Here is a 57,671-nt window from a genome sequence, read left to right on the forward strand (position 1 = left end):
TCCCCGCGCTCGTCGCCGTGGCCGCAGGGGTGCTGCTCGGATTCGGCGTCTACCTCAGCTACGGGCTCACCCTGATGGCGATTCCCGCGGTCGCCGTCCTGGTGATCGCGCGCACGGCCCGGCCGCTGGCCGGCGCACTGGTCGGCGCGCTCGCGGTGGCCGCCGTGTTCACGCTGTGCGGATTCTGGTGGTTCGACGGCTACCAGTTGGTGCAGGAACGGTACTACCAGGGCATCGCGTCGGACCGCCCCTTCGCCTACTGGGGCTGGGCCAACTTCGCGTCGCTGATCTGCGCGGTCGGGTTGGCGGTGCCCGCCGCACTGCCCCGGACGTTCGCCTGGTCGCGGGTGCGGGCGCTGTCGCCGGTTCCCGTTCTGGCGGCCGCCGCGCTCCTCGCGGTGGTGATCGCCGACCTGAGCGCGCTGAGCAAGGCGGAGACCGAGCGGATCTGGTTGCCGTTCGAATGGTGGCTCCTCTCCGCCCCCGCACTCCTGCCGCGCGGAAGCCATCGGTTCTGGCTCGCGGTGCAGGCCGCCGGTGCGCTGGCCGTCAACCATCTGCTGTTCACGAACTGGTGACGGCCGGCGCATCCGGGTAGCCGTTCGACGGCCTACAGTCACTTGGTCGCGATCGTGATGGTGGCGATCCCGACCAGCAGCCCCGGCGTGACGGTGTCGGTCTTGAACGTCTGGTTCAGCAGACCGGCGGCGTCCGCCGAGATCTTGACCTCGGTGCCCTGCAGGATCGCCGTGTCGTTCGGTCCGGTCTGCAGAGGCTTCAGCGTGCGGCCGTTGAGATCGAACAGCACCGCGTCGGTTGCCGCGGGTGAACCGTTGACGCTCACGTCGCCGGTGAGGAGCGACGTGCCCGGATCGATCGCGAAATCGGTGAGTTCGACCACGGTTCCGGGCGCCGCCAGCGACAATCCGCTGCCGTCGTGCATGATCTCGCCCTGCACGTAGGGGTCGACCGTGCCCGGCTCCCAGTACTTCACGTTGCCGCCGGTGATCGGGAAGCTGACCGATCCGTCGGCGAGGGTTGCCGTGCCCACCACTCCGGGTGTGAGGCCGAGCGTCGTCAGCGCCCCGGTGAAGCCGGGATCGAGAGCGACGGCGGTACTCACCCCGGTCAGGTTGTCGACCTGGGCGACGGGTGCGGGCTGGGAGGATGCTGCTGCGCTCATATTCGAGGATGCACTCGAATCATTGCTCGAGCACGCCGCGAGCGGGGTCAGTGCCAGGGCGCCGATGGCCGCTGCTGCGAGTGCTTTTCGATAGTTCGACATGATGATCAAACAACCTTTCCGGAGGAAGGGGTGGTGGGTGGATGTTCACTAGGTATTCGGCGCTACTTCCCCGGCGGATGGGAGCTCTTACGCCCATTCCATCCGCGCGAAGTGCCGATTCGCATGCTGCAGAACATCGATCACCCGCAGCCCGGCCACGCGCGCGACCTCGGACACGGCGGCCACGCCCACGCTCGCCCAGGCGAACCAGTCTCCGACGAGATGCTCCGTCTCCCAGCGCAGGAGTTCACGGCGCACCCCCGCCGTGGTCGGCGGATCCACCTCGGCGATCACAATTCCGTTCGGTTGCAACAGCTCTCGTGCGCGGCTGAGCACGCGAACGGGTTCGCCGCCGATGCCGATGTTGCCGTCGGCGAGCAGCACGCGGTCCCAGTTCCCCGACCGCGGCAGCGGCGCGAAGATGTCCCGATGCAACGCGACGCCGCCGCGGCGGATCGTGAGTTGCACTGCCGTGAAGGATGAATCGACGCCCAGCGCTGTGACACCGGCGGACACGAGCGCCGCGGTGAGCCGGCCCGGACCGCATCCGAGATCGACGGTGGCGCCGTGACACGCCGCCAGCATCACACGGTCGGCGATCCGATCGGCGAGCGAAGCCGAGTCGCCGCCCATCCACCGGTCGAGCGGCAGGGCGCGCCGCGTTCCCCGCGCATCACGCACCCAGCACGGGAGCCCCGCCGACGCCCGCCGCAGCAGGAGGTCCGTGGACATCCCGCTCTTCCTCATGGTCGGCTCACCGCGCCGTCGTCGTTGCGGGACAGCGCGAGTCGGGTGGCGTAGGTGAGAGCGGAGAGCGCGAAGAACGCGGCACTGAGCAGCAGCCAGCGGTCGAGATACGGTTCCTGCGTCAACCCCGTCGCCGCAAGATATGCGTCGGCGCCCTGCTCGATGATCCCCGGCAGGAACAGCAGCAGCGTCAGCCCGGACGCGAGCGCCGGCACGCGAATGTAGTTCAGCGCCGGAACCGTCCGGGACCGTGGGCGTCTCCGTCCCCGGACCGCGTCCAGCCCCGACGTCAAAGACCGGTCGGCGAGTGCGTACAGCGGGAACAGCACGAGGTCGTGGGCGATCACCGCACCGAGGAACCACACGGCGATCGACTTCCACCACACGTCCGGATTCCACAGATTCGGCAGACCCACCACCGAGACCGCGTACCCGGCGAGTGCGAACGTGAACAGCACGGCCAGCAGATGCAGCGGGTCGGCTCCGTAGACGCGGGCGAATCGGCGCATCTCACGCCTCCCGGAATTCGATGGACTGCACCCATTTGGTGTTGTGGACGCCGGGCAGGGCGGGAACAATGATCCGGGCGGGATAGCCGTGGTCGAGGGACAGTTCCGCGCCGTTCACCTCGAGGGCGAGCAGGGCGTCGGCGTTTCGCACCTGATCGGCCGTGAGCACAGCCTGATTGAACGCCCCCGACCGCTCCAGCGACGTCACCTTCGCCGAGCCGAACGCCGTCACCCCGGCGACGTCCGCGAGGTCACGCAGTCGCACGCCCGTCCACGTCTCGACGGTGGACCACCCCTCGACGCACGCGATCGGGAGGGACACGGTGTGCGACGGCATCGCGCGCAGCTGACTTCGGCTCAGCTGCACCGGTTCCGCGCCACCCGCCACCGCGAGTCGCCAGGTGTCGTCCGTCTGTTCCGGGGTGATCTGCGCGGCCGCGGCCGTCCGGTTGATCTGAAAGTCGTTGGGGCCGTCGCCGTACGAGCGACCGCGCGGCAGCAGCAGCGCGGCGCCCCGCAGGAACCCGCCGGTGGTCTGCCCGACCGACAGCACCGCGACGAGCGCGGCGCCGCCACCGACGAGGGCGAGGGCGCCGCGCCTGCTGATCGTGGCCGGGGTGGGGTCCTCGGCCACGAGGCCGTTCTCGTCCGCCAGTTCGGGTCGCGTGTCGGCGCGGGACGTACGCAGCACTTCCCGGAACGACCGGGACCGCAGCGACCGCACCATCAACGGCACCTTCAGGATCGTGTGTGTCACGAACCCGGCGATGAAGACCCACGCGCCCCAGTAGTGCGCCGTGTAGAAGTCGAAACCGAAGATGTAGTCGTACTGGATGTTCAGGACCCCGGTGATGATCTCGAACAGCGCACCGCCGACCAGGGCGATCAGCGACAGCCGTTCGAGGGCCTGCGCCGGCGACCGCACCGGTGGGAACACGAAGAGTTTCGGGATCACCGACCACAGTTTGGCGAGCACGATCGGCACCAGGATCAGTCCGAGCCCGACGTGCAGACCCTGCGTGAGCCGGTACAGCCACGACGGCCGGGTGGGCCACGCGAAGTACGGGAGGTGCAGCCAGCCGACGTCGCCGGGGCGGGCCTGCCCGAACTGGGGCCCGTACGCGATGTAGGAGAGCAGCCCCGTGACGATGACGACGGGCAGTCCGATCAGCAGTACGAGGCCGAATACCGAGGTCAACCATGGTCCGCGCAGTGGACTGCGGAGCCGTGGGCCGCGTGAATGGTCGGTCATCGTGATCAATCCCTCCGGCTCGATCGTCTCGAGCCTCAGAGGTGATTCGGTACCGCCGCCGTGCAGGACGGGTATGCCCTTCGGGCCCGTGAGTACTTGTTAACCGCCCGACGTTAACAAGTACTCACGGGTGGCCGTGCCTGATCTCGTCCCGGGGCTGGTCGTAGCGAACCATCTCGTATCCGATCATCGCGAGCAGGACTGCGGTCAGCACGCCGAGGGTGGCGAGGGCGGGGATATGCCAGACGACGGGGAGCAGCGCGATCAGCACGACCGCCGTCACGACGCGCGGCACGGTTACCGACCTCGTCGCGTACGCCTTGAAGGCGACCAGCGCGAGGAGGTACAGAGCCGCGCCACCGAACAGTGCCACCAGCGGCCAGCCGTACAGCGGATCCACCAGCCGGTGATGGTTGCCGTCGCCGACGTACGACAGGATCTTCTTCAGACCCAGCGACAGCATCACGATCCCGATCACCATCGGCAGGTGGATGAAGCTGTAGCAGTTGCGGGCGATCTTGATCTGACGCGCACCGGTCGCCTCCTCGAACGCGTGCTCCACCGCCAGGGACGTGACGTCGAAGTACGACCACCACAGCAGTCCCGACACCGCGAGCCCCAGCAGGGACGCGACGATGATCGCCCACGAGATCGGCAGGCTCGCGACGCCGATGCCGATCGACACGATCGACTCGCCCAGCGCGACGATGATGATGAGCCCGTGCCGCTCCGCGAAGTGGCTGACCGACCGCAACCGCCAGTCGGTCCCGCCGACCAGTGTCCCGAGGTAGTCGCCGGCGAGGGCCAGGATCCACATGACGGTCTGCGCGGTACCGGTGAGCTGCGACGCGACGAGCAGGAACACGGTGCCGGTCAGCATGCTGGGCGCGAAGCGGAGCACCTGGCCGCGCAGTTGCGGGTCCTCGCGGCTGACCACCCAGAACATCACCAGGTGCAGGAGCCGGACGACGAAGTAGCCGAGGGCGAAGATGACGGGTCCGTCGAGTCCGCCCGCGAGGTCGTCGAAGGCCTCGGGGATCGTCAACGCGGTGACGAACATGGCGCCCATCGCACCGAACATCACGACCCGGACGATGCCCTCGTCGGCGCGCACGAGGTTGCAGAGCCACGCGTACCCCACCCAGCTCCACCACAGCACGGCCATCACGAGGGCGCCGCGCAGCAGATTGACGCCGGTGGGGTCCTCGGCCATCAGGTCGGTGACACGGGTGAGCGCGAAGACGAAGACGAGGTCGAAGAACAGCTCGAGCGGCGACACCGACGCTCGCTCTTCGACGAGACGGGGACGCAGACGATGGGCAAAGGTCACGGGAAGAATGCTGCCACCGGAGGGCGGCCCGGCAAAACCCCCCGTGAGTACTTGTTAACGTCGGGCGGTTAACAAGTACTCACGGGTGCTCTACTTGACGCCGCCCGCGGTGAGGCCCGACACTATGCGGCGCTGCAGGAGCAGCACGATGATGACGAGCGGGATGGTCACGACCGTTCCCGCGGCCATCACAGACGTGAACGGCTCCTCGTGCGGTTTGCTTCCCGCGAATTGTGCGATGGCGACGGTGGCCGGCTGGGTGATGTCGTTGGACAGCTGGCTCGAGATCAGGTATTCGTTCCACGACGCGATGAAGGCGAGGATCGCGGTGGTGAACAGTCCCGGTGCGGCCAAGGGCAGCAGCACCATTCGGAACGCCTGCCGCCTGCTGGCCCCGTCGATCCGGGCCGCCTCCTCGAGTTCCCACGGCAGTTCCTTGAAGAATGCGGTGAGGGTGTAGATGGTGAGGGGCAGCACGAACGAGATGTTCGGGATGATCAGCGCCTGATACGTGCCGAACCAGCCCATCGACGTGAACAGCTGGAACAGCGGTGTCAGGACGGCGACACCCGGGAACATCGACGCGGCCAGGATGATCCCGAGGACCGCGTGTTTGCCCCGGAACTGCAACCGCGCCAGTGCGTACGCGGTGCCGACCCCCACGATCAGTCCGATCGCGGTGGTGACGGCGCCGATGATCGTGCTGTTGACGAGCGCCCGGGCGAAGTGGTTACCGGCGTCCGTGGAGAACACGTTCGCGAAGTTGTCCAACGTGACGTGGGTGGGCCACGGGGTGGTGTCGAACGTGTAGTCGGAGTCCCGGAAGGCGGTGACCACCATCCAGTAGACGGGGGCCAGACCCCAGACGACGATCACCGCGAGGCCCGCGTAAGTGCGGATCGACGCGAGCGACGGTCCCCGGCGCCTGCGCGCCACCGTGGGCCGGGGAATTCCCGGCGTGACGACTGCTGTGGACATGGGTCAGGCCTTTCGCTGCTGCTCTTGGGTGTCGATCACGTTGACGCCCATCACCTTCACGAGGACGTAGGCGACGGCGAAGATGAACAGGAACGTGATCGTGGAGAGGGCGGACGCGCTGTTGAATCCCTGGCGCATCTGGTCGATCACGAGGATCGACAGTGTGGTGGTGGCGGTGCCGTCGCCGCCGCCACCGCCGGTGAGGATCGCCGGGAGGTCGTAGATCCGCAGGACGTCGAGGACGCGGAAGAGGACCGCCACCAGAATGGCCGGCTTGATGAGGGGCAACGTGATCGAACGGAACCGCTGCCACGCGCCGGCGCCGTCCATCCGCGCCGCCTCGTACACCTCGGCGGGCACCATCTGCAGTCCGGCGAGGATCAGCAACGCCACGAACGGAGTGGTCTTCCAGGCGTCGGCGATCACGACGGCGAACCGGGCGGGCCACGTGTCACCCGTCCACAGAATGTCCGTGCCGAGCAGTTTGTTGGCGATGCCGTCGTAGGCGAAGACGAAGTACCACAGTTTCGCGGTGACGGCGGTCGGGATGGCCCACGCGACGAGGATGCTGGTCCGCAGCAGTGCCCGGCCGCGGAACGCCCGGTTCATGATGGTGGCGAACCAGAGTCCCAGCGCGACCTCGATGGTGACGGTGACCACGGTGAAGAACACGGTGACCCACATCGACTGCCAGAACAGTGATCCCAGTGTGCCGCCGGGGCAGGACACCGACGCTCCGGTCGTGTCGGTGCACCGCTGGAACAGCCAGTGCGTGTAGTTCGACAGTCCCGCGAAGCCCTGGTCGACGAATTTGCCGGTGGCGGGGTCGATGGTCGGGTCCTTGAACAGCGACATCACCATCGCACTGACCACCGGGTACAGGACGACGATGCCCAGCAGGATCATGGTCGGCAGAACCAGGAGCATCGCTGCCCTGCTGCGTCCCTTCCGGGGCCGCGGCGGCGTTTCGGACGAATCCGGTTGCGGGACGACCTCGGTCGTCGGTTCCGAGAGTTCGTGAACGGTCATCGGCTTGTCTCCTCTAGGACCCGGCCGCGGCGATCGCGGACTGGATGTCGGCGGCGGCCTGATCCACCGTCTTCTCGCCCTTGATCGCGGCGTACGCGTTGTTCTGCACGGCCCGGGTGACCGCGGGATAGAACGGGGTCACCGGCCGGGTCACGGCGTTCTCGATCGACGTCTTCAGCGTGGGGATGTACGGGTACTGCTCGATCAGTTCCGGGTCGTCGTAGACGTCGGCGCGGACGGGCGCGAGCGACCCCTGCGAGAGGAAGAACGCCTGCGACTTCTTCTCCAGGAAGAACTTCAGGAAGTCGGACGCGGTGGCCTTGTGCTCCGAGTACACGTTGATCGCGGCGCTGTGCCCGCCGAGTGTCGAGTGACCGGGCCCGTTCTTCCCCGGCAGCGGCGCCACCGCGAACTTGCCGGACACCGCGGAACTACCCTGACCGTTCATCAGGCTGTACGCGTACGGCCAGTTGCGCATGAACAGCAGGTCGCCGCTCTGGAACGCCTGCCGGGCCTGCTCTTCCTGGAACGTGACGGACTCGCGGGGAATCGCACCCGAACGGTACGCGTCGACCAGGGACTGCAGGCCCGCCTTGGCTTCCGGGGTGGTCATCGTCGGGGTCACGCCGTCCGGTCCGAGGATCGACCCGCCCGCCGTGTTGATGGCCTCGGACGCGTTGACGGTCAGGCCCTCGTACTTGGCGTACTGGCCTGCGTAGCAGCCGATTCCGGCCTGCCGCGCCGTCCCGCACGCGCCGATCAGCTCATCCCAGGTGGCGGGCGGGTGATCGAGCAGGTCGGTGCGGTAGTAGAGCAGGGCGCCGTCGCTGGTCTGCGGCGCCGCGTACAGGACGCCCCCGTATGTGGCCCCCGCGACGGTGGCGGGGAGCAGGCCGGACGTGTCGATCGCCATCGGGCCCTCGAGCGGTTGCAGCCATCCGCGGGCCGCGAATTCGGCGGTCCACACGACGTCGACGACGGCGACGTCGTAGCCGGGATCGCGGGACTGGAAATGCTGCACCAGGTCCTCGTGCTGCTGGTCGGCCTGGTCGGACTGCTCCTTGAACGTCACCTCCTCACCGGGATGGGTGGCGTTCCACTCGTCGATCAGCGGCCGGACGACGTTGGAGTTGTCCTTACCCTGCACGTAGGTGATGGGTCCGCGGCCGTCCAGGTTCTGCTTTTCCGCCTGCGCGGCGGCCTCGATGCCCTGATCGGCGCAGGACGTCGCCGCGAACAGGACCCCGACGGCCACCGCGGCGGCGGCGACGCGCTTCATCGTGATTCACCCGAGCCCGGTTCCGACAGCCACACCGCGGCGTCGGACGGGAGTCCGCCGGTGATGCCGGCGATCGAACCGAGCACCACGGTCGAGCCTTCGGGAAGTGCGGCCGGTTCGGTGCCGGTGTTCACCCAGCACTGCACTGCGCCGCGGGCGAACGCGAGAACGCCCGGGGGAGTGTCGAGCCACTCGACGGGATGCGGGGTGTCGAAGAACTCGGGCCGCAGTTCCAGCGCCCGGCGGTACAGCGTGAGGAACGACTCGGGGTGGCCCGCCTGCGCTTCCGCGGTGTGCGGGGCCCAGTGCCCGGGCTGCGGAAGCCAGGTGTCCTCTTCCGCGTCGAACGGGGAGAAGCCGTACGGCACTGCGTCGTTCGACCACGGGATCGGCACCCGGCAGCCGTCGCGGCCGCAGTCGGTGAAGCCGGTCTGGAACCACGTCGGATCCTGACGGACGTCGTCGGGAAGGTCCTCGACCTCTTCCAGTCCGAGTTCCTCGCCCTGGTAGATGTACGCGGTGCCGGGCAATGCCAGCTGCAGCAGCGCGGCGGCGCGGGCACGGCGCCTGCCCAGGTCGTGGTTCGGCTCCTCGAGCGCCCAGCGGGCGCGCTCCCAATCGGTTTCGACGAGGTGGTCGGGCTGCGAGCGGGAGTAGCGGGTGACGGTGCGGGGCACGTCGTGGTTGGAGAGCACCCAGGTGGCGGGTGCGCCGACGGTGGCAGCCTGCTCGAGCGCGTCGTCGATCACGGCGCGAATGCTGTCCGAGCGCCACGGGGCGCGCAGGAAGTCGAACTGGAACGCGGTGTGGAGTTCGTCGGGGCGCAGGTACCGGGCCAGCCGGTCGTTGCCGGGAACCCAGGCCTCGGCGACGAAGACGCGGTCGTTGTAGGCGTTGGCGACGGTCCGCCAGCCCCGGTACACCTCGTGGACGGCATCCTGGTCCCAGGCGGGGTGCGGATCGGTGTGCTGCGAACCGGGAAGGCGCTCACCGGCATCGGGCAGTGCGGGATCCTTGGCCAGGCCGTGGGCGACGTCGATCCGGAAGCCGTCGACGCCCTTGTCGAACCAGAACCGCAGGATGTCCTCGAACTCCGCACGGACCTCGGGGTGCTCCCAGTTGAGGTCGGGCTGTGCGGGAGCGAACAGGTGCAGGTACCACTCGCCGGTGTCGAGACGGCTCCACGCGGGACCGCCGAATGCGCTCTGCCAGTCGTTGGGCGGCTCGTCGCCCGCCGGGCCGCGGCCGGGCCGGAAGATGTAGCGCTCGCGTGCCCCGGGCTCGTCGCGGAGCGCGGCCCCGAACCAGCGGTGCTCGCTGGAGGTGTGGTTGGGCACGATGTCGAGGATCACGCGGATCCCCAGCTCGTGGGCCTCGGCGATGAACGCCTCACCCTCCGCGAGCGTGCCGTACGACGGCTCGATGTCGCGGAAGTCGGCGACGTCGTAGCCGGCATCCGCCATCGGCGACGGGTACCAGGGGTTGATCCACACGGCGTCGACGCCGAGGTCGGCGAGGTAGGGCAGCTTGGAACGCAACCCGGTGAGGTCGCCGATGCCGTCGCCGTTCCCGTCGGCGAAGCTGCGGATGTAGACCTGGTAGACGACGGCCGTCTTCCACCAGGCTTCGGGGTGCCGGCTCGCGACGGTGGTTGCGGTCGACTCCACGGACTGGGTCATCGAATCTCCTCGGTGCGGGGATGGGATGGGCGAATGTGATGCGTAAACGTTTGCGTAATGAGCGTGAGGCACATCACAGGTTGCTGTCAACTCGAACAGGGTGATTTCTTTTCCGCACTACAGCGGCTTGCGTTCCGTGAGGAATTTGCGCAAATATTTGCGTTGCTCGCTTACTGTGGGAACGTGATCCCCAAGCAGTCCGTGAACATGGCCGACGTCGCGCGCCGCACCGGCGTCTCGATCGCCACCGTCTCCCGTGCGCTGCGCGGCGAGAAGGGGGTGTCCGACGCGACGCGACTGCGGATTCAGCGGGTCGCCGACGAGTTGGCGTACGTCATCTCGCCCGAGGCGTCGAAGCTGTCGGGCGGCGCGACGGGCCGGGTGGCCGTCGTCGTGCCGTGGATCGACGCCTGGTTCTACTCACGGGTCCTCGCCGGCATCGAGCACGAACTCCGTGCCGCCGACCTGGACGTGATGCTGTACTGCCTCGAGGAGTCGTCCCAGCGTGAATCGTTCTTCGAACGACTTCCGTTGCGCCGCAAGGTCGATGCGGTCATCGCCGTGGCGTTTCCGCTGACCGGGCCGGAGCGGGCACGGCTCGAGGAGATGGACGTGACCGTGGTGGTCATCGGCGCGCACGCCGGCGACTTCCCGTCCGTCCGGATCGACGACGAACTGGCCGCGCGTCAGGCCGTCGGCCATCTGATCAGGATCGGGCACACGCGGATCGGCATGATCCGCACCGTCGACCCGGAAGGGCAGTCCTGGGCGGGCGACATCGCCCGGGTCGCGGGTTTCCACGGTGCACTCGCCGACGCCGGACTCGACGACGACTGCATCGCGACCGTGCCCTGGGGCGTCGAGGGCGGCGAGCGGGGCATGGAACTGCTGCTCAGCCGAGCCGACGTGCCCACCGCGGTGTTCTGTCATTCCGACGAGGTCGCCGTCGGAGCGCTACGCACGCTGCGGCGAGCGGGGGTACCCGTCCCGGCCGGGATGTCGGTGATCGGCATCGACGATCACCCGACGGCGGAGCTGGCCGACCTGACCACGGTCCGGCAACCGGTGGCAGAGCAGGGAGCGGCGGCGGGCCGGGTGGTCGTGGACCTGCTGAGCGGGCGGGAACCGGCGGAACGGACGGTCGTGCTCCCGACCCACCTGGTGGTCAGGGGCTCGACCGCCCGTCCCGCGGAACTCTGAGGTCAGCGCACCAGGCGCTCGCCCGCCGCGTCGGTGGCGAAGAGGTGCGCGTGTGCCTCGTCGACGCGGACGTGCACGACCTGGCCCTTCTCGGGTGGGTTGCGCCAGTCCACGCGCGCGACCAGGTTCTCGGTTCGTCCGTGGACGGTGGTGCGGCCGAACACGAATGCCTCGGAGCCGAGCTCCTCGACGACGTCGATCTCGAGTTTCAGTCCGCCGGAATCGGCGATCTCGACGTGCTCGGGCCGGATCCCGAAGATCACCTCACGCCCGCCCGCCGCGGTCAGGGCGTCGCGGGGGACGGGCACCAGCTGGTCGCCGATCAGCACGCCGCCGTCGGTGACGGGCACGGTGAACAGATTCATCGACGGTGAGCCCATGAACCCGGCGACGAACACGTTCGCGGGCCGGCGGTAGAGCTCGCGGGGGGAGGCGCACTGCTGCAGCACGCCGCCCTTGAGGACGGCGACACGGTCGCCCATCGTCATGGCCTCGACCTGGTCGTGGGTGACGTAAACGGTGGTGGTGCCGAGGCGGCGCTGGAGCTGGGCGATCTGGGTACGGGTCTGCACGCGCAGTTTCGCGTCGAGGTTCGACAGCGGCTCGTCCATCAGGAACACCTGCGGTTGCCGGACGATGGCGCGGCCCATGGCAACTCGCTGCCGCTGGCCGCCGGAGAGTGCCTTGGGTTTGCGGTCGAGGTAGGCGCCGAGGTCGAGCATGTCGGCGGCCTCCGCGACGCGGGTGCGGATCTCGGACTTGTCGGTGCCTGCGAGTTTGAGGGCGAAGCCCATGTTCTCGGCGACGGTCATGTGCGGGTAGAGCGCGTAGTTCTGGAAGACCATCGCGATGTCGCGATCCTTGGGTTCGGCGTGCGTGACGTCGCGGCCGCCGATCAGGATCTGGCCGCCGTCGACGTCCTCCAGTCCGGCGAGCATCCGCAGCGACGTGGATTTTCCGCAGCCGGACGGGCCGACGAGGACGAGGAACTCACCGTCCTCGATGTGCAGGTCGAGTTGATCGACGGCGGGGACGTCGGACCCGGGAAAGAGCCTGGTCGCGCGGTCGTACGTGATTGTTGCCATGAGAAATGAATCCCTCCACCGGCAGGAACGTGCCGGACGATCCGAGTGTCAGGGGCGTGCCGGCTTGTGCCGACGGGAGAGAACTATGGCGCAGATCACAGGGCTTGTCCACTCGGGCGTCCGGCGTCCACGCCCACTCCGGACCAACGGGACGCTCGTTGCGTCAGATCGAACGAGCGTCCCGTTCGTCCGTCGAACATTCCGCCCCCGTCAGCGGGACGACTGCGTCCGACGCCCCAGGGCGGGGACGGCGATGCCGAAGAGGAACGCGATGGCGACGCCGAGCACGGTTTCGGAAAGCCGTTCGGTGAAGCGGTATCCGGCCTGTTCGGGATCGGAATACAGCAGCAGGACGAACACGAGGAACGTGGTGAACGTGGAGGTCACGTACCAGCGACTGCGGTGGGTTGCCGCGGCGGTCGCGACGACCGCGACGACGGCGGCGCTGTAGACCCAGTCGGCGGGAGTCGCACCGACGACGAGCACGGCCGCCGTGCCCCCGATGAGCATCGACGCGATCCGTCCCGCCATGCGGGTCACCTGTTCGTCGGTGTCGGGACGCATCACGAGAAGTGCTGCTGCGCAGGCCCAGCCGACGTGGTCGAGGTCGAGGGTGAACCCGATCGCGGCGGCGGTCGCGCCTGCGGCGCCGAGTCGGACGCCGTACCCGAGGGTGATCGCGGTCCCGGGCCGAACGGGCGCGACGGCAGCATGTTCGGGGAGCAGCAGCGAAACGACATACGCGAACACCGAACCGCCGATCATGAGCACGGCGAGTCCGACTGCTGTGGCCGGGTCGTCGTAGCTGAGCCCGACTCCGACCAGCGGCACCGACAGCGTCGACAAGACCCTGCCGAGGTTTCGCCGCTTCGCGACGGTGGTCCGTGCGAGCGCCGCCGCACCGACTGCGAGGGTGAACACGACCACGATCGCCAGCAGGGGTGTGTGGGCGACGAGTGAGCCCAGCACCATCGGCAGCCCGGTCAGGATCCCGATGAGAATCAGTGCAGCCCGCGCCCGTCGGGTCGGCGGCAGTCCCATGATCGCCGCGGGCAGCACCCCCACCGCCAGCGCGACACCCGACGGGACGGCGACGGCGGCGGTGACCGCGGCGGCCGGCGCGGCGTCGACGGCGCCCAGCGCCGCGGCCCGCCATTGCCAGTCGATGCGCCGGGTGCCGGTCTCGCCCGGTTCCGGCTGCTGGTGGGCGCCGGGCACGAGCTACGGGCCTGCCGGCTCGATCGACCATGGGGAGCTCATCGAATCCTCCTTCGTGCGATTCGGCGATCGCGATCTCAGATTCCTCCTACCTGTGCGGATGCGGATCACTCCTCGGGGATGAGATCGGGAAGCGGCCGATCGGTGCTGACATACCCAGCACTTTGTTCTCAGAAAAACCAAAGTACGTATTGATAACGAGCCAAAGGTCCTCTAGTGTCAGCGTGACACCGCTCACTCGTAGATTTGAAGAGGACACGAGACATGGCTCTGACAATTGGCATCGACGTGGGTGGCACGAAGATCGCTGCCGGCGTGGTCGACACCGACGGAGTCATCCACCGGATGGTGCGTCGTGACACCCCGTCCCACGATGCGCGCGGTGTCGAGAACGTCATCGCCGAACTCGTCCGGGATCTGGCCGATACCCACCCGGTCCAGGCCGTCGGCATCGGCGCGGCAGGCTTCGTCGCCGCCGACCTCAGCACCGTGCTGTTCGCCCCGAACCTCGCCTGGCGCAACGAACCGCTCGGTGCGGTGGTCGAAGCGGCGTGCGGATTGCCGACGGTGGTGGAGAACGACGCCAACGCCGCCGCCTGGGGCGAAGCGCGCTTCGGGGCCGGGCGGACGGGACAGACCGTCGTCGTGCTCACCGTGGGAACCGGGATCGGCGGCGGTATCGTCGTCGACGGCGTCCTCCACCGCGGCAAGTTCGGGGTGGCCGCGGAGTTCGGGCACCTCAACGTCGAACCGCACGGCCGCCGGTGCGGCTGCGGCAACCACGGCTGCTGGGAGCGTTACGCCAGCGGGCGGGCACTCGTCCGGGAAGCGCAGGACCTCGCGAACGTGTCGCCCGGTTTCGCCGCCGACCTCCTCGCCCGCGCAGGCGGCAGGGCCGACGCCATCACCGGCCTGCACGTCACCGCCGCCGCACAGGACGGCGACCCCGCCGCGCTCGAATGTTTCCGGGTGATCGGTTCCTGGCTGGGACACGGCATGGCGGACATCGCCGCGTTCTTCGACCCCGACCTGTTCATCATCGGCGGGGGAGTCTGCGAGGCCGGTGAACTGCTGCGCGGTCCCGCCGCCGCCGCTTTCGAGAACCGTCTCACGGGACGCGCACATCGACCGGTCGCCGAGGTGCGACTAGCGGAACTCGGCGCGAACGTCGGCATCGTCGGCGCCGCCGATCTGGCCCGGGAACGAGTTCTCGGGCTCGCACACAACGGCTCACGAGTATCTGGAGGAGTGCAATGTCCAATCGGTTGAGTCTTCCCATTCCGGTCGCCGAGGTGTGGGACTGGCAGAGGGACGCCGCGTGCCGCGGCTACGAATCGTCCACCTTCTTCCACCCCGACCGCGAACGCGGCCGGGCACGCGAGATGCGGGACTTCCGCGCCAAGATGATCTGCCGCGGCTGCCCCGTGCTGGTGCAGTGCCGGGAGCACGCGCTCAGTGTCGGTGAACCGTACGGCATCTGGGGCGGTCTCTCCGCGAACGAACGCGAAGAACTGCTCGCCAATCACCACGGCCGGGTCGACGAGGCGGTCGCGGAATCGTTCGGGTTCGACCTGGCACGCCAGGCCTGAGCGGTCAGCTGCCCGCGGGCAGCATGACCACCCGGCTGTTGTCGGTGTCCGCGACGTACACATCGCCCCGGCTCGACACGGCGATCCCTTCCGGCTGGTCCAGGCCCGTGAACGGGAGGACCTCCTGCTCGTCCGAACCGGCGGGCAGCCGCAGAATCCGATTGTGGTTCTGGTCGATCGCGTACACGGTTCCTTCGTCGTCGACCGCGACACCACCGACGCTCTGGAGGTCGGTGAACGGCAGGAAGCTCTGGGCGCGGGTGGCAGCGTTCCACGCGAGCACCTTGTTGGGCGTGCCGACGTACAGATCGCCCTGCTCACCGACGGCGACGGCGAACGGCCCGATCACCGTCAGGGGTACCGCGACGGGGGCGGCGGTGACGTCGCGCAGGGCCATCACCCGGTTGTTCAGCGTGTCCGCGACGTACAGCGTTCCATCCGGTCCGAGCGCGATTCCGAACGGCTGGTTCAGCCCGCCGATCGGCATCGGTACCTGGGTGCTGCCGTGCAGCATCGTCACGGTGTTGGTCACGAGATCGGAGACGTACACGTCGCCGGACGTGCTGACCGCAACTCCCTGCGGAACGTCGAGTCCGGTGAAGGGAAGAACCGTCTGCTCGTAGGACCCGGCGCGCACCTCCAGAACCTGTTTGGCCGCGCTGTCCGCGATGTACAGGTTCCCGCTGCCCGAGACCGCGAGCCCGGCCGGGCCCTGCAAGCCGGTCAGCGGGAGCACCACCTGCCTGTCGGCCGACTCCTCGCCAGGCCAGACGACATAGGCGACAGCGGCGGCGACGAGGACAACCGCCAGAAGGGCGGCGAGCAGCCAGCGTGTGCGCCGCCACCGGCCCGCGACCGTTGTCGGTGTCGTCGGCTCCGCACCCGGCTCGGCGTCGGGCCGGGTCACGGCGGGACGGCTCGTCCGGGTGGTCGCCGCGGAGTCGGCGAGGCCGGCAGGGCGGGTGACACTGCCCGGCCCGTCCCACTCGATCGCGTGGACGGCGTCGCTGAACTCACGACACGTCGAGTAGCGCTCCTCGCGGTCCTTGGCCATGGCGCGCGCGACGACGGCGTCGACACCGGCGGGCAGCCCGGGTCGCACCACACTCGGCTTGGGAATCGGCCCGTTCAGATGACCGTGCATCACCGACGACGCGGTGGTCCCGGGAAACGGCGGTTCGTTGGTGAGCAGATGGAAGAACGTGCAGCCCAACGCGTAGATGTCGACACGGTGGTCGAGTTTCCGGCCCTCGATCTGCTCGGGCGCCGCGTAGTGCAGCGTCGCCACCAGCATCCCGGTGCGGGTCAGCTGATGCGTCTCGTCCAGGGCCTTGGCGGTGCCGAAATCGGTGAGCAGCACACGTTCGGGGTCGCCCGGCGCGAGCAGGATGTTCGCCGGCTTCACGTCGCGATGCAGGATCCCCGCCTCGTGCGCGTGATCGAGCGCCTTCCCGGTCTCGCTGACGATGTGCACGGCGCGCTCCACGTCCAGTGCCCCGGAATTGAGCGCTCTCCGGGCGTCGACGCCGGGAACGTACTGCATCGCGATCCACAACCGGCCGCCCTCGCGGCCGCGGTCGTGGACGGTGACGATGTTGGGATGGTCGAGATGGGCGGCGTGGTCCGCTTCCGACTCGAAACGCGACCGGACGTAGTCGTCGCTCGTCCACGACGTGTCGAGCAGTTTGAGAGCGACCTTGCGCGGCAGGTTGGGATGCTGGGCGAGGTAGACGGTGCCCATCCCGCCTCGTCCCAGAACCCGTTCGATCACGTAGCCGGCAAACACCGTGCCCGGTTCGAACTCGCCGCTCACTCGGCTTCACCGCCTCCCGGGACCCTTCCCCATTGAACCCCGACGCCCGGTCAGTCCGGTAGCCTGCGCATCTCGATGACGGTCAGTCCCAGCGCGTCGAAGCGGGCCAGCATGCCCCGGAGATCCGTCGGGCCGTCGACCGGACCGTAGAGCGTCGTGTCACCGGTCGTGACGTCCGAGACGTCCAACTCGGGGAAGGCCGCCAGCACCCGATCGGACAGGGCGCCGCTGATCAGGAAGGCGTACCTGACCTTGCCGGGCCAGTTCGATTCAGGACGCACCACGGCGGGCTCCTTCATTCGCATCGTCGTTCCAGAACTCGGTCAGCCGTAGATTTCAGGGTGACCGACGGAACGGCGACGCGCCTCACCCGCAAGTGGTGAACCGTCTCAGAGCAAACCGTTGTGTTGCGCGGCGGCGATCGCGTCGCGGCGGGACGTGACGCCGAGTTTGCGGTAGATCCCGCGCAGATGCGTCTTCACCGTGTTCACCGACACGCACAGGTCGGCCGCGATCTGCTCGGCGGTGCGCCACGACGGAAGCTCCACGAGGAGTTCCAGTTCACGGGGAGTGAGCATGTCGGATGCCGTGCTCTCCGACCGCGGAAACGACGCGCGGAGCCTCTCCGCGAACGGTTCGAGGACCCCGAACCGGCCGGTGCTCCGCACGAGGAGATCCCGGATCTGTGGTCCGCAGTCGTGGAACGGACGCAGCACCGACTGCGGCTCCGCGAGACGCAACGCCTCGGTGAGTGCGCTGTGGGCGCGCGAATCATGTTTGCGGGCAAGCGCGATCGACGCGTCCACGAGCCACGCCGCGATCAGGTTGGTGCCCGCGGCGCATTCCAGTTCACCGTCCAGGACCGGCTGGATCGTCCGGCGGGCCAGGTCGAGGCGGTGCAGGTGCAGGTGAATGATCGCCTCGACGAGGGGTGTGTCGCCGGTGGGCCCGAGGATGGCCTGCGCCTCGGTGGCCAACTCGTGCGCCCACCCGATCTCACCGGCGGACAGATACGCGTACTGGATGGCGGGCAGCAGCACCGCCCGGATTCCCGGCGGCATCGGCAGCGCGGACGACACGGGGCTGTCCGCATGCACCATCGTCACCGAACCGTGCCGGTGTTCGGACTCGTCGAGACCGAACAGGGCCGCGGCGCCGTCGGCGAGACCGGCGGTTCCGGTGCTCGCGCGACGCAACGCCTCGGCGGATTCGGCGGCGACGCGGGCGGCGTCGGGGTCCATCCGCATGTAGCGGCACCAGGAGTCGATGAGCTTCGTCAACTGGAACGTCGGATCGCTCGTCGCCGACTGCGTCCGGCCGATCGTCAGGGCCTCGTCCACCAGTTCGGACGCCACCGTGACGTCCCCCCGCGACATCGAGACGGCGGCGAGAGTCCCCAGGCAGTACATGACGCTCAACGGTGCGTCGCCGAGCCTCGCGTGCGCGAGCGACCTCCCGAGCACGGCCTCCGCCTCGTCGTCCCGTCCGAGGAAGAGCAGCGCACGCCCTTCCTGGAGCAGGACGAACGCGTCGAGATCGGGGTCGCCGCTCGATCCGCCGCCCACGCTCTGCAGCCGCTTCAGCGCGGTCTCGATGTCGCCGGTGCCGATCGCGGTCTGCACCCGCAGCGATTCGCGGAGCAGCAGGTGCACCCGGGATTCGGTGGCGCCGTCCACCAGTAGCCCCGACTTCCTGCGGTCGAGGAGTTCGAGGGTGGACGTGGCCACCGGGATGTTTCCCGAGGCGAGCGCGGCGGCGGCGCGGAGCAGCCGCGCCGACGGATGGTCCTGCGACGCACGGGGCGCCCTCGTGAGAATCCGGTCGACGGCCTCGCCGTGGCCGCCGATGATCAGGGGCAGCGACGTCCGGGCCAGCAGAGCCACGATCTCGTCGTGATCACCGGAGTTCACCGCGTGTTCGAGTGCGAGCAGTGCATCCCCGAATTCGTCGTGCCAGTGGGCCGCCGTCAATTCGAGATGCTCGACTTCGACGTGGCCGATCCGGCTGATCTCCGCGCGCAGATAGCTGCGCAGCAGCGGGTGGTAGCGGTAGTGCGTGGGGTTCTCGGTGATCCGGCTGATCAGGAAATTGTGGTGCTCGAGCCAATCGATGTTGCCGTGCGCGTCGGTGCAGCCCGTGAGTTTCTCGGCGAGTTCGACCGTGAACGAGACGGGGACGGACGTGCGCAGGAGGAACTCGCGCATCTCGTCGGTCTGGCCGGCGAGGACCTCCTCGATGAGATAGTCGGCGACGGCCCGGCGGTCGCCCGAGAACTCGGCGATCAATCGGCTCGGATCCGGATGTCCTTCCAAAGACATTCCCGCCAGCCGGATTCCGGCAGCCCAGCCCTCCGTGCGAACCATCAGGGCGTCGAGATCGTCCGGGGACAGCACCACGCCGTGCTCGTCGAGCATCTCGGCGGACTCGTCGGACGTGAAGGCGAGATCCGTTGCCGTGAGCGTGAACAGCCTGCCGTCCAGGCGAAGCCGCTGCAGCGCGAGCGGCGGCTCGAACCGTCCGACGATGACCGTCCGCAGCATCGGTGGTTGCCAGCGCATGAACGACTCGAGGTCGGTGAGCACGTCGGTGTCGCGCAGGAGATGGGCGTCGTCGATGATCATCCAGATGTTCTCGCCGAGTTCGTGCAACGCGGCCGACAATGTGGCGCCGAGGTCCGGTGACTCGGAAACGAGCCCGGCGCACGCCTTCTGCAGACGAGGATTTCCGGAGTCGGTGAGCGCGCGGAGGATCGCCCGGTGGACGACGTCGAGGTCGTTGTGCCGCTCCTCGATCGTGAGCCAGGCAATGGTCGGAGCGTCGTCGGCGGCCAGCAACTCCCGCGCCCAGTCGGCCACCGCCCGCGTCTTTCCCGACCCGGCAGGCGCGCAGACCAGCGCGACCGGATAGGGGTGGGTCTCGTCGGTGAGCGCGTCGGTGAGCATGGTGTGCAGGCGGGTCCGGGTGACCGTTCGACCCCCTGCACTCGAAGGTATTCGAGTACTCAGATGAAATTCCCCGAGCGGTGCTGCCGCCACGCCGACCCCCAATTCTCGCTGCACCGAGAAACGATCTTCGACAAACGTCAATCTCCGACGCAGTAAGCCGGTGCGATGATTTTAGCGAGAACCCGGTGTTCTGTGTGGATGAACGTGGTTTCCGCAAACCGGCAGCAATCCGAAGTTCACACGAGACGGGTGAATCCGTAGCCGGCGGATCGGCGGACCATGGCCACGTCGGAGAGCACACGGCAGCGGCGAAGTGCCTGAATGGAGTGACCATGAAGTTGGCAGTGGCCGGGCTGATGATGTCGATCGCACTCGTCGCTGCGGGGTGCTCGACCAGCGACGATGCGCTGGAGACGAGCGCGTCGCCGACGACGGCAGGCGGGACCGGCGCGGTCACCGTGCCCGACGCCTACACGGGACTGATCCTCACCCCGATCGGTGATCCGACCTTCCCGTTCCCGGGAACCGACGGGAAGTACCACGTCGCCTACGACCTCCAGTTGACGAACGCGACACCCGTCCCGGCGACCCTCGACAAACTGGACATCGTCGACGGGACCGACCCGTCGAAGGTGATCGCGTCGTTCTCCGGTGCGGCGCTCGTCGAGCCGAATTGTCCGTACGGCGACTGCAACCGGTTGCGGATGCTCACCGCGCCGGCCGCGACCTCCACGGCGATTCCGCCGCAGGAAAGTCGCATCGTGTTCGTCGACTACACGTTCGACTCGCTCGATCAGGCCCCGAAGGCGGTGCTCCACCACCTCTACGGCAGCGCCGCCGCGGCCCCGTCGTCGCGGGAACCGTCCGCCGTCGACTATCTGACCACCGCCCTCGACATCGATGCCGGGACCCCACGCGTCATCTCGCCACCGCTGAAGGGCGACAACTGGATTGCCCTCAACGGCTGCTGCCTGCCGGGCTTCCCGCACCGGACGTCGCCGCTCCCGGTCGACGGCAAGATCAACAACAGTCAGCGGTTCGCGATCGACTGGAAACGCACCAACGACCAGGGCGAGTTCTACACCGGCGACCGGACGAAGAACGAAAGCTACGTCGACTACGGGTCCGACGTGTACGCCGTCGCCGACGGAACGGTCGTGGCCACGCTCGACAACGTGCCCGCCAACGCCCCGGGCACACTGCCCGCCGAGGTGCCGGAACTCGCCGCGAAACTCACCGTCGAGAACGTCGACGGAAACCACGTCGTCCTCGACCTCGGGGGCGGCGTCTACGCGATGTACGCGCACTTCATCGAGGGTTCGCTGCTCGTCAAGCCCGGGGACAAGGTCTCGAAGGGCGACACCCTCGCGAAACTCGGGAACACCGGCAACGCCAACGCGTCGCACCTGCACTTCCAGCTTATGAACGGCCCGAGCCTGCTCTACGCCGACTCCCTGCCGTACGTCTTCGACAGCTTTGAATACGAGGGGCAGGTGGCGCCGAAGCAGATCCTCGACGCGGACGACTACCTGTCGGGGCAGTTCCTGCAGGGAAAACTGCCCAGCGGTGAGCCGCGGACGGATCAGCTTCCGAGCAACCTCGCGATCGTCGACTTCGGATAGGCGGCTCCGCCGCCCGTGCGCCTTTCTGGTAGCTGGAACAACCAGAAAGGCGCACGGGCGCGGAGCGCCTACGGCGTGACGATCGGGAACGCGTTGTCGGGCGGGTCGAGCAATTCGGTGAGGGCGAGGAGTTTCGACGGGTCACCCGTCACCTCGATGCCCTCCAGACCCCGGCCGGCGAACAGGGCGAGCAATTGCATCTTCGTCAGGGTCAGCGTGACGTCCGGTTGCGTCGGCGTCCTCGGCGCGACCGTCTGGATGAGCGCGCCGTTGGACAACGTCGTCCGGTAGTGCGCTTCGGGTTCGGTGAAGTGCCACTCCGCGACGAGGGTCGCGTCCCAGGCCCGCGGGCCGTTGATGCGGAGGGCGACGGAGTCGAAGATCTGGTCGATCGTCAGGGCGCTCAGCATGTCCGCGCCGAGGTCGCTGAGCGGCGGGGCGACGATGCCGCCGCGCAGTTCGAGTGCCCCGGTGAGGTAGAAGTTGCGCCACGTCGCGTTCTCTGCGCCGAACCCGAGTTGCTCGTACGTGCGGGCCAGCAGGTCCTTGGCCGCGTCGTCGGAGGGGTCGGCGAACACGGCGTGCTTGAGCAGTTCGGCCGCGAACCGCAGGTCTCCGCGCTCGAGGTACTGCGTCGCCTTCGACCGGACCTCGTCCTGGCCGCCCATGCACTCGACGTAGCGGGTGGCCACGCTTTCGGGTGGATGCTGCCACAGCGACGTCGGGTTGCCGTCGAACCAGCCCATGTACCGCTGGTAGATCGCCTTCACGTTGTGGCTGACCGAGCCGTAGTACCCGCGCGCATGCCAGGCGGATTCGAGGGCGGGCGGCAGCGGGAAGTTTTCGGCGATCTCGATCCCGGTCAGTCCCGCGTTGAGCATTCTCAGCGTCTGGTCGTGCAGGTACTGGTACAGGTCGCGCTGCTCCGACAGGAATTTCACCACCCGGTCGCGACCCCACGTCGGCCAGTGGTGGGACGCGAACGCGACGTCGTAGCCGCCGTCGAACATCTCGATCGCCTGGTCGAGATACCGCGACCAGGCGCGGGGATCGCGGACCAGTGCGCCGCGCAACGTGAGGAGATTGTGCAGGTTGTGGGTGGCGTTCTCCGCCATGCACAGTGCCCGGTGGTCCGGGAACAGGAAGTTCATCTCGGCGGGCGCCTCCGTTCCCGGTGTCACCTGGAAGAGGATCCGGATGCCGTCGACGGTCTCCTCCTGACCGGTGTGGGTGATGTCGACGGTCGGCGGGATCAGCCCCGGCCTGCCGGTCGACGTGTTTGTTCCGAGCCCCGCACCGAGGTGCCCGCGCGGACCCTTGGGCAGCAGCGGTCCGTACATGTAGGTGGCGCGCCTGCCCATTGCCGTTCCGGCGTAGATGTTCTCGGAGACCGCGTGTTCGAGGAACCCTTCGGGGGCGAGGATCGGGACGTCGCCGCGACCGTCCGGGAGGACGCCGAAGACGCCACCGAAGTGGTCGATGTGGGAGTGGGTGTAGATGACGCCGGTGACGGGCCGGTCGCCCCGGTTCTTCCGGTACAGCGCGAGCGCGGCGGCCGCGGTCTCCTGCGAGATGAGCGGGTCGATCACCAGGACACCTGTCTCGCCCTCGACGATCGTCATGTTGGACAGGTCGATTCCGCGTAGCTGGTAGATGCCCTCGGTGACCTCGTACAGACCGTCCTTCGCGCACAGTTGCGATTGCCGCCACAGACTCGGGTCGGCCGTGTCCGGGCAGTCGCCGGACAGGAACGCATACTCCTGCATGTCCCACACCGCGCGACCGTCCGCGTCCGTGACGGTGCAGGGGTCGAGACGGTCGACGAAACCGCGGTCGGCGTCCTCGAAATCGGTGGTGTCGGAGAAGTCGGGTGTCATGGTTCTTCCTTCTCGTGTCGTGGCGGGGTGGGGGTGGTGGCCGGTGCCGGGGGTGTGGGAGAGCTGCTGAGGATCGTGTTGACCCACCTCGTGGACGGGTCGATGTCGATCAGAAGTGCCTTCGCCATCAGCGTCAGCGGGATGGCGAGGATCGCGCCGAGCGGTCCGAGGATCCATGTCCAGAACACCAGCGACAGGAACGTGAAGGTCACGGACAGGCCGACGGCGTCCCCGACGAACTTGGGCTGGATCACGGACTGGATGATGACGTTGATGACGCTGTACAGGACGATGACCGTCAGCATCAGTCCCGGACCGCCCTGCAGCAGCGCGAGCAGGGCGGGTGGGACGAGTCCGAGAACGAAGCCGACGTTCGGGATGTAGTTGGTGATGAACGACAGCAGGCCCCACAGGATCGGCAGCGGAATCCCCAGTGCCCACAGTGCCCCGGTGTCGATGACGGCGACGATCAATCCGAAGACGGTGGTCACGACCAGGTACTTGCGGGTGCCGAGGGAGAAGGCGGACAGGGCGGTGGCGATGTCGGGGCGCATCCGCGTGACGATGCCCATCCGCGAACCGTAGGAGCTTCCGTCGACCGCCATGAACAGCAGGAGGGCGGCGAGGAACAGCAGGTTCGAGAAGATTCCCAGCATCGCCTGCAGGATGCCGTCCACGAAACCGAACACCGTGGCGTAATCCACTTGGGAGAGCATGGTCTGGGCGCTGGCGGAGTTCACGCCGTTGCTGTTCAGGAAGCTCTCGGCGTCGTCGATGAGGGACGTGAAGTCGTCCGCGTACTGCGGGAGCAGCGTGGCGAGCTGCGCGACCGACAGCGCCAGCGACAGCACGAGTACGACGAGGATGCCGTTGACGACCAGGATCGCGGCGATCGTCGCGAGCCACGCCGGCACGCCCTTCCTGTGCAGCCATACGGGCAGCGGATGGACCGCGACGGTGAGCATGAGGGCGAGGAAGATCGGGGCGAGGATCGGTGCCGCCACCTGGATCCCGGCCACGGTGACGACGAGCGCGGCCAGTCCGAGGATCACGATCAGGCCCCGCGGCATCGACCACCGAGAGTCCGGCTCCGCGCCGGATACGTCCTGCGGATCGATCATCGCGTGTCCCTTCGCAACGCCGGGGTTCCGGGATGCCCCGATTCGACTCTTGCACCGGCGCGTCGGCGTCACATCATCCGTTGCAGATGAGGATCACCCGGCGCGGATGATGCCTCCCACCGCTGGGGGCCGGACGATTCGACTGTTCGCAAACACACTTTCGAGAAGGGCATGGACATGACGACTACCCCGGAGTCCAGGACGGACAGCCCTGTGAAACAGGGTTTTGCAGCAGGAACTTCACTGGCAGCGGCGATATTACTGCTGACTGTCGGCGTGATCTCGTTCTTCCAGGGCATCGCCGCAGTCGCGTCCGACGACCTGCTGGTCATCGGCGTCCAGTACACCTACCAGTTCGACACCACCGCGTGGGGCTGGATCCACATCGTGCTGGGCGTCGTCCTGGCCATCAGCGCGATCGGACTGATGACGGGCGCCACGTGGGCTCGCGTCGTCGCGGTCTGCATCGCCGCGCTGTCGATCCTCGCCAACTTCCTGTGGCTGCCCTACTACCCGCTGTGGTCGATTCTGATCATCGCACTCGACGTCGTCGTGATCTGGGCGGTCACCACCTGGGACACCGCCAGGGACTAGGACGATGACGACGTGGTGAGTACCGTGACCGGCACCTGGCCGGTGTTCGGCTCGCTGCGGGACTACCAACGGGGGTGGGTCAGGCCCGATGTGATCGCGGGCCTGACTGTGTGGGCGGTGCTGGTCCCGGAGGCACTGGCCTACGCGACCATCGCGGGGGTGCCACCGGTCGTCGGCCTCTACGCGGCGGTCCCGGCACTGATCCTGTACGCGGCGGCGGGCAGTTCGCGTCACCTCGTGGTGGGTCCGATGTCGGCGACCGCAGCCCTGTCGGCGGCCATCGTCGCGCCGCTGGCCGGTGCGGACGGCGGAAAGTATGCAGCGCTGTCCGCCGTCCTCGCGATCGCCACCGGGATCGCGGGGCTGCTGGCCGGTCTGCTGCGCCTCGGATTCATCGCCTCGTTCATCTCCGAGCCGGTGCTGAAGGGCTTCATCGTCGGTCTCGCCCTCACCATCATCGTCGGACAGGTGCCCGCGCTGTTCGGAGTGGAGAAGGAGAAGGGCAACTTCTTCGAACAGGCCTGGGGGGTGCTCACCCATCTCGGGGACACGCACTGGGTGACGCTCGTCGTCGGCGGTCTCAGCCTGGTGGTGGTGCTCGGGTTCAAACGCTGGCTGCCGCTGGTCCCGGGATCCCTGCTCGCCGTGCTCCTCGGGATCGCGGCGGTGTCGCTGTTCGGGCTGGACGACCGGGGCGTCGACATCGTCGGTCACATCGATCCAGGTCTGCCCTCGCTCGGTCTGCCGGCCGGAGTCGGGTTCGACGACTACGTGGACCTGCTGGGTCCGGCGGTCGGGGTGCTGCTGATCGGCTTCGCCGAAGGTCTCGGCGCCGCGAAGACATACGCGGCGAAGGAAGGCTACGAGATCGACCCGAACCGGGAACTTCTCGGCCTCGGCACCGCAAACCTCGGTTCCGGGCTGTGCTCGGGAATGGTGGTCAACGGCAGCCTCTCCAAGACGGCGGTGAATGGAGGGGCGGGCGCCAAATCTCAGGTCAGCGGTCTCGTCGTCGCCGCGCTGACCGTGGTCACGCTGCTGTTCCTCACCGGCCTCTTCGAGAACCTGCCCGAAGCGACCCTGGCCGCGGTGGTGATCGCCGCCGTCGTCGAACTCGTCGACATCGCCGCGCTCCGCGGGCTGTACGGGGTGTGGACGAGGCGGCTGGGCAGCATCTACGGCCACGCCGCGCGCGCCGACTTCGCGGCGGCTCTCGCGGCGATGGTGGGCGTCCTGCTGTTCGACACCCTGCCCGGGCTGGTCATCGGCATCGGCGTCTCCATGCTCCTGCTGCTCTATCGGGCCTCCCGCCCGCACGTCGCGGCGCTCGTGAAGGACGGGTCGCTGTGGGTGGACGCCGAACGCCACCCCGAACTGCCCTCCACCCCGCACGTGGTGGTCGTGCGGGTGGAGTCCGGATTGTTCTTCGCCAACGCCGATCACGTGAAGGACCGCATCGGAGAACTGTGCACCGACGACACCAGGACGGTGGTGCTCGACGCGGAGACGTCCCCGTTCATCGACGTCAGTGCGGCGCAGATGCTCGGGCAACTGCGGGACGCCCTGAAACGCAAGGGCGTCGACCTCCGGGTGGCCCGCGACATCGGCCAGTTCCGCGACACGATGCGCCGGGCGGACTCCGGAACTTCACCCGTCGGCCTGTACCCGACCGTGCGGGAAGCGCTTGCCGATGTGAGCCGGAAACGGCCAGAGGAGGATTCGTGACCGTCAGCGCAGAATTGCAGGAACTCGCCGCGAAGGCGTGGGTGTACGGGTTTCCGCTGGTGTTCGATCTCGACCAGGTGAACCGCTTCGTGTCGGAGGGGATGGGGAGCCTCGACGAGGGACCCTTCAACACGTTCAGCCATGCCCGCACACTCGCCGGGCCGCGGGACACGTTCGTCTCGGTCAACAACGACACCGTCTACTCGATCGCCCAGATCGACCTCGGCCACGGACCGCAACTGCTCCGGGTGCCCGACAGCGGCGGCGCGTACTACGTGCTGCAGTTCGTCGACGCGTGGACCGACAATTTCGCGTACGTCGGCAAACGCGCGACGGGAACGGCGGCCGGCCGTTATCTGCTGACCGGCCCCGGGTGGTCCGGCGAGGTCCCCGCCGGCGCGACGCGGATCGCGTTCCCCACGTCGGTGGGCACCATCGTCGGCCGCTGGGCCTGCGACGGCGAGGCCGATCTGGAGCGGGTGAAGGCACTGCAGTCGGCCCTGACGTTGGAACCTGTCGGCGACCAGGCGCAGGTGGTCGGTCTGCCCGCACCCGACCCGAACGTCCCCGAGGACCTTCGGTTCTGGGAGAAGCTGCGGGTGTATTCGCAGGCGTACCCGCCCGCCGCGCAGGACCTGATCGCCGAGCAGATGTTCGCCCCACTCGGGTTGCTCGAGACCGGGGCGTCGCCGTACCTCGAGGCGCCGCCGGACCTCGCGTCCGTCCTCACGGCGGGCGCCGAGGCCGGGCACCAATCGTTGGTTGCCGCACTGAAATCGGGTGCCGGTGCGGCGGTCGTCAACGGCTGGCAGTTGATGTACCACGCCTTCGACTACAACGACGACTTCTTCGAGGTCGGCACCGTGAACTCACCCGAGTGGCGGATCGAGGACCGCTCGAAGGCACTGGGACTGCGGGCCGGCGCCGCGATGGCGGGACTGTGGGGCAACCACGGCTACGAGGCCGCATACGCGCCGATCTACCACGACAGCGAAGGCAACGAACTGTCCGGCGAACACACCTACATACTCACGTTCGCGCCGACCCCGCCCGTCGACGCGTTCTGGTCGATCACCATGTACGACCTCCCGGAGTTCTTTCTCGTCGACAATCCCCTCGACCGCTACTCGATCGGCGACCGCACCCCGGGACTGGTGTTCGCCGACGACGGTTCGCTGACCATCACGCTCGGCGCGACCGCCCCGGCCGACCCGGTCGCCCGCGCCAACTGGCTGCCCACACCGGACGCCGGATTCCGGCCGATGCTGCGGATGTACAGCCCCCGGGCCGAGGTGTTCGACGGAACGTTCGAGATCCCGCCGATCGTGAAGACCATGTGATCCGGGAGACAGTGAATCGGCGGTAGTGTTCGGGCCGATTCGAGGGGGGATCGAGTGAAGAAAGTCGCCGCGGCGCTCCTGTGCGCCGCGATCACGTCCGGGTGCGCGCACAGCGTGTCGGGGACCGCGGGAGCGTCCCCGCTGCAGGAACTGAGTCCGGACCAGCAGCGGCACGTCCACGTCGAGGATGAGCTCCGCGCCGCCGATCCGTGCGGACTGCTCGACGAGGCGGTGGTGCGGCACGCCGGGACGGTCCAGCAGTACGGGTCGGCCGTGCAACTGCCGGTGTGCTCGGCGCTGATGACGCGGCCCGACGGCGTCACCACCTATGTGGAGGTGTCCCTGCTGCCGTCGATGCTGTCCGACGCGTCGCTGACGCGGCCGGAGACGGTGGACGGGGTGACCGTCTACCGCGGTGCGGGCGCCGACCTGACCCGCGGGACGTGCGAGCGTGTCTTCCGGCTGCCCCTCGGAACCGACGACGAACAGGTGGGACGGCCGCCTGCGACCGTCCGCGCCGGAACCGTCGCGGGCCAGGACGCCTGCCCGCTGGCCGACGCGGTGCTGGACTCGGCGATCGACAGGATGCGGTCGGGGCTGCCCGCCCGCGACGCCGGCTCCCCGGATCAGGTGGTGCTCGCCGTCCACGACCCCTGCGAAGTCCTCGACGTGCTGGGGACCACGGCGGGCGGACGCGTCGTCGATCCGGAGTCGCCGCCTGCCCCGTTCGACTGCGTCCTGTTCCCGAATCCGAATCGGGTGCCCGGGAGCGAGGTGACCGTGTCGTTCACGATGTCGCCGGTGAAGGAAAACAGACCACTTGTTCCCGCCGAGCCGGAGACGGTCGGCGACCGGTGCCAGTGGACGAGCCCGATGGGTGAGCCGATCGACATCACACGGCCCGGGGCCGGTGTCGACGAGTTCACCCGCAGGCTCGGCCACGCGGGTGCAGTCGTCACTGTTCACGGCCCGAACTGCGCCGCCGTGGCAAGGGTCGTGGACGCCGCGAACACGGCGTTCGGATAGGCCGCCGAACGGACTCACCCGGGATCAGATTGGACTCCGCCGGTAAGCTCGACAGCTGGACCAGTACAGATTCATCGACCTGGAGGTAGAAACGCGTGGCTCTCGTCGTCCAGAAGTACGGCGGATCCTCGGTGGCAACCGCCGAGAGAATCCGACGAGTGGCTGAACGGATCGTCGAGACCAAGAAGGCCGGCAACGATGTCGTCGTCGTGGTTTCAGCGATGGGGGACACCACTGATGAGCTGCTCGATCTGGCTCAGCAGGTGTGCCCAGCCCCACCCGCCCGCGAAATGGACATGCTGCTGACCTCCGGTGAGCGCATCTCCAATTCTCTCGTCGCAATGGCAATTCATTCGCTCGGTGCGGAGGCCCGTTCGTTCACGGGCTCGCAGGCGGGCGTCATCACCACCGGTGCTCACGGCAACGCCAAGATCATCGACGTCACACCGGGCCGCGTCCGGGATGCGCTCGACGAGGGCTCGATCGTCCTCGTCGCCGGATTCCAGGGCGTCAGCCAGGACAGCAAGGACGTGACGACCCTCGGGCGCGGCGGTTCGGACACCACCGCGGTGGCCCTCGCAGCAGCCCTCGAGGCCGACGTCTGCGAGATCTACACCGACGTCGACGGAATTTTCACCGCCGACCCGCGCATCGTTCCCGACGCGCAGCGGCTCGAGACGGTGTCGTTCGAGGAGATGCTCGAACTCGCGGCGTGCGGCGCGAAGGTGCTCATGCTCCGCTGCGTCGAGTACGCCCGCCGATACAACGTGCCTGTGCACGTCCGTTCGTCATACACGACCAAGCCGGGCACCATCGTGTCCGGATCGATGGAGGACATCCCCGTGGAAGAGGCAATCATCACCGGAGTCGCGCACGATCGCGGCGAGTCCAAGATCACCGTCGTCGGCCTGCCCGACACCCCCGGTTACGCCGCGCAGGTCTTCCGCGCGGTCGCCGAGGCGGAGATCAACATCGACATGGTGCTGCAGAACATCTCGAAGGTCGAGACCGGCAAGACGGACATCACGTTCACCCTGCCGACGGCCGACGGCCCGCGGGCGGTCGAGAAGCTGACCAAGTTGCAGGGCGAGATCGGCTTCACGCAGGTGCTGTTCGACGACCACATCGGCAAGGTGTCGCTGGTCGGTGCGGGCATGAAGAGCCACCCGGGCGTCACCGCGACATTCTGTGAGGCGCTCGCGAAGGCCGGCGTCAACATCGACCTCATCTCCACGTCGGAGATCCGCATCTCGGTGCTCGTCAAGGACGTGGAGCTGGACAAGGCCGTGAAGGCGATCCACGATGCATTCGAGCTCGGCGGCGACGAAGAAGCCGTCGTGCACGCAGGAACGGGACGGTAATCATGACCACCATCGCTGTCGTCGGTGCCACCGGACAGGTCGGCATCGTCATGCGCACCCTCCTCGAGGAACGCAATTTCCCCGCGGACAAGGTGCGGTTCTTCGCCTCCGCGCGGTCGGCGGGCAAGAAGCTGCCGTTCCGCGGCGAGGAGATCGTCGTCGAGGACGCGTCCGCGACGTCCGACGAGGACCTGAAGGGCATCGACATCGCCCTGTTCTCGGCCGGTGCCACGCTGTCTCGTGAGCAGGCCCCGCGCTTCGCGGCGGCCGGTGCCACCGTCGTCGACAACTCTTCGGCGTTCCGCAAGGATCCCGACGTGCCGCTGGTCGTCAGCGAGGTGAACCCGGAGCAGGCGAAGAACCCGCCGAAGGGCATCATCGCCAACCCCAACTGCACCACCATGGCCGCGATGCCGGTGCTGAAGGTCCTGCACGACGAGGCCGGACTGCAGCGTCTCATCGTGTCGAGCTACCAGGCCGTCTCCGGCAGCGGCATCGCCGGTGTCGAGGAGCTGGTGGGCCAGGCCCGCGCCGTCATCGGCGACGCGGAGAAGCTGGTCCACGACGGCAGTGCCGTCGACTTCCCGGCCCCGAACAAGTACGTCGCACCGATCGCGTTCAACGTGCTGCCGCTGGCCGGCTCCATCGTCGACGACGGCAGCGGTGAGACGGACGAGGACCAGAAGCTCCGCAACGAGAGCCGCAAGATCCTCGGCCTGCCCGACCTGCTGGTGTCGGGCACGTGCGTCCGCGTCCCCGTGATCACGGGTCACTCGTTGTCGATCAACGCCGAGTTCGAGCGTCCGCTGTCGGTGGAACGCGCGCAGGAGATCCTGTCGAAGGCTCCCGGTGTGCAGCTCGTGGACGTCCCCACCCCGCTGCAGGCCGCGGGCAGCGACCCGTCGCTGGTCGGGCGGATCCGTCAGGACCCGGGTGTCCCGGAGGGTCGCGGTCTGGCGCTGTTCGTGTCCGGCGACAACCTGCGTAAGGGTGCCGCCCTCAACACCATTCAGATCGCCGAACTGCTCGTCTAGCTCCCCCCCACGTGAGTGGCAAAGTGTGCTCCCGCACGCTTTGCCGCTCACGTGTCGGTTGCGGGTGGATACTGGGCCGATGAGAGTGGTCGGGGCTGCGGTGGCGGCGGTTCTGCTGCTGCTCACCGGCGCGGCCGAGGTCTCCGCGCAGCCTCCCGGGATCCTGCTGTCGCAGGAGCAGCTGCCCCCCGGTACGGTCCCCGCCCAGGCGGGAGACAGCGTCCGGGTGCGGTACTCCACCCTCCGTACCTCCACCGCGACCGGTGAATCGACCGGATCGGTCTTCCTTCCCCGCGGCGACCCGCCCGCCGGCGGCTGGCCGGTGGTGTCCTACGCCCACGGCACCGTCGGTGTCGCCGATCAGTGCGCACCGTCCGTCGCCGGGTTCAACTACGTCGAACTGCCCGCGATCGAGCAGTGGCTCGCAGCCGGGTATGCCGTCGCGGCAACGGATTACGCGGGAATCGGCACAGCGGGTGTCAACGCCTATCTGGACGGTCCGGCGGCCGCCGCGAACGCCGTCGACGTCGTCCTGGCCGCACACGAGGTCTACGGCGACGTGCTCGCCGACCGGTGGATCGTCACCGGACTGTCGCAGGGCGGGCAGGCGACCTACTTCGCCGCCCGCGAGGCCACCACCAGGGCACCCGCGCTCGACTTCCGGGCGCCGTCGCCGTGGCCGCGCCGACCCACCTCGACCAGCTCTTCCCGGCCGTGGGCCCGGCCATTCCGGCTCTGCCGACCACCGGAATCGTGAACTACGCACTGCTGACCCTCGCCGGTATCGACGACCAGCGTCCCGAGGTCGACATCCGGCGCTACCTGTCGCCGACAGGACTCGACCTGATGGAGTTCGCGAAGGTGACGTGCAGCCGCGAACTCGGCCGGTACCTGCTGGCCCACCCCACGTCGGTCGGCGACCTGTTCGCGGCGCCGCTGTGGAACGACCGGTTCCGGGAGCTGTTCCGGGAGATGCAGCAGGTGCCCGTCGACGGCTTCGACCGTCCCCTGCGGGTGGTGCACAGTTTGTCCGATGCGTCGGTGCCGATTCCGTTGACGTGGGCGCAGCTCGCCGAGATGCGGCAGCACGGGGTGAACGTCGAATTCCAGCAACTCGTCGGTGAGGACCATCGCGGGTCGCTGATGGCCTCCATGCCGGACTCCCTCGCGTTCGCCGCGCGCGTGCTGTCCCCCAGGTGAGTGGCAAAGCGTCCCCGAGCACGCTTTGCCGCTCACCTCACCCGGGACGTGCGAGGCGGACACGGCCGCCCGACCCTACGGTTCGGACATGGGCTCAGTCATCGGAGAACTGTTACCGCTCGCGGTGGGTGTCGCGATCTCGCCGATACCGATCATCGCCGTCATCCTGATGTTGCTGTCGAAGCGTGCAGGCGGGGCGAGCGCGGGCTTCGGTGTCGGCTGGATCCTGGGCATCGTCGTCGCGACAGGGATCTTCGTGCTCCTCGCCGGCAGCGTCGACACGTCCGACTCCGACGGCCCTTCCGCGACGGCGTCGTGGGTGAAAGTCGTTCTGGGTGTGCTGCTGCTCCTGCTCGCGGGGCGGCAGTGGCGAAGTCGCAACGCCGACGCCGAACCCCCGAAGTGGATGCAGGCCATCGACGACCTGAACTTCGTGAAGTCCACGGGACTCGGATTCGCGCTGGCGGCGATCAATCCCAAGAACCTGCTGCTCTGCGTGTCCGCGGGCGTCGGAATCGGCACCGCCGGCGTGAGCGGGGCAGAGCAGGTGATGGCCCTTCTCGTGTACACCGTGCTGGCCGGGTCGACCGTCCTCGTCCCGGTGGTCGCGTACGCCGTGGCCGCCGACAGGATGCGCGGGACCCTCGACAGCCTCAAGGTCTGGCTGCAGGCCAACAACGCCGCCGTGATGAGCGTGCTGCTACTCGTGATGGGCGCCGTCGTCCTCGGTAAGGGACTCGGCGGCCTGTTCTGACGCGATCGCGTCCGGTCCGCGCAGGTAGTGCCCGACGTAGCCCTCGTCGAGCGCGATGGCCTTGACGATCACCGCGGACCCTACGATCACGACGGACAGGACGAACAGCCAGCTGATCGCGGTGAATACCAGGCCGAGCGGCCCGAACTGGTGTTGCGCGGCGGCGGTGATCCGGGGCAGGACGAGGCGTCCGCCGACGTGGAGGGCGGTGAGCGCGGCGGCGGTCAGCATCCCGGTCGCCCAGAGCACGCGACCCTTGAGGGTGCCTATCGTCAACAGGTATGGGCTGAGGGTCCATACGGCCATCCACACCGCGAACTCCCCGGCGACTGCGAGAGGTGGCCCGATGAACCGGACGTTCGTGAGCTCGCTGGCCAGGCCGATCGCCGTCCCCGACAGCGCGACGGCGAACAGGACGACGAGCCACCGCCAGGCGTCTCGGAGGTTGATCGACGGGACGTTCCAGATCTTGCCGTAGACCCGGGCGAGGGCCCGCGCGAAGGACGTGCCGCTGATCGCGATCATCAGCAGCCCGACGACCCCGAACGCGGCGAAGGAGGGGTTCGTGGTGTCGACGTCGCCGGAGGTGGATGTCAGTTCCGTGGGGTCGAAGCCGAACTGGGTCTTGATGGTGCTTGCGGTCACGTTCCAACTGCTCAGTGTGGATGCCGCGATCATCACGGGCAGCACGGACGTGAAGATCCTGGCGGCGAGCGTCATCGACCTGTCGAAGAGTTCGATCCCCACCAGCCCGTCGATGATGCGCCGGACCGTGCGCCCGGGCGGGGTCCCCTGGAGCCAGCCGTTTGCCGTTTCGGTGTGCGCGGCCAGAGCTTCCCTGGCCAGCGCCACAGATAGTTTCGTCGACCGCACTCTTCGAGCGAACACCGATTCGGACGGGTTGTCATCATCCGCGTCAGGTGAGAACGCGGGGTCCGGTCACGGGCGGACGATGCACCGGAACCCGATGTGGCAGGTTGACGTCTCCTCGGTGTCACCCTGCCGGGCCGAGGGCCGGTAGCGGAGGCAGTAGTTGGGCGCGCAGAGATGCGAGCCGCCCTTGATCACGCGGCGCGCGTACGGCTCGTGCGGGTCCGCGGCGACAGCGGTGTCGATGCGGGGGTTCGCCGGAATGCAGCAGGAACTCGCGGGTGCCACGTTCTTGCCGCCCGCGGAGTGATCCGCGGTGAAGTAGTCGGTGGTCCATTCCCACACGTTGCCGGCCATGTCGCCGAGTCCGTAACCGTTGGGCCGGAAATGGCCGACCGGCGACGTCCCGGCGAACCCGTCCTCGAGGAGGTTCTCCCACGGGAACTGCCCCTGCCACACGTTTCCGCCGGGCCTGCCACCCGGTTCGTGCTCGTCGCCCCACACGAACGGCTTCCGGTCCAGGCCGCCGCGGGCGGCGAACTCCCATTCGGCCTCGGTCGGCAGGTCCTTGCCCGCCCACTCCGCGTAGGCGCGGGCGTCGAACCACGACACTTGGGTGACGGGATGGCGTTCGCGTCCGCCGACGTTGCTGCCCGGACCCTCCGGGTGCCGCCAGTCGGCGCCCGGCGTGAACGACCACCAGCGGGTGAAGTCGTCGAGGGGCACGGGGCCGGGGGTCGGGGTGAACACCAGCGAACCGGGCACGAGCAACGCCGGATCCGCGCCGGGGTACTGGGTGGGGTCGGGGGCGATCTCGGCGGTCGTGACGTGGCCGGTGTCCTTCACGAACCGCCGGAACTCGGCGACGGTGACCTGGTGCGAGTCCATCCAGAACCCGTCGACCGTCACCTGGTGGACGGGGCGTTCCTCGGGGTAGAAGTCCTCCGAACCCATCCAGAAGGTGCCACCGGGGATCCATGCCATGTTCTTCGGAACTGCACGAGTCATGGGGTCAGACTGGCACGACGACGGCCGTCGTGCGACGGTGCGCCCGTAAACCGGGTGCGCGCAGCGACGGTTGGGGTACCGTCGGCTACTCGAGTCGGCTACTCCAGTCGCAGCGCTGGTCGCATCGTGCAGGGGGCTCCACCGTATGGATGGACGAATTCCGCGTAGGTCGTTCGTGCGTGGTCTGGCGCTGACGGCCGGGCTCGGCGCCGTCGGAGCGGGGTCGGCGAGCGCCTACCCGTTCGGGATCGATCCACTGCGGCCGTTCGTCTTCTCCTCGCCGCCGCTGCAGCCGTTCCGGGAACAGTTGCCGCCGTTGCCGGTGCTCGGCGGGACCGCCGTCGAGGTGCACGCGAGCAGCACGATGCACGTGTTCCATCCCGACCTGCCTGCATCCCCGGCCCTCGGCTACGGCGGCATGGATTACCTGGGCCCGACGATCGAGGCGCACGTCGGCGAACGGACCTCACTGACCTACCGCAACGACATCACGAGCAACCCCCTCGCCGCCGACGTCGACACGCGGATCCACGGCGTGAGCGAGCAGGACCGCACCCAGGTCCCGACGTCGCTGCACCTGCACGGCGGACGGACGCCCCCCGAGTTCGACGGACACCCCGAGGACACGATGCGGCCGGGACAGGGGATGGTGCACGAGTTCCCGAACCGGCAGGACGCCTGCGCGCTCTGGTATCACGACCACGCGATGGGCGTCACCCGGCTCAACATCTACGCAGGGCTGGCGGGCATGTACCTGCTGCGCGACGAGTACGACACCGGTCAGACCGGCAACCCGCTCGGTCTGCCTGCGGGCGAGTTCGAACTGCCGCTGGTGTTGCAGGACAAGAACTTCACCGACGACGGACGGCAGAGTGTCCGCTCCAACCCGCTGAATCCGCAGGGCAGCTGGGAGGCCGCCACCCCCGGCGACGTGGGGGTGGTGAACGGCAAGGTGTGGCCGGAGATGCCGGTGGCGCGCGGCCTGTACCGGCTGCGGATGGTGAACGCCGCGTCGTTCAGCGTGTGGAATCTGTTCTTCGAGAACCGGATGAGGTTCTGGGTGATCGGCGCCGAGGGCGGGCTGCTCGACGCGCCCGTCGCCACCGACCACGTCCGCCTCGGACCGGGGGAGCGGGTGGACCTCCTCGTCGACTTCGGGGCCCTCGCCCCGGGTACGACGGTGGAACTGCGCAACGACGAGCCGATCCCGGCGCAGGTCGCGCAGCGGGGCGTGCAAATCATGCCGCGGTTCTGCCGGTTCCGGGTGGGGCCCGCCGCCGGGTTCACCGGTGGCGTGCCGGAGACGCTGCGGGGCGGAAGCCGTGGCCTCGCCGTGCTCCCGCCCGTCGCGCGGCCGTCGGTGGTGCGCAACGTGTCGGTGATGCAGCTCGCGCAGGGTCTGGGTCAGCCGTCGCCGCTGATGTCGCTGAACAACCTGCGCTACACGACCGACGACATCGAGATGCCCCGGCAGGGGACCGTCGAGCAGTGGAACATCGTCAACGTCACGCCCGAACCGCATCCGATCCACCTGCATCTGGTGACGTTCCGGGTGATCGGACGGCAGGCGATCGACACGAACGCCCTGATGCAGGCCGTCCCGGTACCCGCGGTCGGGGTGCGGTGGACGCCGTCGGCGGACCCGTTCGTTCTCGGGCCGAACCTGGCGCCGCAGGTGTGGGAGTCCGGGTTCAAGGACACCGTGATTGCGGACGCGAACTCGATCACCCGGATCGTCGTCCGGTTCCCGACGGCGGACGAACTCGGCTTCGACCCGGACGCCACGTTCGGGATGTCGGCGGCGCACACGATGGATCACTCCGGTGGCGGCCACATGGAGCCGTCGTCGCATCCGCTGCAGGGGTACGTGTGGCACTGCCACATGCTCGACCACGAGGACCACGACATGATGCTGCGGTACCGCCTCGTGCCGTAGGCCCGTGAGTACTTATTAACGACCCGCGGTTAATAAGTACTCACAGGTGCATTTACAAGCAGTCTGGACTGTTTTCTTTTTTCCGCTTACAGTGCTGGGTGTGACACCTGACACGGCAGTAGCCAAAACGACCCGCACGCAGGCCGAGCGGACCGCGGCGATGCGCACGAAGCTGCTCGACGCGGCCGTCGACTCCCTGGTCGAGCTCGGATACGCCCGCACCACGACGCAGGGCATCGCGCGGCGGGCCGGGGTGTCGCGCGGCGCGCAGTTGCACCATTTCCCGACCAAGGAGTCGCTGGTGGTCGCCGCGGTGGAGCATCTCGTGGACAAGCGGATGGAGGAAATCCTCGCCACCGAAGTGGATGCCGGCCGCGGCATCGAGGTGCTCGCCGACGCCTTCTCTGGACCGCTGTTCTACGCGGCCCTCGAACTGTGGGTGGCCGCCCGCACCGACCCGGCCCTGTTCGAGGCGACGGTCCCGCTGGAGCGGAAGGTCACCGACGCGCTGCGTCGCGGGTCGGCGGAGGTGTTCGGCGATCGGTTCGACTCCGACGCCATCGAGCTCAGTATCGAATTGGTTCGCGGTCTGGCGGTGTCGGCACTGTTCCGCACCCCCGAGGCCGAACAGTCACTACGCGCGCGGCTGTTGCCCGTGTGGGAATCGAAGGTGGAGAAGTCGTGAATCTTCCGCAGCACGTACACACCCTGATCGTGGGGGCGGGTTTCGCGGGCATGGGCCTGGCGGCGCGCATCCTGCAGACGCAGCCGCAGGCCGACGTCCTGATCATCGAGCGCGGCGACGACGTCGGCGGCACGTGGCGCGACAACACCTACCCGGGGTGCGCGTGCGACGTCCCGACGTCGCTGTACTCGTACTCGTTCGCCCCCAGCGCCGACTGGAGTCACACGTTCGCCCGCCAGCCCGAGATCCATCGCTACCTGAAGAAGGTCGCGGCCGACACCGGTGTCCGGTCCCGGGTGGTCACCGAGTGCGAACTGCAGGAGGCGCACTGGGGCGACGACGCGGCCGTCTGGACCGTTCGGACGAGCCGCGGAACGCTGACGGCCGACGTCGTGGTGGCCGCGACCGGTGCGCTGTCGACACCCAGCGTCCCGGACATGCCCGGGCTGGAAACCTTCGGCGGCACCACGTTCCATTCGGCCACGTGGAATCACGACCATGACCTCACCGGTGAACGTGTGGCCGTCATCGGAACCGGCGCGTCGGCGGTGCAGTTCGTGCCCGAGATCGCGCCCGTCGCCGAGCACCTCACCGTGTTCCAGCGCACCCCCGCCTGGGTGATCCCGCGACTCGACCGTGCACTGCCGGACTCCGAGAAGGCCCTCTACCGGCGACTGCCGTTGGTGCAGAAGGTAGTCCGCGGTTCGGTGTACAGCTTCCGGGAAGCCTTGGGCGGGGTGCTCGCCCACGCCACCGGACTGCTGCCGGTGTTCGAGGCGGTGGCCCGGGTGCACCTCCGCCGGCAGGTGCGCGATCCCGAACTGCGCCGCAAGCTCACACCGAACTTCACGATCGGCTGCAAGCGGATGCTGCTGTCGAACGACTGGCTCCGGACCCTCGACCGTCCCGACGTCACGCTCGTCGACGCCGGACTCGCCGGGGTGACAGCGGACGGCGTCGTCGACGCGGTGGGCAACGAGCACAAGGTCGACACCATCATCTTCGCGACCGGGTTCACGCCGACGGAACCGCCGGTGGCGCACGCGTTGCGCGGGGCGAACGGCCGCACCCTCGCCGAGCACTGGGCCGGGAGCCCGAGTGCGTACAAGGGGACCACCGTCGCCGGGTTCCCCAACCTGTTCCTGATGTACGGGCCCAACACCAATCTCGGTCACAGCTCCATCGTCTACATGCTCGAATCGCAGTCCGCGTACATCGCGGACGCGTTGACGGCGATGCACCACAGCGGAATCGCCGCGTTCGAGGTCACCGAGGAGGCGCAGCGCCGATACAACACCCGCATCCAGTCCGAACTGCAGACCACCGTCTGGAACAAGGGCGGCTGCTCGAGCTGGTACTACGACTCCGAGGGCCGGAACTCCGTCCAGTGGCCGACGTTCACCTGGAAGTTCCGCTCTCAGTTGCAGAGCTTCGACCGGGAGAACTACGTATCCCGGCGCAGGACGGCGAAGGAGACCGTCGCGTGACGCATTACGACGTGGTCGTGGTCGGCTCCGGTTTCGGCGGTAGCGTCGCGGCGCTCCGGCTCACCGAGAAGGGGTACCGGGTCGGTGTTCTCGAGGCGGGCAGGCGCTTCACCGACGACGAACTGCCCGAGACGAGCTGGCGGTTGCGACGCTACCTGTGGGCACCCTGGCTGGGCTGTTACGGCGTGCAACGGATCCACCTCCTGCCTGACGTCCTGGTCATGGCCGGCGCCGGGGTCGGCGGTGGATCGCTGAACTACGCGAACACGCTGTACCAGCCGCCGCGCCGCTTCTTCGAGGACCGGCAGTGGGCGCACATCACCGACTGGCAGTCGGAGCTGGCCCCGTATTACGAGCAGGCGAAGCGGATGCTGGGGGTGACGACCAATCCGTCGTTCACCCCCGCCGACGCCGTCATGCGCGAGGTCGCCGAGGAGATGGGCGTCGGTACGACGTTCACGTCCACACCGGTGGGTGTCTTCTTCGGCGAACCGGGGTCGCGGGTGGCCGACCCGTTCTTCGGCGGCGAGGGTCCCGACCGCACGGGGTGCACCGAGTGCGGCAGTTGCATGACGGGTTGCCGTGTGGGAGCGAAGAACACGCTCGTCAAGAATTACCTCCACCTCGCGGAGAAGGCGGGCGCCCGGGTCCATCTGCTGACGACGGTGAAAGAGTTGCGCCCCCGGCCCGGCGGCGGCTACGAGTTGCGGACCCGCCGCACCGACGGAATCCGTAGGCGGGAGCGCACGTTCACCGCCGACCAGGTGGTGGTCGCCGCGGGCACGTACGGCACCGCCCGGCTGCTGCTGGCGATGAAGGAATCCGGTGCGCTGCCACGGTTGTCGCCGAGGCTGGGGTCGGTGGTGCGCACCAACTCGGAGGCGGTGCTCGCGGCCACGGCCAGGAACCGCGACACCGACTTCACGAAAGGCGTGGCCATCACGTCCTCGTTCCACCCGGACGACCACACCCACATCGAGCCGGTGCGGTACGGCAAGGGCAGCAACGCGATCGGGCTGCTGCAGACCGTCCTCAGCGACGGCGGTGGCCGGGCGCCGCGGCTGCTGAAAACGGTGGGAGTCGCGCTGCGCCGGCCCGGGGCGTTCGCCCGCAGCCTGTCGGTGCGGCACTGGTCGGAGCGCACCGTGATCGCGCTCGTGATGCAGACCGACGACAATTCGCTCGAGCTCGCCAAAGGGAAGGGCCGACTCGGGCGCGCGGTCACCAGCCGTCCGGGTCCCGGAGATCCGCCGCCTGAATGGATCCCGCAGGGGCACACAGCCATCAGGAAGGTGGCCGCGCGGATCGGGGGAGACCCCGGCGGCTCCGTCGCCGACGTCGTGAACATTCCGATGACCGCGCATTTCCTCGGGGGATGCGCCATCGGGGACTCGCCGGACACCGGGGTCGTCGACCCCTACCTGCGCGCGTACGGACACGACGGGCTGCACGTGGCCGACGGGTCGGTGGTGAGCGCGAACCTCGGCGTCAACCCGTCGCTCACCATCACCGCCCAGGCCGAGCGCGCGTTCGCGCTGTGGCCCAACAGGGGTGAGACCGACACCCGGCCCGAGCCAGGCAAGCCATACGTACGTATCGCACCGTCACCGCCCCGGAATCCGGTGGTGCCCGCCGACGCGCCGGGCGCACTGCGGCTTCCGCTGACGGTCGTGAACCGAAGGGAGACAGTCGATGTGGAGCGTGCCTGAATCGACCACCGACCGCACCGACTGGCCCGAGAGCTCACCGCCCCCGTGGCCGGCGGCCGTCCGCGCGACGCTGTGGTGGCACCGCAGCACCGCGGCCGCCCGCGCCCTCGGACCCGGCGGCGCCACCGTCCCGATGACCCTCGCGATGATGGTCGACTATCTCGACTCGCCCGTCGGGCCCTACCGGGAAATCCTCGCCAGCCCGGTGCTCCGCGCGCCGGGGCGTCGTATCGGCGTCCTGCCGCGCATGGCGGTCCCGTTCATCGCCGTGGATTCGGAACCCTCCGTGCACGGTGGACGTGCACACTGGAGCCTGCCCAAGGTGCCTGCCGAGTTCGGCGGCGACGTGCACGGCGACTTCGAGGCGTCGTCCGGGGCGTGGCGCGTCACCACGAGCACCCGGCCGCGCGGACCGCGGCTACCGATCGCCGGAGCGCTGGGGTTCGCGCAACCGGGTGACGACGGTCGTGGTCTCGTGACGGCGTCCGCGCGGCTCCGCGGCCACTTTCGGTACGCCCGCGTGGACGTGGCGGCCGACGGACCCACGCTCGCCGACTGGCTTACGCCGGGAACGCATCACGGCGTCGTGATCACGGACGGCCGGATGACCACCGGGCCCGCGCGTAGGCGCTGACAGCCCGGGGCGCTACGCGATCTCCGCGGCGACGCCGGCGAGGCGCGGCAACACGGTGTCGCGCCAGCCCGGACCCATCCGCTCGAACGCGTCGCGGCTGCGTTTGTCGTCGAGGTCGAAGCCCGAGTGGTCGAGGAACAGGCGCGTGCCCGCACCCTCGGGAACGAGGCGCCACACCAGCGTCCAGTTCTCGGTGAACGTGTAGACGAAGCGCCGTTCCGGCTCGACCTCGACCACTTCGCAGGGCACGGCGCCCCAGCCGGGCATGTCGAGGTGGAACCGGTGCCCGACGGTGGCGGCGATGTCGCCCGCGGCCCACCAGCGGGCGAGCAGATCCGGCTCGGTGAGGGCGCGCCACACCTTGGCCGGCGGCGCGGCGATGAACTGGTCGACGGAGATCCGGGTGGTGGTGCGGTCGGTCACGAGTCCTCCTCGAGGAAGTCGGCGAGTGTGCGCAGGCGGTGACGCCAGAACCGCTCGAACGGGTGCAGCCAGTCGCCGACGTCGGCGAGCGGCTCGGCGGTCAGGTGGTAGTGCCGCTGCCGTCCGGACGGTTCGTCGCGGACGAGCCCGGCCCGGCGCAGCACCTGCAGATGCTCCGCCACCGCGGGGCGGCTGAGGTCGAACCGGCCCGCGAGCTCCCCGGCGGTGAGCGGTCCGTCCACCAGGATTTCCAGCAGACGCCGTCGCACGGGGTTGGCGAGGGCGAGGAAGACGTCGTCGTCGGGCACGGGGCGAGCTTATGTCGGAGATTTCCGACATGTCAATAATCTCCGACACATCCTTTTCTTGACTAATTCCAAAAAGGCGCGATACTGGAACACATGCAACACGGCACGGATCCCACAGCGCAGCTGCGCGGCGTGGGCCTCCGTGTCACTGCACCACGTGTTGCAGTGTTGAATGCGGTTGCCGTACGGCCGCATTCCGACGTCGACGACATCGCAGCCGTAGTCCGCGAAGAGCTGGGATCGGTCTCCACCCAGGCGGTATACGACGTCCTCAAGGCGTGCACCGCCGCCGGTCTGCTCAGACGTATCGAACCCGCGGGATCGCCCGCACGGTTCGAAACCCGTACCGGAGACAACCACCACCACCTCGTGTGCCGCAGCTGCGGGACCGTCGTGGACGTGGACTGCGCGGTCGGCGAGGCACCGTGCCTCGACCCCTCGCAGGCCCACGGATTCGAGATCGACGAGGCCGAGGTCGTCTTCTGGGGGCTCTGCTCTCAGTGCCAGGCCGACGCGCAGAGCGAAACCGGGTCGGCAGCAGCCCTGTCCTGATCCCGGTTCGTTCCCGCCGATACACCCTCACCCGATTGCAACCTGGAGGCTCTCAACTGGGTGGGGGTCTAGGGGGCCGCGTCGTAGGCCCCTCGGCGTACAGGTTTCCGGTCAGCGAGTTTTCGACCGGGAGGATCGCGACGTCAACCTGGGTCGACCTGCACCGGAGAGTGTTCGGGCCGACAGGGCGGAAGCAGTTGTACTGCCGGGTGTCCGGCTCGACCGGCCAGGAACCCCCGCTCGCCGATCAGGAAATGGCGTTGCGTGAGCGTGCCACCGGCACCGTGTACCGGGCCTACCAGCATCGTGGTTCCGGTCTACGGGAGAGACTCGAGCGGGCGCAGCGTGACGACGCAGCCATCCGCCAGTTCGCGGTGGTGCGGGTGGTGGCGGGATCGGTCGGCGTGGGTTTCGGGGTGGCGTGGATCGAGCGTGACGTGTCGGTGGTCGGCGTTAGGGTCGAGGCCGTCGGTGAGGATGGGGACGCAGTCTAGGGTGGGGGAGCTGATGGGAGACGATCATGGCGTTGAGGTGGGCCAGCTGATGGCCGATGCCGGATTGCCTGCGCTGCGGCAGTTCTCGTTCACCACCCGCCCGTACCTGGCGGTCGATGACATCACCGGTGAGCCGATCGGACTCGACGATGTCGACACCCGGGTGGGGTGGCTGCTCGACCTGATCTCGGGCGCCGAAGCGCGGCTGCTGTCGCGGCTGTGGCGACCGGCCACCTTCGATGTCCTCGCCGCCGGCGTGGACCGCCAGGGCCGCAAGCTCCCGACGCAGGGCCATGTCGCTGCTGCGCGTCTGGGCTGGACCCCGCACTACCCGGACGATGTCTACATTCCGTCACGTGTCACCCGGGTGGTCACCGCACAGGCGATGGCGACGCTGCGGACCCTGACATACCGAGACACCGCGATTACTGCACTGTCGGCCCGGTTCGACCCGGCCACTGGCACTCTGGCGCCGCCGACCGAACCGGGTGACTGGGTGCCATTGGGTTTCGCCCGGGGCGTGGTGCGGCAGCTCACCGCGCGCGCCTGCCGCACCGACGGCGCGGTGCAGGCGCGGCTGCGGATCACCGACATGCAGGCACCACCGAAGACCTCGGCGATGGCTCGGCTGTCCGCAGCGGATCGACAACTCGCACACATCACCGTCACCGACGCCGTCATGACGTTGACCGTCAAACTGCCCACCACCGTCGCCCCGACAGGACATGCGCAGTGGCGACGAGTCCGGTTGACCGCCGCGATCCCACCGCACCTGCACGACCGGCCGATCACCGACTGGCATCTCCCCACCCTCGTCCTCGACCGGAAAGGCCTGTTGTGGCGGTGCGCGGCCACCGAGACGGTCCCCGCCGCTGATCTGACATCGGGAACTTCCGCGGTGGGCGTGGACTGGTGCCCGTCCACGCTCGGTGCCGCCGCCACCGCAGCAGAGGGCCCGGAGGGGCTGGTCTCCGATTACCGGGGCGTCACCTACGACGACCGCGGCCTCGGGACCAAACTCGCCCGCCTGCAGGCCGAGGGGCAGATGCTGCACCGCAAGGCGGCCCGGCTGACGCGACTGGCCGCCACCGCCCCACCCGAGGTCCGCGCCCGGCTGGAGGCGAAGATCGCCGTCCTCGACGCCCACCGCGAGGCGGTGGGTATCAAGCGGGGAAAGATCAACCGAGAACTGGCCTTCCACTTCGCCCGGCAGGTCACCGACTACGCCACCTCGGCGGGCGCACGGGTGATCGCGGTGGAAGACCTGACCACCCTCGAGACCCGCGGGCATGGCCGGGTCAACAACAATCGGGCCGCGCAGTCCGCCCGCCGTAAAGCGACCGCCGCTCTCGCCCACACCGCCGCCGGTGTCGGTATCGTGGTGGTCTCGGTGCCCGCCCGAGGATCCTCGGCACAGTGTCCGGGCTGCGACGAACCCCTCGCCCGCCCCGGCGGCTATCACACCGCGTGGTGCCCGGGCTGCCGGGTCGGCGGCAACCGGGACCACGTCGCGGGGGTGAACCTCGCCAAACGCGCGCTCCTCGGCAAAAACAAGGCCACCCGGCGGCGGGGGCAGCTGCCGGCGATTCGGGTCGCCGAGCACACACCGGTGCGCCGGTCCCGGGACAAGACCAGTCCGACCCCGCGTCGGCCGCGGCATCGCCGGGTCCGCCGCAGCCTGCCCACCGTGACACCGCGGGTGGGGGTGACTCCGAAACAGCATGTTCCTGCACCACAAGCGTCGGTGTGGGACACGGTCAAACCCGCACCACCTCACGGTGATGCGGGTAGCCGTGACACACGTCCATCTCCCACGCCGCCACGCAAGTGGCAGACAGTATGAGATCTACGTAGACGCTTTGCCATGCCTGAAACACAGCGCGCGACCACCACCAACGCCGGGATTCCCGTCGCCAGCGACAACGAGTCGCTCACCGCCGGGCCGCAGGGTCCCATCCTGTTGCACGACCACTACCTCGTCGAGAAGCTCGCGCAGTTCAACCGCGAGCGCGTCCCGGAGCGCGTCGTCCACGCCAAGGGCGCCGGCGCGTTCGGCGAACTGGTCGTCACCCACGACGTGAGCCGGTACACGAAGGCCACGCTGTTCCAGCCCGGCGCGAAGACCGAATCGCTGGTGCGCTTCTCCACGGTCGCAGGTGAGCAGGGCAGCCCCGACACCTGGCGCGACCCGCGCGGATTCGCCGTGAAGTTCTACACCGAGGACGGCAACTACGACCTCGTCGGCAACAACACGCCCGTCTTCTTCATCAAGGACCCGATCAAGTTCCCCGACTTCATCCACTCGCAGAAGCGGCTGCCCGGATCCGGTCTGCGCGACCACAACATGCAGTGGGACTTCTGGACGCTGCGGCCCGAGTCCGCACACCAGGTGACGTGGCTGATGGGTGACCGCGGCATCCCGAAGACGTGGCGGCACATGGACGGCTTCGGCTCGCACACGTACCAGTGGGTCAACGCCGACGGCGAGCGGTTCTGGGTGAAGTACCACTTCAAGACCGACCAGGGCATCGAGTTTCTCACCCAGGACGAGGCCGACACCCTCGCGGGCACCGACCCCGACCATCACCGCGCCGACCTGTACGACACGATCGCCCGCGGCGAGTTCCCCAGCTGGACGCTGAAGGTCCAGGTCATGCCCGTCGACGAGGCCGAGGGCTACCGGTTCAACCCGTTCGACCTCACGAAGGTGTGGTCGCAGAAGGACTACCCGCTGATCGAGGTCGGCAAGTGGACCCTCAACCGGAACCCCGACAACTTCTTCGCCCAGATCGAGCAGGCGTCGTTCGAACCGTCGAATGTCGTTCCGGGAATCGGTTTCTCACCCGACAAGATGCTGCTCGGGCGGGTCTTCTCCTACGCGGACGCGCACCGGTACCGCATCGGCGCCAACTACGCGCAACTGCCGGTCAACGCCCCGAAGAACCAGGTGAACGCGTACTCGCAGGACGGCGCGATGCGGTACGCCACCAATTCACCCGAGACCCCGGTGTACGCGCCGAACTCGTACGGCGGCCCGCACGCCGACGCGTCGCTCGCGGGCGACGAAGGCCTCTGGGCGTTCGACGGTGAGTCGGTGCGCGCCGGTTACGTCGAGCACGCCGAGGACGGCGATTTCACGCAGGCGGGCACCCTCGTCCGCGAGGTCCTGAGCGACGACGAACGCGACCGCCTGGTGAACAACATCGTCGGTCACGCACTCGGCGGTGTCAGCGAACCGGTTCTGCTGCGGGTGTTCGACTACTGGAAGAGCGTCGACCCCGACCTGGGCAAGCGAGTGGAAATCGGTGTCCGGGAAGGACAGACCGGGAACTGATGTCGTTGGTGGGGCACGCTCAGAGCAGGCCCCACCAATAGATCAGCAACGCGAGAACGAATACCACCACAGTTTCCACGACGACCCTCCTTCGCCCGGCTGCACGCACCGCACGATTCCATCATCCCCCATGCGCTTCGCGCCCGTGAGTACTTCTTAACCGCCGGCGGTTAACAAGTACTCACAGGTGTGTGACGGGTGTGTCGGATGTTGTTGCTAGGTTGAGCGGTGTCAGGACACCGGCTCGGATGACCGTGTCCCGAGTCGGGGTCGAAAGGTGCTGTCTTCCATGGTGATGGGTCCCACCCACGCAATGTCCGGTGCGGCCGTCGGTCTGGCGGTGGCAGATCTGCTGCCGCTCGACTGGGGTGGGCCCACGTCCACCGCCGAGACCCTCACGTTCGCGGCGGTGTGCGCCGGGGCGGCGCTGCTCCCGGACCTCGACACGAGCCAGTCGACGGTGTCGCGTTCGTTCGGTCCGGTCAGCAGCGTCGTCGCGAAGGGTGTCGATGCGGTGTCGCTGGGTTTCTACACGATCACCAAGGGCAAACGGGACGGCAAGCGGCGGGGTGGGCACCGCACGCTCACCCACACCGCCCTGTTTGCGGCCGGCATCGGGGCCGGAGTGTCCGCGCTCGTCGTCCAGTTCGGCAAGCCCGCCATCATCGCGACGCTGTTCGTCTGCCTCGGCCTGGCCCTGCGCGGGCTGGCCGGTGAGCTGGCCAAAGAAAAAGGCTGGCTGGCGGTTTCGGCGGTCGCCGCGGTGCTGTCCGCGCTCACCTGGCAGTCGTATCCCACCGAGGCCGGTTCCACCGGGCTCGGCGTCGCGGTGGCCCTCGGCTGCGCAACCCACTGTCTTGGGGACGCCATCACCAAGGAGGGCGTCCCCTTTCTTGCGCCGTTCCTCACGCTCGGCAAGGAACGGTGGTGGGAGTTCCGGCTCCCGTCGTTCCTGTCCATCCGGGCGGGCGGGCCCTTCGAGAAGGTCGTGCTCGGGCCCGCCCTGACAGTGGCCGTCGGACTCATGGTCATCTGGGCCATCGACGGTGCGCCGCAGGCAATCTACGACGCGTTCGTGCCCGCGCCGAAGTGACTCGGGGATTCGGCGACTCAGGCGGCGAGCATCTTCTCGAGGTCGTCGAGGACGAGCATCGCCCCGGTCGGTCCGAGCGCGAGGAACCAGGTCTCGTCGCTGACGTGCACGGACTTGCCGTCCTTCACTGCCTGCATCTGATTCCACAGCGGGCCGCCGACCACGGTCGACTCGTCGGTGGTCTCGGGTGCGCCGTAGCTGGAGTAGAAGATCCGGTCGGCGTCCGCTTCGCCGATCGTCTCCTGGCTCACCTCGACGGCGAGTTCGTCGATGTTCTGCACCGTGGGGCGCGGGAGCCCGACGTCCTGCAGGATGACACCGATGAACGACAGGTTGCCGTAGAGGCGGATCTTGCCGGACATGAACCGGACCAGCGAGATCGTCGGCTCGCCGGTGATGGACTCCCGGACCTCGTCCGCGCGGGTCTGGTAGGCGTTGAGCACGTCCTCCGCCTTGGTCTCCTCGCCGAGGGCGTCCGCGACGAGCAGGAAGTTCTCCTTCCACGGGAAGCCGGGGCGGATGCCGAATACGGTCGGTGCGATCGACGACAGCTGCGGGTACAGCTTGTCGGCGCGCAGCTTGCTGCCGAGGATCAGATCGGGCTGCAGCGCGGAGATCGCCTCGAGGTTCAGGTTGTTGGTGGTCCCGACGTCCGGGACTCCGGCGAGCTTGTCGGCCAGGTAGGACGGCTGTCCGGCGGCGCTCTCCGGGCTGGCCAGTCCGACGGGCGTGATTCCCAGGGAGAGCACGTCGTCCAGCTCGCCGCCGTCGAGGACGATCACCCGCTCGGGCTTCTTCTCGATGACGGTTTCCCCGAGCGCGTGGGTGATGGTCCGGGGGAAGACGCCGGGTTCGGCATCGGTGCCGAGTTTGGCGGTCTCGGCGTCCGCCGTGGCGAACTGGCGGCCGCCGGTGGCGACGTCGGTGTTGCCGGCGGTCGAACCGGTGTCGGTGGTGCCGCAGGCGGCGAGAAAGACGCTGGCCAGGGCGACCAGCCCGGCGCGTACGTAGAGCCTCGATGACATGAGGTGAGGCTAGCCTGAGGTTTCGGAGCGGTGGCCGCGGGGTCCGGGCAACCGGAAAACGTCCCCACCACGCAGAAGAGGCCTCGACCGGCGAACCGGTCGAGGCCTCTTCTCGGTGTCTCACACTGTCGGGGTGGCGGGATTTGAACCCACGACCTCTTCGTCCCGAACGAAGCGCGCTACCAAGCTGCGCCACACCCCGTGTTGAACCTCGGCTAGCTTACATTACCCAACCAGTCACCATTAAATCCCCTGGTCAATTGCGTAAAACGGTGCTCTCCGACGACTCGGCGCGAGCCCGCGCGGTGTCGGAGTCCGAGCCGCCGCGCTGAGCCGGGACCAACGTCAGGAGCGTCGCCTCGGGGCGGCAGCAGAAGCGGGCCGGCGCCCACGGCGACGTCCCGATCCCGGCGGACACGTGCAGTTGGGTGTGCGCCCCCCACTTGGACGGCCCCTTCACCCGTGAGCGGTCGATGTCGCAGTTGGTGACGAGTGCGCCGTAGAACGGCAGGCACAGCTGACCGCCGTGCGTGTGGCCGGCCAGCACCAGGTCGTACCCGTCGTCCGCGAACCGATCGAGAACCCGCGGCTCGGGCGAGTGGGTGATGCCCAGCCGGAGATCGGCCAGCGGATTGGGCGGACCGGCGATGGTGTCGTACCGGTCGCGCTGGAGGTGCGGATCGTCGACCCCGGCCGACGCGATCCGGACCCCCGACACCTCGAGGTCGCGGCGCACGTGCGTGACGTCGAACCAGCCGCGTTCGGTGAACGCGGCCCGCAGGTCGCCCCACGGCAGCGGCTCGCCGAGGATGCGCTTGCGATCCTTGCGGAAGTACTCGAACGGGTTCTTCGGTTTCGGCGCGAAGTAGTCGTTGCTGCCGAACACGAACAGTCCGGGGCGGGCGAGCAGATTCCCCAGCGCCTGGACCACGGCGGGCACCGCCCGCTGGTGCGACAGGTTGTCGCCGGTGTTCACGACGAGGTCGGGGTCGAGGTTGTCGAGTTCCCGCAGCCAGTTCTGTTTCAGCCGCTGTCCGGGCATCATGTGCAGGTCGCTGATGTGCAGCACACGGAGCGTCGACGACCCGGGTTCGAGCACCGGCATCGTGACCTCACGCAGCGCGAACGCATTGCGCTCGATGAGCGAGGCGTAGCCGATGCCGAGGGCGGCGGCACCCGCCGTACCCAGGGCGGCGCGGGTCAGGTTGGTGCGGAACTCGTCAGACACTCTTCCAGGATACTGATGAGCGCAATCGAGATGCAGTGGACAAATCGGGGCGCGTAGCGTTTCGCCCATGCCAGATTCACTGAAAGCAAGACTGCGCTCCGACATGACGGCCGCCATGAAGGCCAAGGATTCGCTGCGCACCGCCACGATCCGCATGCTGATGGCCGCCGTGCAGACCGAAGAGGTTTCCGGCAAGGAAGCCCGCGAACTCACCGACGACGAGGTGCTGAAGGTCCTCGCGAAGGAGTCGAAGAAGCGCGGCGAGTCCGCCGAGATCTACACCGAGAACGGTCGGGGTGAGCTGGCAGCGCAGGAGCGGGCCGAGGCGCAGATCATCGACGAGTACCTGCCGACGCCGCTGACCGACGCCGAACTCGTCGACGTCGTGGACACCGCCATCGCCCAGGTGGCCGAGGAGATCGGTGAGCGTCCCGGCATGCGTCAGATGGGTCAGGTCATGAAGGCCGCCGGCGCGCTTGCGGGCGGCAAGGCGGACGGTTCGCGGCTCTCGCACGCGGTGAAGTCCCGCCTCTGACCCGCGCGTGAGTGGGAAAGCGTGCGCCTACACACTTTCCCACTCACCTGCGGGTCACCGGGGTATGGGCGGCAGCTGGATCGGCGGCAGGCCGGGCAGCTGGATGGGCGGAACGGGGATTCCCTGAGCCGGGGCCTGCGGGGGAGCGGCCTTCACCGATCCGTCGCTGACGTAGATCGTGATCGTCGACCCCGGAATCGCCGAACCGGACGGCGCCGAGCTCGTGACCGTCCCCTTGGCGACCTGTGACGCGGTGGTGATCGCGTTCACGGTGAATCCGGCTCCCTGCAGGCGGGACGTCGCGGCCGACTGGCTCAGGCCGGTGACGTCCGGAACCTGACCGTTCTGCGAACCCCGCGCGTACTTCTGATCGATCGGCGGCAGCGTCGTCGGCCCGAAGTTGTTGGCGACGGGATTCATCGCAGCGAACCACGTCTGGGCGGGCTCGTTACCGCCGTAGAGATTTCCGTCGCCACAGGGCCGTAGCGGGCCCGAGCAGATCTCGCCCGGTGTCGGCGAGTCGCCGAACACGTAGACGGCGGCGGCGAAGTTGTTGGTGAACCCGAGGAAGCCCGATGACATGTGGGACTCGGTGGTTCCGGTCTTACCCGCCATCGGGAGGGTCCAGCCGGCGCTGCCCGCGGCCCCGGCCGACGTGCCGCCTGCCTTGTCGTCCTTGCTCATGGCGTTGGCGAGGGTGTCCGCGAGGCCGGGCTCGACAACCTGCTCGCAGGCCTGCTGCGTGACCGAGACGGGCTTGCCTTCACGGTCGAAGACCGAATCGATGGGGGTGGGCGGGCACCACTTGCCGTGCGACGCGAGCGTTGCCGCGACATTCGACAGTTCCAGCGGATTGACCCAGGTGGGTCCGAGGGTGAACGAACCCAGATTCTGATCCTTCTGGAAATCCGCCATGCTGCGGTCGTCGAATCCGGAGGTGCCGGGGTCGGCGTACGACCGCAGCCCCAGCCGCACCGCCATGTCGACGGTGGGGGCGACGCCGGTGGCCTGGATGAGCTTGACGAACGCCGTGTTGGGCGACTGTGCGAGCGCGTCCGTCACCGACAGCGACGCCGGGTACTTGCCTGCGTTCTCGACGCAGTACGTGGCCGCCGGGCATCCGCGGGCACCACCGCTACCCATGCCGCGGGCCTCGAACCGTCCGGGGACGTCCAGGACGGCGTTGGTGCCGAGGCCCTTCTCCATGGCGGCGGCGGTCGTGAAGATCTTGAAGATCGACCCGGCGCCGTGACCGGCCAGCGAGTACGGCTGGGCCTGCACGGTTTCGTTGGCGTTCGCGTCGAGACCGTAGGTGCGGCTACTGCCCATCGCGAGGATGCGGTGTGAATCCTGGCCGGGCTGGACCACGTTCATGACGTTGGCGATGCCGTCGAGTCCGGGGCTGGCCTTCGCGGTGAGCGCAGCCTTGGTGGACGCCTGCACCGCGGGGTCGAGCGTCGTCTTGATCAGGTAGCCGCCCTTGTCGATCTGCTCCCGGCTGATGCCGGCGTTCGCCAGGTACTGCAGGGCGTAGTCGCAGAAGAAGCCGCGGTCGCCGGCGGCGATGCACCCGCGGGGCAGCCGGTTGGGTTCGGGCAGCACGCCGAGGGGCGTCTCCTTGAGCTCCCGCAGTTCGGCGGCGCGCTCGGGGATGCTCGAGATCATCGTGTCGAGAACCACGTTGCGGCGTTCGAGGACGCCCTCGGGGTTCGTGTACGGGTTCAGCGCCGAACTGGACTGCACCATGCCCGCGAGCATCGCGGACTGCTGGGTGTTCAGTTCGGACGCGTCGATGCCGAAGTACGTCTGGGCGGCGTCCTGGATGCCGAACGAGGCGTTGCCGAACGGCACCAGGTTGAGGTAGCGGGTGAGGATCTCGTCCTTGGTGAGTTCCTTGTCGAGCGTCAGCGCCATCCGGATCTCGCGGATCTTGCGGGCGGGCGTCGTCTCGATCGCGGCCCGGCGTTCGGCGTCGGTTTTGGCGACGACGAGCAGTTGGTAGTTCTTCACGTACTGCTGGTCGAGTGTCGACGCGCCCTGCTGCACCTCGCCGCTGGTGGTGTTGGTCAGGAAGGCGCGCATCGTGCCCTGCCAGTCGACGCCCTTGTGCTCCGGGAACCGGCGGTCCTCGACGGAGACGATGGCGAGCTTCATCTCGTTGGAGATCTTGTCGCTGGGCACTTCGAAGCGGCGCTGGTCGTACAGCCACGCGATGGGATTGCCCGCGGAGTCGACCATCGTCGAGACTGCGGGAACCGTTCCTTCGACCAGTTCGGCGGAGACGTTGTCGACGGTGTCAGCCGCCCTGTTGGAGGCGTAACCGAAGCCTCCGGCGAGCGGAAACATCACGCCGGCGAGGAGCACTCCTGCCAAGGCGGAGGATCCTGCGAGCTTCCCCACTGTTTTTGCAATCGACACGATCTACAGACTACGTGGGGTCTGAGGGTGCGCTGGTTGGGCGCAGAATTCGGCCAGGAAAATGCCCTGAGCACGGGGTATGGACGGGCGTACCAAAAAAGCATGTTCACCGTCTTGCGCGTGGCGGTTTCTTTACCTAAATTGTTGGAACAGTGTGATGGAGATAACACCCCATCGCTTATGTGGTGCAGCCTCGGCGTGCTACGCGCTGGGTTTGCGCAGACTCGAAGAGGGGAAACGAATGCACATGACCACCCCAACCAGCCGTCTGGACGTCGAGCAAGCAGAAGCGCGAATCGCCTGGGTCACCCAGGCCCGTTGCCGGGAAGTCGATCCCGATCAACTCTTTGTACGCGGCGCAGCACAGCGCAAGGCCGCAACCATTTGCCGGCATTGCCCGGTATTGATGCAGTGCGGAGCCGATGCACTCGACAACCGTGTCGAGTTCGGCGTGTGGGGTGGCATGACGGAACGTCAACGCCGGGCGTTGCTCAAGCAGCACCCCGAGGTGGACTCATGGTCCGATTTCTTCGAAGCTCAGCGGCAGCACCAGTCCGCTGTCTGAGATTCGGGATCGGATTCGCAGTCAGGCAGGACACAGGCGGGTGACCGGTTCTCCGGTAGCGAGCTGATCAGCTCGTCCGGGTGAGCTGGTCGCCTACCGCTCTCAAGGCCTCGAGGTCCGACACCTCGAACGGCAGCGAGGGCACGCCGACGATCGGCACCCGAGGGTGGGCCGCCGTGAACCGGCTCAGTAGTTGGACCTCACGCTTGGCGATCACCGCCCGATGGGCGTGGATTCGCAGCACAGCGGCGGTGAGGGGGTCTTGGTCCCCGAGTTGGTCGGCGGCAGTGACCGCGTGATCGGCCGACAGGGAACTGAGAGTGGGGTGCGTCCGATTCAGGACGAGGCCCGCGAGCGGCATCTCGTCGCCTGCGAGCCGGTCGACGAAGAAAGCCGCCTCACGCAGCGCATCCGGTTCCGCTGCGGCGATCACCAGAAATTTCGTTCCCGGCTGCCGGAGCAATTCGTAAGTGCGCGTTGCCCTTTCCCGGAAGCCGCCGAACATCGAGTCCAGTGACTGGACGAAACTCGAGGCGTCCGACAGCATCTGACTGCCGACGATGGTGGACACACCGCGCAGCGCCAGGCCCATCGCGCCGGTGACGAGCCGGGTGAGGCCGCGGCCGGGCGCGGTGAGCAACCGGATCATGCGGCCGTCGAGAAACGCGCCCAGACGCTGGGGTGCGTCGAGGAAGTCCAGGGCGTTGCGCGACGGTGGCGTGTCGACGATCACCAGATCCCACTCGTCGCTGGAGGCGAGTTGCCCCAGCTTCTCCATCGCCATGTATTCCTGCGTTCCCGAGAACGAGCTGGCGACGGTCTGATAGAAGGGGTTCGCGAGAATCTGCTCCGCCTTCTCCGGCGTGGAGTGCTCGATCACCATCTCGTCGAACGTGCGGCGCATGTTGAGCATCATGGCGTGCAGTTCGCCCGTCGCGTCCGGTCCGAGCTGCACGGGCTGCGGCGTGTTGTCGAGTTCCGCGACGCCGAGAGCCTGCGCGAGCCGGCGTGCCGGGTCGATGGTCAGCACGACCACCTTGCGTCCCTGCTCCGCCGCGCGCAGTGCCAGCGACGCCGCCGTGGTGGTCTTGCCGACGCCGCCGGCTCCGCAGCAGACGACGATCCGCGTTGCCCTGTTCTCCAGAATCCCCGCGACGTCGAGTGCGGAGGCGGTGCGGCGACGCTCGTGTTCAGTTGTCTGGGTCATCGGACACCCTGTTCCGTCAGATATTCCGCGAGCTCGTACAGCCCGCCCAGGTCCACACCGTCGGCGAGGGACGGCAGGTGCAGCCGCGCCCCGTCCACTTCGCTGAGCTGTCCGGCGCTCTCCTCCTGCGCTTCGAGGACGGACGCGTGTTCGATCGTCTCGGTGAGCAACCCGGCGAAATTCTCTTCGTCCAGGGTGATCCCGGTCTTCTGCAGTCCGGCCCGGACGGCCTCGGCGTCGATGCGGCCCTTCGCGACGTCGGCGAGGGTGTCGGCGGGCAGGAACTGCGGGCTGGTGCGGTTGACGACGACGGTGCCCAGCCGCAGGTCGGCGCGGGCCAGTTCCTCTGCGGCGTCGGTGGTCTCCTGCACCGGCAGCGCCTCGAGCAGCGTCACGAGGTGGACGACGGTCTCGTCGGAATGCAGCAGGCGCACCACGCCCTCGCTCTGCGAGCGCACCGGCCCGCCCTTCGCGAGGTCGGCCATCGCCTTCGTCACGTCGAGGAAGTTGCCGATCCGCCCGGTCGGCGGGGCGTCGACGACGACGGCGTCGTACACCCGTTTACCCGACTTGTCGGAGCGCACCACACATTCCTTGATCTTGCCGGTCAGCAGCACGTCCCGGAGACCCGGTGCGATGGTGGTGGCGAACTCGATGGCGCCGAACTTGCGCATAGCGCGGCCCGCGAACCCGAGGTTGTAGAACATCTCGAGGTATTCGAGGAACGCGGTCTCGATGTCGATGGCCAGTGCCATGACCTCTCCGCCACCCTCGGCGGCCGCGACCTTCGTCTCCTGCGGCGGCAGCGGGGGCACGTCGAAGAGCTGAGCGATCCCCTGCCTGCCCTCGACTTCCACCAGTAGCACGCGGCGCCCACCCTCGGCCAGGGCGAGCGCCAACGCGGCGGCCACCGTGGACTTTCCGGTGCCGCCCTTTCCGGAGACGAAGTGCAGCCGGGCCCGCGCGGCCTTCTCGGGCCACGTCGGGGTGAGCTGGTCTGGGGATGCAACCACGGGGTCGAGCCTATAAGTCTGGGAGCCGGGATGTGCGGGGGATAGGCTCACCGGCATGAGTGAATTGACTTCCTGGGAGTACGCCACCGTTCCGCTGCTCACACATGCGACCAAGCAGATCCTCGATCAGTGGGGCACCGACGGCTGGGAACTGGTGACGGTGCTGCCCGGACCCACCGGTGAGCAGCACGTCGCGTACCTGAAGCGTCCGAAGGGCTGAGGGCCGTGGCAGAGACTCGGAACTGGTCCGCTCGCCTGAGTGAACTCGGCATCACGCTGCCGTCCGTCGTTCCGCCGGTGGCCGCCTACGTGCCCGCCGTGCGCACCGGCAATTACGTCTACACGTCCGGGCAGCTGCCGATCGTCGAGGGCAAGCTGACGATCGCGGGCAAGCTCGGCGCCGGTGTGTCGGACGAGGACGCCAAGGCCGCGGCCCGGGCGTGTGCACTCAACGCGCTGGCGGCGGTCGACGCCCTCGTCGGCATCGACTCGGTGGTGCGGATCGTCAAGGTCGTCGGGTTCGTCGCCTCCGCCGAGGGATTCACCGGTCAGCCCGGCGTCGTGAACGGTGCCTCCGAGTTCCTCGGCGAGGTGTTCGGCGACGCCGGGGCCCACGCACGCTCGGCCGTCGGTGTCGCGGAACTGCCGCTCGGCGCCCCCGTCGAGGTGGAGCTCATCGCCGAAGTCCAGCCGGAGTCGTAGAGCCATGACGCTTGCCCATCCGGCCTACGCCCAGGTGCGGGAGGTCACCCCGATCGTCTCGGTCGTGCTCGAAAACAATCCCGGCATGATGACGCTCGACGGAACCAACACGTGGATTCTGCGCGCGCCGGGCCGGGACGAGTGCGTGGTGGTCGACCCGGGCGACGCCGACGAGGAGCACCTCGCCCGCGTCGCGGCACTCGGACCGGTCGCATTGACGCTGATCACTCACCGTCACTTCGACCACACCGGGGGAGTGCAGCGGTTCTTCGAACTCACCGGCGCGCCCGTGCGCTCGGTGGACCCCGAGTTCCTTCGCGGCGGCGGCGAACCCCTCGTGGACGGCGAGACCATCGACGTCGCCGGGCTCACCGTCACGGTGATCGCCACGCCCGGGCACACGAAGGACTCGGTGTCCTTCACCGTGGAAGGTGAGGGCACCGTCCTCACCGGCGATACGATCCTCGGCCGCGGCACCACGGTGCTCGACGACTCGGACGGCGACCTCGCCGACTACCTGTCGTCGCTGCGCCGGCTGCTGGACCTCGGCACCGGACACCGGGTGATGCCCGGCCACGGACCCGAACTGCCCGAACTGAACGTCGTGGCGCAGCAGTACCTCGATCATCGCGAGGAGCGGCTCGACCAGGTGCGGGCCGCGCTCGGTGCGCTCGGGGGCACCCCCACGGTCCGCGAGGTGGTCGAGCACGTCTACTCCGACGTCGACCCGAAGTTGTGGCCGGTGGCGGAGAAGTCCGTCAACGTGCAGCTCGCCTATCTGCGCAGCCTCGACTGACCGCATAACGACTTCGGCCACCCCCTCGCTGTGAGGGGGTGGCCGAAGTCGTGGATG

51 protein-coding genes, 1 tRNA gene and 2 pseudogenes (1 of these 54 only partly in view) are annotated in these 57,671 nt (G+C 68.3%); 28 read left to right on the top strand and 26 right to left on the bottom strand.

Annotated features, from left to right (window positions below):
• Positions 1-578, top strand: partial view of a hypothetical protein gene (locus CJ179_RS22325; protein WP_072938131.1) — the end only. 835 nt of this gene lie to the left of the window's left edge; the window shows 578 of its 1,413 coding nt (coding positions 836-1,413); the start codon falls outside the window, past its left edge; its stop codon occupies positions 576-578.
• 38 nt (positions 579-616) lie between these two features.
• Here CJ179_RS22325 and CJ179_RS22330 read toward each other — a convergent pair whose 3' ends face one another.
• From CJ179_RS22330 to CJ179_RS22370, 9 genes are all read right to left on the bottom strand, one after another.
• Complete coding sequence (locus CJ179_RS22330; protein WP_072938461.1) at positions 617-1,285, bottom strand: hypothetical protein; 669 nt, start codon at positions 1,283-1,285, stop codon at positions 617-619.
• A gap of 87 nt (positions 1,286-1,372) precedes the next feature.
• Entirely contained in the window at positions 1,373-2,017 is a 645-nt protein-coding gene (locus CJ179_RS22335; protein WP_244163654.1) for a class I SAM-dependent methyltransferase, read from the bottom strand.
• Between the two features lie 11 nt (positions 2,018-2,028).
• A complete protein-coding gene (locus CJ179_RS22340; RefSeq protein ID WP_095862927.1) occupies positions 2,029-2,541 on the bottom strand; it encodes a hypothetical protein in 513 nt (170 codons plus the stop codon).
• Between the two features lies 1 nt (position 2,542).
• Complete coding sequence (locus CJ179_RS22345; protein WP_095862928.1) at positions 2,543-3,793, bottom strand: molybdopterin-dependent oxidoreductase; 1,251 nt, start codon at positions 3,791-3,793, stop codon at positions 2,543-2,545.
• 124 nt (positions 3,794-3,917) lie between these two features.
• Positions 3,918-5,123 (bottom strand): low temperature requirement protein A, encoded by a 1,206-nt coding sequence (locus CJ179_RS22350; RefSeq protein WP_095862929.1) that lies wholly within the window; start codon positions 5,121-5,123, stop codon positions 3,918-3,920.
• Positions 5,124-5,213: 90 nt separating this feature from the next.
• On the bottom strand, positions 5,214-6,101 hold the full coding sequence (locus CJ179_RS22355; protein WP_095862930.1) for a carbohydrate ABC transporter permease: 888 nt from the start codon (positions 6,099-6,101) through the stop codon (positions 5,214-5,216).
• Between the two features lie 3 nt (positions 6,102-6,104).
• A complete protein-coding gene (locus CJ179_RS22360) occupies positions 6,105-7,130 on the bottom strand; it encodes a carbohydrate ABC transporter permease (protein WP_179377630.1) in 1,026 nt (341 codons plus the stop codon).
• Between the two features lie 13 nt (positions 7,131-7,143).
• Positions 7,144-8,409: an ABC transporter substrate-binding protein gene (locus tag CJ179_RS22365; protein WP_072938122.1), complete on the bottom strand. Its 1,266-nt coding sequence runs from the start codon at positions 8,407-8,409 to the stop codon at positions 7,144-7,146.
• Positions 8,406-10,088 carry a glycoside hydrolase family 13 protein gene (locus CJ179_RS22370; RefSeq protein WP_072938121.1) on the bottom strand — a complete coding sequence of 561 codons (1,683 nt, stop codon included), beginning with the start codon at positions 10,086-10,088 and terminating at the stop codon, positions 8,406-8,408. The genes CJ179_RS22365 and CJ179_RS22370 overlap by 4 nt, the downstream gene beginning before the upstream one ends.
• 183 nt (positions 10,089-10,271) lie before the next feature.
• On the opposite strand from CJ179_RS22370, the gene CJ179_RS22375 reads away from it, so the two are divergent.
• A complete protein-coding gene (locus tag CJ179_RS22375) occupies positions 10,272-11,288 on the top strand; it encodes a LacI family DNA-binding transcriptional regulator (RefSeq protein WP_072938120.1) in 1,017 nt (338 codons plus the stop codon).
• 2 nt (positions 11,289-11,290) lie between these two features.
• On the opposite strand, the gene CJ179_RS22380 is transcribed toward CJ179_RS22375, so the two are convergent.
• Both CJ179_RS22380 and CJ179_RS22385 read right to left on the bottom strand, forming a co-directional pair.
• Complete coding sequence (locus CJ179_RS22380) at positions 11,291-12,373, bottom strand: ABC transporter ATP-binding protein (protein WP_095862931.1); 1,083 nt, start codon at positions 12,371-12,373, stop codon at positions 11,291-11,293.
• Positions 12,374-12,583: 210 nt separating this feature from the next.
• Positions 12,584-13,591 (bottom strand): FUSC family protein, encoded by a 1,008-nt coding sequence (locus tag CJ179_RS22385; RefSeq protein WP_095862932.1) that lies wholly within the window; start codon positions 13,589-13,591, stop codon positions 12,584-12,586.
• 264 nt (positions 13,592-13,855) lie between these two features.
• Between CJ179_RS22385 and CJ179_RS22390 the strand changes: the two genes are divergently transcribed.
• Together CJ179_RS22390 and CJ179_RS22395 are read left to right on the top strand one after the other, a co-directional pair.
• Positions 13,856-14,860, top strand: a complete 1,005-nt coding sequence (locus CJ179_RS22390) for an ROK family glucokinase (protein ID WP_072938118.1) — start codon at positions 13,856-13,858, stop codon at positions 14,858-14,860.
• Positions 14,845-15,180 (top strand): WhiB family transcriptional regulator, encoded by a 336-nt coding sequence (locus CJ179_RS22395; protein WP_005253437.1) that lies wholly within the window; start codon positions 14,845-14,847, stop codon positions 15,178-15,180. The genes CJ179_RS22390 and CJ179_RS22395 overlap by 16 nt, the downstream gene beginning before the upstream one ends.
• Before the next feature lie 4 nt (positions 15,181-15,184).
• Here CJ179_RS22395 and CJ179_RS22400 read toward each other — a convergent pair whose 3' ends face one another.
• From CJ179_RS22400 to CJ179_RS22410, 3 genes are all read right to left on the bottom strand, one after another.
• Positions 15,185-16,993, bottom strand: a complete 1,809-nt coding sequence (locus CJ179_RS22400; RefSeq protein WP_072938117.1) for a serine/threonine-protein kinase PknD — start codon at positions 16,991-16,993, stop codon at positions 15,185-15,187.
• A gap of 50 nt (positions 16,994-17,043) precedes the next feature.
• Positions 17,044-17,292, bottom strand: a complete 249-nt coding sequence (locus tag CJ179_RS22405; RefSeq protein WP_072938116.1) for a hypothetical protein — start codon at positions 17,290-17,292, stop codon at positions 17,044-17,046.
• A gap of 90 nt (positions 17,293-17,382) precedes the next feature.
• Positions 17,383-19,935 (bottom strand): LuxR C-terminal-related transcriptional regulator, encoded by a 2,553-nt coding sequence (locus tag CJ179_RS22410; protein ID WP_095862933.1) that lies wholly within the window; start codon positions 19,933-19,935, stop codon positions 17,383-17,385.
• Between the two features lie 335 nt (positions 19,936-20,270).
• On the opposite strand from CJ179_RS22410, the gene CJ179_RS22415 reads away from it, so the two are divergent.
• On the top strand, positions 20,271-21,560 hold the full coding sequence (locus CJ179_RS22415; protein ID WP_095862934.1) for a M23 family metallopeptidase: 1,290 nt from the start codon (positions 20,271-20,273) through the stop codon (positions 21,558-21,560).
• 68 nt (positions 21,561-21,628) lie between these two features.
• Here CJ179_RS22415 and CJ179_RS22420 read toward each other — a convergent pair whose 3' ends face one another.
• Positions 21,629-23,437, bottom strand: coding sequence for an alkyl/aryl-sulfatase (locus CJ179_RS22420; protein ID WP_095862935.1), 1,809 nt, complete (start codon positions 23,435-23,437; stop codon positions 21,629-21,631).
• Entirely contained in the window at positions 23,434-24,558 is a 1,125-nt protein-coding gene (locus CJ179_RS22425; RefSeq protein ID WP_095862936.1) for an AI-2E family transporter, read from the bottom strand. The genes CJ179_RS22420 and CJ179_RS22425 overlap by 4 nt, the downstream gene beginning before the upstream one ends.
• 171 nt (positions 24,559-24,729) lie before the next feature.
• On the opposite strand from CJ179_RS22425, the gene CJ179_RS22430 reads away from it, so the two are divergent.
• From CJ179_RS22430 to CJ179_RS22465, 8 genes and pseudogenes are all read left to right on the top strand, one after another.
• A complete protein-coding gene (locus tag CJ179_RS22430) occupies positions 24,730-25,152 on the top strand; it encodes a hypothetical protein (protein ID WP_083395660.1) in 423 nt (140 codons plus the stop codon).
• Positions 25,153-25,164: 12 nt separating this feature from the next.
• A complete protein-coding gene (locus CJ179_RS22435) occupies positions 25,165-26,877 on the top strand; it encodes a SulP family inorganic anion transporter (protein ID WP_095862937.1) in 1,713 nt (570 codons plus the stop codon).
• Positions 26,874-28,217, top strand: coding sequence for a DUF1254 domain-containing protein (locus CJ179_RS22440; RefSeq protein ID WP_095862938.1), 1,344 nt, complete (start codon positions 26,874-26,876; stop codon positions 28,215-28,217). The genes CJ179_RS22435 and CJ179_RS22440 overlap by 4 nt, the downstream gene beginning before the upstream one ends.
• Positions 28,218-28,271: 54 nt before the next feature.
• On the top strand, positions 28,272-29,243 hold the full coding sequence (locus CJ179_RS22445) for a hypothetical protein (protein WP_095862939.1): 972 nt from the start codon (positions 28,272-28,274) through the stop codon (positions 29,241-29,243).
• Positions 29,244-29,338: 95 nt separating this feature from the next.
• A complete protein-coding gene (locus tag CJ179_RS22450) occupies positions 29,339-30,604 on the top strand; it encodes an aspartate kinase (RefSeq protein WP_005248517.1) in 1,266 nt (421 codons plus the stop codon).
• A gap of 2 nt (positions 30,605-30,606) precedes the next feature.
• Positions 30,607-31,638: an aspartate-semialdehyde dehydrogenase gene (locus tag CJ179_RS22455; RefSeq protein WP_095862940.1), complete on the top strand. Its 1,032-nt coding sequence runs from the start codon at positions 30,607-30,609 to the stop codon at positions 31,636-31,638.
• Between the two features lie 79 nt (positions 31,639-31,717).
• A pseudogene (locus CJ179_RS54060) lies at positions 31,718-32,838 on the top strand (lipase family protein).
• An 88-nt stretch (positions 32,839-32,926) separates the two neighbouring features.
• Complete coding sequence (locus CJ179_RS22465; RefSeq protein WP_095862941.1) at positions 32,927-33,592, top strand: GAP family protein; 666 nt, start codon at positions 32,927-32,929, stop codon at positions 33,590-33,592.
• Here the strand turns inward: CJ179_RS22465 and CJ179_RS22470 are convergent.
• Both CJ179_RS22470 and CJ179_RS22475 read right to left on the bottom strand, forming a co-directional pair.
• Positions 33,539-34,444: a hypothetical protein gene (locus CJ179_RS22470; RefSeq protein ID WP_095862942.1), complete on the bottom strand. Its 906-nt coding sequence runs from the start codon at positions 34,442-34,444 to the stop codon at positions 33,539-33,541. The genes CJ179_RS22465 and CJ179_RS22470 overlap by 54 nt on opposite strands.
• 87 nt (positions 34,445-34,531) lie before the next feature.
• Complete coding sequence (locus tag CJ179_RS22475; RefSeq protein WP_095862943.1) at positions 34,532-35,470, bottom strand: formylglycine-generating enzyme family protein; 939 nt, start codon at positions 35,468-35,470, stop codon at positions 34,532-34,534.
• Positions 35,471-35,615: 145 nt separating this feature from the next.
• On the opposite strand from CJ179_RS22475, the gene CJ179_RS22480 reads away from it, so the two are divergent.
• The 5 genes from CJ179_RS22480 (at position 35,616) to CJ179_RS22500 (ending at position 41,921) form a co-directional block, all read left to right on the top strand.
• Positions 35,616-37,406, top strand: a complete 1,791-nt coding sequence (locus tag CJ179_RS22480; RefSeq protein WP_095862944.1) for a multicopper oxidase family protein — start codon at positions 35,616-35,618, stop codon at positions 37,404-37,406.
• A gap of 91 nt (positions 37,407-37,497) precedes the next feature.
• Positions 37,498-38,091, top strand: coding sequence for a TetR/AcrR family transcriptional regulator (locus CJ179_RS22485; RefSeq protein WP_095862945.1), 594 nt, complete (start codon positions 37,498-37,500; stop codon positions 38,089-38,091).
• Entirely contained in the window at positions 38,088-39,578 is a 1,491-nt protein-coding gene (locus CJ179_RS22490) for an NAD(P)/FAD-dependent oxidoreductase (protein WP_095862946.1), read from the top strand. Before CJ179_RS22485 ends, CJ179_RS22490 begins: the two co-directional genes overlap by 4 nt.
• The gene (locus tag CJ179_RS22495; RefSeq protein ID WP_095862947.1) at positions 39,575-41,287 is read left to right on the top strand and encodes an FAD-dependent oxidoreductase; all 1,713 of its coding nucleotides are present in this window, start codon (positions 39,575-39,577) and stop codon (positions 41,285-41,287) included. Before CJ179_RS22490 ends, CJ179_RS22495 begins: the two co-directional genes overlap by 4 nt.
• On the top strand, positions 41,271-41,921 hold the full coding sequence (locus tag CJ179_RS22500; RefSeq protein WP_095862948.1) for a hypothetical protein: 651 nt from the start codon (positions 41,271-41,273) through the stop codon (positions 41,919-41,921). The genes CJ179_RS22495 and CJ179_RS22500 overlap by 17 nt, the downstream gene beginning before the upstream one ends.
• A gap of 12 nt (positions 41,922-41,933) precedes the next feature.
• Here CJ179_RS22500 and CJ179_RS22505 read toward each other — a convergent pair whose 3' ends face one another.
• Positions 41,934-42,344 carry an SRPBCC domain-containing protein gene (locus CJ179_RS22505; protein WP_095862949.1) on the bottom strand — a complete coding sequence of 137 codons (411 nt, stop codon included), beginning with the start codon at positions 42,342-42,344 and terminating at the stop codon, positions 41,934-41,936.
• A complete protein-coding gene (locus CJ179_RS22510; RefSeq protein ID WP_095862950.1) occupies positions 42,341-42,652 on the bottom strand; it encodes a helix-turn-helix transcriptional regulator in 312 nt (103 codons plus the stop codon). Before CJ179_RS22510 ends, CJ179_RS22505 begins: the two co-directional genes overlap by 4 nt.
• Before the next feature lie 93 nt (positions 42,653-42,745).
• Here CJ179_RS22510 and CJ179_RS22515 point away from each other — a divergent pair, with 93 nt between their 5' ends.
• The 5 genes and pseudogenes from CJ179_RS22515 (at position 42,746) to CJ179_RS22535 (ending at position 48,125) form a co-directional block, all read left to right on the top strand.
• Positions 42,746-43,204, top strand: coding sequence for a Fur family transcriptional regulator (locus tag CJ179_RS22515; protein ID WP_072938085.1), 459 nt, complete (start codon positions 42,746-42,748; stop codon positions 43,202-43,204).
• Positions 43,205-43,413: 209 nt separating this feature from the next.
• On the top strand, positions 43,414-43,698 hold the full coding sequence (locus CJ179_RS22520) for a hypothetical protein (RefSeq protein WP_143548915.1): 285 nt from the start codon (positions 43,414-43,416) through the stop codon (positions 43,696-43,698).
• A 49-nt stretch (positions 43,699-43,747) separates the two neighbouring features.
• Positions 43,748-45,552, top strand: a pseudogene (locus CJ179_RS22525) (zinc ribbon domain-containing protein).
• A 10-nt stretch (positions 45,553-45,562) separates the two neighbouring features.
• Positions 45,563-47,032 carry a catalase gene (locus CJ179_RS22530; RefSeq protein ID WP_095862951.1) on the top strand — a complete coding sequence of 490 codons (1,470 nt, stop codon included), beginning with the start codon at positions 45,563-45,565 and terminating at the stop codon, positions 47,030-47,032.
• Between the two features lie 289 nt (positions 47,033-47,321).
• Positions 47,322-48,125 carry a metal-dependent hydrolase gene (locus tag CJ179_RS22535; RefSeq protein ID WP_072938080.1) on the top strand — a complete coding sequence of 268 codons (804 nt, stop codon included), beginning with the start codon at positions 47,322-47,324 and terminating at the stop codon, positions 48,123-48,125.
• Between the two features lie 17 nt (positions 48,126-48,142).
• On the opposite strand, the gene CJ179_RS22540 is transcribed toward CJ179_RS22535, so the two are convergent.
• From CJ179_RS22540 to CJ179_RS22550, 3 genes are all read right to left on the bottom strand, one after another.
• On the bottom strand, positions 48,143-49,150 hold the full coding sequence (locus CJ179_RS22540; protein ID WP_095862952.1) for an ABC transporter substrate-binding protein: 1,008 nt from the start codon (positions 49,148-49,150) through the stop codon (positions 48,143-48,145).
• A gap of 128 nt (positions 49,151-49,278) precedes the next feature.
• Positions 49,279-49,352 (bottom strand) — tRNA-Pro (locus tag CJ179_RS22545).
• A gap of 54 nt (positions 49,353-49,406) precedes the next feature.
• On the bottom strand, positions 49,407-50,378 hold the full coding sequence (locus tag CJ179_RS22550) for a metallophosphoesterase (RefSeq protein WP_072938076.1): 972 nt from the start codon (positions 50,376-50,378) through the stop codon (positions 49,407-49,409).
• Between the two features lie 67 nt (positions 50,379-50,445).
• Here CJ179_RS22550 and CJ179_RS22555 point away from each other — a divergent pair, with 67 nt between their 5' ends.
• Positions 50,446-50,913 (top strand): GatB/YqeY domain-containing protein, encoded by a 468-nt coding sequence (locus CJ179_RS22555; RefSeq protein ID WP_005248498.1) that lies wholly within the window; start codon positions 50,446-50,448, stop codon positions 50,911-50,913.
• A gap of 54 nt (positions 50,914-50,967) precedes the next feature.
• Here CJ179_RS22555 and CJ179_RS22560 read toward each other — a convergent pair whose 3' ends face one another.
• A complete protein-coding gene (locus CJ179_RS22560) occupies positions 50,968-53,313 on the bottom strand; it encodes a transglycosylase domain-containing protein (protein WP_072938074.1) in 2,346 nt (781 codons plus the stop codon).
• A 259-nt stretch (positions 53,314-53,572) separates the two neighbouring features.
• Here CJ179_RS22560 and CJ179_RS22565 point away from each other — a divergent pair, with 259 nt between their 5' ends.
• Complete coding sequence (locus tag CJ179_RS22565) at positions 53,573-53,896, top strand: WhiB family transcriptional regulator (protein WP_072938072.1); 324 nt, start codon at positions 53,573-53,575, stop codon at positions 53,894-53,896.
• 67 nt (positions 53,897-53,963) lie between these two features.
• Here the strand turns inward: CJ179_RS22565 and CJ179_RS22570 are convergent, their stop codons facing one another.
• Positions 53,964-55,103: an ArsA family ATPase gene (locus tag CJ179_RS22570; RefSeq protein WP_095862953.1), complete on the bottom strand. Its 1,140-nt coding sequence runs from the start codon at positions 55,101-55,103 to the stop codon at positions 53,964-53,966.
• The gene (locus CJ179_RS22575; RefSeq protein WP_095862954.1) at positions 55,100-56,116 is read right to left on the bottom strand and encodes an ArsA-related P-loop ATPase; all 1,017 of its coding nucleotides are present in this window, start codon (positions 56,114-56,116) and stop codon (positions 55,100-55,102) included. Before CJ179_RS22575 ends, CJ179_RS22570 begins: the two co-directional genes overlap by 4 nt.
• A gap of 55 nt (positions 56,117-56,171) precedes the next feature.
• Here CJ179_RS22575 and CJ179_RS22580 point away from each other — a divergent pair, with 55 nt between their 5' ends.
• The 3 genes from CJ179_RS22580 to CJ179_RS22590 are packed head-to-tail and all read left to right on the top strand — an operon-like array spanning position 56,172 to position 57,614.
• Positions 56,172-56,336 (top strand): DUF4177 domain-containing protein, encoded by a 165-nt coding sequence (locus tag CJ179_RS22580; protein ID WP_005248493.1) that lies wholly within the window; start codon positions 56,172-56,174, stop codon positions 56,334-56,336.
• A 5-nt stretch (positions 56,337-56,341) separates the two neighbouring features.
• Entirely contained in the window at positions 56,342-56,818 is a 477-nt protein-coding gene (locus tag CJ179_RS22585) for a RidA family protein (protein WP_095862955.1), read from the top strand.
• A gap of 4 nt (positions 56,819-56,822) precedes the next feature.
• Entirely contained in the window at positions 56,823-57,614 is a 792-nt protein-coding gene (locus tag CJ179_RS22590) for an MBL fold metallo-hydrolase (RefSeq protein ID WP_072938065.1), read from the top strand.
• The last annotated feature ends 57 nt before the right edge of the window (positions 57,615-57,671 follow it).

Origin of the sequence: Rhodococcus sp. ACS1 (genome assembly GCF_002300155.1) — a bacterium.
Taxonomy (GTDB): Bacteria; Actinomycetota; Actinomycetes; order Mycobacteriales; family Mycobacteriaceae; genus Rhodococcus_F; species Rhodococcus_F koreensis.

Coding starts and splice junctions, on each gene's coding strand:
- CJ179_RS22565 (WP_072938072.1), top strand. CDS start 53,573: ATGCACATGACCACCCCAACCAGCCGTCTGGACGTCGAGCAAGCAGAA.
- CJ179_RS22405 (WP_072938116.1), bottom strand. CDS start 17,292: ATGAAGGAGCCCGCCGTGGTGCGTCCTGAATCGAACTGGCCCGGCAAG.
- CJ179_RS22330 (WP_072938461.1), bottom strand. CDS start 1,285: ATGTCGAACTATCGAAAAGCACTCGCAGCAGCGGCCATCGGCGCCCTG.
- CJ179_RS22455 (WP_095862940.1), top strand. CDS start 30,607: ATGACCACCATCGCTGTCGTCGGTGCCACCGGACAGGTCGGCATCGTC.
- CJ179_RS22415 (WP_095862934.1), top strand. CDS start 20,271: ATGAAGTTGGCAGTGGCCGGGCTGATGATGTCGATCGCACTCGTCGCT.
- CJ179_RS22540 (WP_095862952.1), bottom strand. CDS start 49,150: ATGTCATCGAGGCTCTACGTACGCGCCGGGCTGGTCGCCCTGGCCAGC.
- CJ179_RS22430 (WP_083395660.1), top strand. CDS start 24,730: ATGGACATGACGACTACCCCGGAGTCCAGGACGGACAGCCCTGTGAAA.
- CJ179_RS22360 (WP_179377630.1), bottom strand. CDS start 7,130: ATGACCGTTCACGAACTCTCGGAACCGACGACCGAGGTCGTCCCGCAA.
- CJ179_RS22570 (WP_095862953.1), bottom strand. CDS start 55,103: ATGACCCAGACAACTGAACACGAGCGTCGCCGCACCGCCTCCGCACTC.
- CJ179_RS22420 (WP_095862935.1), bottom strand. CDS start 23,437: ATGACACCCGACTTCTCCGACACCACCGATTTCGAGGACGCCGACCGC.
- CJ179_RS22395 (WP_005253437.1), top strand. CDS start 14,845: ATGTCCAATCGGTTGAGTCTTCCCATTCCGGTCGCCGAGGTGTGGGAC.
- CJ179_RS22335 (WP_244163654.1), bottom strand. CDS start 2,017: ATGTCCACGGACCTCCTGCTGCGGCGGGCGTCGGCGGGGCTCCCGTGC.
- CJ179_RS22345 (WP_095862928.1), bottom strand. CDS start 3,793: ATGACCGACCATTCACGCGGCCCACGGCTCCGCAGTCCACTGCGCGGA.
- CJ179_RS22370 (WP_072938121.1), bottom strand. CDS start 10,088: ATGACCCAGTCCGTGGAGTCGACCGCAACCACCGTCGCGAGCCGGCAC.
- CJ179_RS22530 (WP_095862951.1), top strand. CDS start 45,563: ATGCCTGAAACACAGCGCGCGACCACCACCAACGCCGGGATTCCCGTC.
- CJ179_RS22410 (WP_095862933.1), bottom strand. CDS start 19,935: ATGCTCACCGACGCGCTCACCGACGAGACCCACCCCTATCCGGTCGCG.
- CJ179_RS22580 (WP_005248493.1), top strand. CDS start 56,172: ATGAGTGAATTGACTTCCTGGGAGTACGCCACCGTTCCGCTGCTCACA.
- CJ179_RS22535 (WP_072938080.1), top strand. CDS start 47,322: ATGGTGATGGGTCCCACCCACGCAATGTCCGGTGCGGCCGTCGGTCTG.
- CJ179_RS22355 (WP_095862930.1), bottom strand. CDS start 6,101: ATGTCCACAGCAGTCGTCACGCCGGGAATTCCCCGGCCCACGGTGGCG.
- CJ179_RS22365 (WP_072938122.1), bottom strand. CDS start 8,409: ATGAAGCGCGTCGCCGCCGCCGCGGTGGCCGTCGGGGTCCTGTTCGCG.
- CJ179_RS22500 (WP_095862948.1), top strand. CDS start 41,271: ATGTGGAGCGTGCCTGAATCGACCACCGACCGCACCGACTGGCCCGAG.
- CJ179_RS22515 (WP_072938085.1), top strand. CDS start 42,746: ATGCAACACGGCACGGATCCCACAGCGCAGCTGCGCGGCGTGGGCCTC.
- CJ179_RS22425 (WP_095862936.1), bottom strand. CDS start 24,558: ATGATCGATCCGCAGGACGTATCCGGCGCGGAGCCGGACTCTCGGTGG.
- CJ179_RS22390 (WP_072938118.1), top strand. CDS start 13,856: ATGGCTCTGACAATTGGCATCGACGTGGGTGGCACGAAGATCGCTGCC.
- CJ179_RS22465 (WP_095862941.1), top strand. CDS start 32,927: ATGGGCTCAGTCATCGGAGAACTGTTACCGCTCGCGGTGGGTGTCGCG.
- CJ179_RS22590 (WP_072938065.1), top strand. CDS start 56,823: ATGACGCTTGCCCATCCGGCCTACGCCCAGGTGCGGGAGGTCACCCCG.
- CJ179_RS22475 (WP_095862943.1), bottom strand. CDS start 35,470: ATGACTCGTGCAGTTCCGAAGAACATGGCATGGATCCCCGGTGGCACC.
- CJ179_RS22555 (WP_005248498.1), top strand. CDS start 50,446: ATGCCAGATTCACTGAAAGCAAGACTGCGCTCCGACATGACGGCCGCC.
- CJ179_RS22340 (WP_095862927.1), bottom strand. CDS start 2,541: ATGCGCCGATTCGCCCGCGTCTACGGAGCCGACCCGCTGCATCTGCTG.
- CJ179_RS22480 (WP_095862944.1), top strand. CDS start 35,616: ATGGATGGACGAATTCCGCGTAGGTCGTTCGTGCGTGGTCTGGCGCTG.
- CJ179_RS22380 (WP_095862931.1), bottom strand. CDS start 12,373: ATGGCAACAATCACGTACGACCGCGCGACCAGGCTCTTTCCCGGGTCC.